The organism is Bacillus sp. z33 (assembly GCF_058313615.1).
In genome coordinates this window covers 288,358-346,028 of the sequence record NZ_JBZFQN010000001.1, presented here as the reverse complement: position 1 = coordinate 346,028, position 57,671 = coordinate 288,358, and the positions used below count along the sequence as shown (strand labels likewise).

Annotated in this window: 42 protein-coding genes, 1 tRNA gene and 3 pseudogenes (2 of these 46 only partly in view); 32 read left to right on the top strand and 14 right to left on the bottom strand. The window is 35.7% G+C overall.

Features of this window, described 5'->3' with window-relative positions:
- The 7 genes and pseudogenes from AC4G3L_RS01640 to AC4G3L_RS01610 all read left to right on the top strand — a co-directional run.
- Window positions 1–191 carry the 3' end of an HNH endonuclease gene (locus tag AC4G3L_RS01640; protein ID WP_491075233.1) on the top strand. The gene continues 448 nt to the left of window position 1, outside the view, so the window shows 191 of its 639 coding nt (coding positions 449–639); its start codon lies beyond the left edge, outside the window; it ends in the stop codon at window positions 189–191.
- 162 nt (window positions 192–353) lie between these two features.
- Window positions 354–623 (top strand): annotated as a pseudogene (locus AC4G3L_RS01635) (HNH endonuclease); the annotation flags it as partial.
- A 326-nt stretch (window positions 624–949) separates the two neighbouring features.
- Window positions 950–1,528 carry a hypothetical protein gene (locus AC4G3L_RS01630; RefSeq protein ID WP_491075232.1) on the top strand — a complete coding sequence of 193 codons (579 nt, stop codon included), beginning with the start codon at window positions 950–952 and terminating at the stop codon, window positions 1,526–1,528.
- A 179-nt stretch (window positions 1,529–1,707) separates the two neighbouring features.
- The gene (locus AC4G3L_RS01625; protein ID WP_491075231.1) at window positions 1,708–2,040 is read left to right on the top strand and encodes an HNH endonuclease; all 333 of its coding nucleotides are present in this window, start codon (window positions 1,708–1,710) and stop codon (window positions 2,038–2,040) included.
- A 454-nt stretch (window positions 2,041–2,494) separates the two neighbouring features.
- Entirely contained in the window at window positions 2,495–3,127 is a 633-nt protein-coding gene (locus AC4G3L_RS01620) for a hypothetical protein (protein ID WP_491075230.1), read from the top strand.
- A gap of 409 nt (window positions 3,128–3,536) precedes the next feature.
- Window positions 3,537–4,796 (top strand): hypothetical protein, encoded by a 1,260-nt coding sequence (locus tag AC4G3L_RS01615; RefSeq protein ID WP_491075229.1) that lies wholly within the window; start codon window positions 3,537–3,539, stop codon window positions 4,794–4,796.
- Window positions 4,797–4,942: 146 nt separating this feature from the next.
- Entirely contained in the window at window positions 4,943–5,350 is a 408-nt protein-coding gene (locus AC4G3L_RS01610; protein ID WP_491075228.1) for a hypothetical protein, read from the top strand.
- A 793-nt stretch (window positions 5,351–6,143) separates the two neighbouring features.
- Here the strand turns inward: AC4G3L_RS01610 and AC4G3L_RS01605 are convergent.
- On the bottom strand, window positions 6,144–6,923 hold the full coding sequence (locus AC4G3L_RS01605) for a uracil-DNA glycosylase family protein (RefSeq protein WP_491075227.1): 780 nt from the start codon (window positions 6,921–6,923) through the stop codon (window positions 6,144–6,146).
- 946 nt (window positions 6,924–7,869) lie between these two features.
- Here AC4G3L_RS01605 and AC4G3L_RS01600 point away from each other — a divergent pair.
- The 3 genes from AC4G3L_RS01600 (at window position 7,870) to AC4G3L_RS01590 (ending at window position 14,498) form a co-directional block, all read left to right on the top strand.
- On the top strand, window positions 7,870–8,694 hold the full coding sequence (locus AC4G3L_RS01600; RefSeq protein WP_491075226.1) for an HNH endonuclease: 825 nt from the start codon (window positions 7,870–7,872) through the stop codon (window positions 8,692–8,694).
- A gap of 87 nt (window positions 8,695–8,781) precedes the next feature.
- Window positions 8,782–11,289: a DEAD/DEAH box helicase family protein gene (locus AC4G3L_RS01595; RefSeq protein WP_491075225.1), complete on the top strand. Its 2,508-nt coding sequence runs from the start codon at window positions 8,782–8,784 to the stop codon at window positions 11,287–11,289.
- A gap of 605 nt (window positions 11,290–11,894) precedes the next feature.
- Window positions 11,895–14,498 carry a zinc-ribbon domain-containing protein gene (locus AC4G3L_RS01590; protein WP_491075224.1) on the top strand — a complete coding sequence of 868 codons (2,604 nt, stop codon included), beginning with the start codon at window positions 11,895–11,897 and terminating at the stop codon, window positions 14,496–14,498.
- A 155-nt stretch (window positions 14,499–14,653) separates the two neighbouring features.
- Here AC4G3L_RS01590 and AC4G3L_RS01585 read toward each other — a convergent pair whose 3' ends face one another.
- From AC4G3L_RS01585 to AC4G3L_RS01575, 3 genes are all read right to left on the bottom strand, one after another.
- Window positions 14,654–15,631: a tyrosine-type recombinase/integrase gene (locus AC4G3L_RS01585; protein WP_491075223.1), complete on the bottom strand. Its 978-nt coding sequence runs from the start codon at window positions 15,629–15,631 to the stop codon at window positions 14,654–14,656.
- Between the two features lie 104 nt (window positions 15,632–15,735).
- Window positions 15,736–15,809 (bottom strand) — tRNA-Arg (locus tag AC4G3L_RS01580).
- A 129-nt stretch (window positions 15,810–15,938) separates the two neighbouring features.
- Window positions 15,939–16,424, bottom strand: coding sequence for an STAS domain-containing protein (locus tag AC4G3L_RS01575; RefSeq protein ID WP_491075222.1), 486 nt, complete (start codon window positions 16,422–16,424; stop codon window positions 15,939–15,941).
- Window positions 16,425–17,236: 812 nt separating this feature from the next.
- Between AC4G3L_RS01575 and AC4G3L_RS01570 the strand changes: the two genes are divergently transcribed.
- Window positions 17,237–18,544: a hemolysin family protein gene (locus tag AC4G3L_RS01570; protein ID WP_491075221.1), complete on the top strand. Its 1,308-nt coding sequence runs from the start codon at window positions 17,237–17,239 to the stop codon at window positions 18,542–18,544.
- A gap of 71 nt (window positions 18,545–18,615) precedes the next feature.
- The gene (locus AC4G3L_RS01565) at window positions 18,616–19,677 is read left to right on the top strand and encodes a hemolysin family protein (protein ID WP_491075220.1); all 1,062 of its coding nucleotides are present in this window, start codon (window positions 18,616–18,618) and stop codon (window positions 19,675–19,677) included.
- Window positions 19,678–19,897: 220 nt separating this feature from the next.
- On the opposite strand, the gene AC4G3L_RS01560 is transcribed toward AC4G3L_RS01565, so the two are convergent.
- Window positions 19,898–20,428, bottom strand: a complete 531-nt coding sequence (locus AC4G3L_RS01560; protein ID WP_491075219.1) for a hypothetical protein — start codon at window positions 20,426–20,428, stop codon at window positions 19,898–19,900.
- Between the two features lie 441 nt (window positions 20,429–20,869).
- Between AC4G3L_RS01560 and AC4G3L_RS01555 the strand changes: the two genes are divergently transcribed.
- From AC4G3L_RS01555 to AC4G3L_RS01535, 5 genes and pseudogenes are all read left to right on the top strand, one after another.
- Window positions 20,870–23,038 (top strand): DNA topoisomerase III, encoded by a 2,169-nt coding sequence (locus AC4G3L_RS01555; RefSeq protein ID WP_491075218.1) that lies wholly within the window; start codon window positions 20,870–20,872, stop codon window positions 23,036–23,038.
- 93 nt (window positions 23,039–23,131) lie between these two features.
- Window positions 23,132–24,058: a manganese-dependent inorganic pyrophosphatase gene (locus AC4G3L_RS01550; protein WP_491075217.1), complete on the top strand. Its 927-nt coding sequence runs from the start codon at window positions 23,132–23,134 to the stop codon at window positions 24,056–24,058.
- 385 nt (window positions 24,059–24,443) lie between these two features.
- Entirely contained in the window at window positions 24,444–24,893 is a 450-nt protein-coding gene (locus AC4G3L_RS01545; protein WP_491075216.1) for a YueI family protein, read from the top strand.
- Between the two features lie 193 nt (window positions 24,894–25,086).
- Window positions 25,087–27,327, top strand: a complete 2,241-nt coding sequence (locus tag AC4G3L_RS01540) for an AAA domain-containing protein (protein WP_491075215.1) — start codon at window positions 25,087–25,089, stop codon at window positions 27,325–27,327.
- A 44-nt stretch (window positions 27,328–27,371) separates the two neighbouring features.
- Window positions 27,372–27,479: pseudogene (locus tag AC4G3L_RS01535) on the top strand (ribonucleotide-diphosphate reductase subunit beta); the annotation flags it as partial.
- Between the two features lie 47 nt (window positions 27,480–27,526).
- Here the strand turns inward: AC4G3L_RS01535 and AC4G3L_RS01530 are convergent.
- Window positions 27,527–27,679 carry a YpzG family protein gene (locus AC4G3L_RS01530; protein WP_491075214.1) on the bottom strand — a complete coding sequence of 51 codons (153 nt, stop codon included), beginning with the start codon at window positions 27,677–27,679 and terminating at the stop codon, window positions 27,527–27,529.
- A gap of 681 nt (window positions 27,680–28,360) precedes the next feature.
- Between AC4G3L_RS01530 and AC4G3L_RS01525 the strand changes: the two genes are divergently transcribed.
- The 7 genes from AC4G3L_RS01525 (at window position 28,361) to AC4G3L_RS01495 (ending at window position 34,511) form a co-directional block, all read left to right on the top strand.
- Complete coding sequence (locus AC4G3L_RS01525) at window positions 28,361–28,963, top strand: DUF6438 domain-containing protein (RefSeq protein WP_491075213.1); 603 nt, start codon at window positions 28,361–28,363, stop codon at window positions 28,961–28,963.
- A 138-nt stretch (window positions 28,964–29,101) separates the two neighbouring features.
- On the top strand, window positions 29,102–30,199 hold the full coding sequence (locus tag AC4G3L_RS01520) for a branched-chain amino acid aminotransferase (RefSeq protein ID WP_491075212.1): 1,098 nt from the start codon (window positions 29,102–29,104) through the stop codon (window positions 30,197–30,199).
- Between the two features lie 238 nt (window positions 30,200–30,437).
- Window positions 30,438–30,872, top strand: a complete 435-nt coding sequence (locus AC4G3L_RS01515) for a MarR family winged helix-turn-helix transcriptional regulator (protein WP_491075211.1) — start codon at window positions 30,438–30,440, stop codon at window positions 30,870–30,872.
- Window positions 30,873–30,899: 27 nt separating this feature from the next.
- Window positions 30,900–31,766 carry a YitT family protein gene (locus AC4G3L_RS01510; RefSeq protein WP_491075210.1) on the top strand — a complete coding sequence of 289 codons (867 nt, stop codon included), beginning with the start codon at window positions 30,900–30,902 and terminating at the stop codon, window positions 31,764–31,766.
- Window positions 31,767–31,894: 128 nt separating this feature from the next.
- Window positions 31,895–32,620, top strand: coding sequence for a gamma-glutamyl-gamma-aminobutyrate hydrolase family protein (locus AC4G3L_RS01505; RefSeq protein WP_491075209.1), 726 nt, complete (start codon window positions 31,895–31,897; stop codon window positions 32,618–32,620).
- A 123-nt stretch (window positions 32,621–32,743) separates the two neighbouring features.
- The gene (locus AC4G3L_RS01500; RefSeq protein WP_491076217.1) at window positions 32,744–33,223 is read left to right on the top strand and encodes an acyl-CoA thioesterase; all 480 of its coding nucleotides are present in this window, start codon (window positions 32,744–32,746) and stop codon (window positions 33,221–33,223) included.
- Between the two features lie 943 nt (window positions 33,224–34,166).
- Entirely contained in the window at window positions 34,167–34,511 is a 345-nt protein-coding gene (locus AC4G3L_RS01495) for a PTS lactose/cellobiose transporter subunit IIA (protein ID WP_491075208.1), read from the top strand.
- 482 nt (window positions 34,512–34,993) lie between these two features.
- Here the strand turns inward: AC4G3L_RS01495 and AC4G3L_RS01490 are convergent, their stop codons facing one another.
- Window positions 34,994–35,245, bottom strand: coding sequence for an alpha/beta-type small acid-soluble spore protein (locus tag AC4G3L_RS01490; protein WP_491075207.1), 252 nt, complete (start codon window positions 35,243–35,245; stop codon window positions 34,994–34,996).
- Window positions 35,246–35,361: 116 nt separating this feature from the next.
- Here AC4G3L_RS01490 and AC4G3L_RS01485 point away from each other — a divergent pair, with 116 nt between their 5' ends.
- Both AC4G3L_RS01485 and AC4G3L_RS01480 read left to right on the top strand, forming a co-directional pair.
- Window positions 35,362–36,117, top strand: a complete 756-nt coding sequence (locus AC4G3L_RS01485; RefSeq protein WP_491075206.1) for an exodeoxyribonuclease III — start codon at window positions 35,362–35,364, stop codon at window positions 36,115–36,117.
- Window positions 36,118–36,471: 354 nt separating this feature from the next.
- Complete coding sequence (locus AC4G3L_RS01480) at window positions 36,472–36,843, top strand: iron chaperone (RefSeq protein ID WP_491075205.1); 372 nt, start codon at window positions 36,472–36,474, stop codon at window positions 36,841–36,843.
- A gap of 244 nt (window positions 36,844–37,087) precedes the next feature.
- On the opposite strand, the gene AC4G3L_RS01475 is transcribed toward AC4G3L_RS01480, so the two are convergent.
- Together AC4G3L_RS01475 and AC4G3L_RS01470 are read right to left on the bottom strand one after the other, a co-directional pair.
- Complete coding sequence (locus AC4G3L_RS01475; protein WP_491075204.1) at window positions 37,088–38,359, bottom strand: MFS transporter; 1,272 nt, start codon at window positions 38,357–38,359, stop codon at window positions 37,088–37,090.
- 661 nt (window positions 38,360–39,020) lie between these two features.
- Window positions 39,021–39,164: pseudogene (locus AC4G3L_RS01470) on the bottom strand (alkaline phosphatase family protein); the annotation flags it as partial.
- A gap of 362 nt (window positions 39,165–39,526) precedes the next feature.
- Between AC4G3L_RS01470 and AC4G3L_RS01465 the strand changes: the two are divergent.
- The 3 genes from AC4G3L_RS01465 (at window position 39,527) to AC4G3L_RS01455 (ending at window position 45,377) form a co-directional block, all read left to right on the top strand.
- On the top strand, window positions 39,527–40,345 hold the full coding sequence (locus tag AC4G3L_RS01465; protein ID WP_491075203.1) for a pyruvate, water dikinase regulatory protein: 819 nt from the start codon (window positions 39,527–39,529) through the stop codon (window positions 40,343–40,345).
- A complete protein-coding gene (ppdK, locus tag AC4G3L_RS01460) occupies window positions 40,345–43,008 on the top strand; it encodes a pyruvate, phosphate dikinase (RefSeq protein ID WP_491075202.1) in 2,664 nt (887 codons plus the stop codon). Before AC4G3L_RS01465 ends, ppdK begins: the two co-directional genes overlap by 1 nt.
- 203 nt (window positions 43,009–43,211) lie before the next feature.
- Window positions 43,212–45,377 carry an ATP-dependent Clp protease ATP-binding subunit gene (locus AC4G3L_RS01455; protein ID WP_491075201.1) on the top strand — a complete coding sequence of 722 codons (2,166 nt, stop codon included), beginning with the start codon at window positions 43,212–43,214 and terminating at the stop codon, window positions 45,375–45,377.
- A gap of 90 nt (window positions 45,378–45,467) precedes the next feature.
- On the opposite strand, the gene AC4G3L_RS01450 is transcribed toward AC4G3L_RS01455, so the two are convergent.
- From AC4G3L_RS01450 to AC4G3L_RS01440, 3 genes are all read right to left on the bottom strand, one after another.
- A complete protein-coding gene (locus AC4G3L_RS01450) occupies window positions 45,468–46,982 on the bottom strand; it encodes a potassium/proton antiporter (RefSeq protein WP_491075200.1) in 1,515 nt (504 codons plus the stop codon).
- A gap of 167 nt (window positions 46,983–47,149) precedes the next feature.
- Window positions 47,150–48,151 carry a PfkB family carbohydrate kinase gene (locus tag AC4G3L_RS01445; protein ID WP_491075199.1) on the bottom strand — a complete coding sequence of 334 codons (1,002 nt, stop codon included), beginning with the start codon at window positions 48,149–48,151 and terminating at the stop codon, window positions 47,150–47,152.
- Between the two features lie 83 nt (window positions 48,152–48,234).
- Window positions 48,235–50,541 carry a glycoside hydrolase family 2 protein gene (locus AC4G3L_RS01440; RefSeq protein WP_491075198.1) on the bottom strand — a complete coding sequence of 769 codons (2,307 nt, stop codon included), beginning with the start codon at window positions 50,539–50,541 and terminating at the stop codon, window positions 48,235–48,237.
- Window positions 50,542–50,753: 212 nt separating this feature from the next.
- Here AC4G3L_RS01440 and AC4G3L_RS01435 point away from each other — a divergent pair, with 212 nt between their 5' ends.
- Window positions 50,754–51,992, top strand: a complete 1,239-nt coding sequence (locus tag AC4G3L_RS01435; protein WP_491075197.1) for a helix-turn-helix transcriptional regulator — start codon at window positions 50,754–50,756, stop codon at window positions 51,990–51,992.
- A gap of 35 nt (window positions 51,993–52,027) precedes the next feature.
- Here the strand turns inward: AC4G3L_RS01435 and AC4G3L_RS01430 are convergent, their stop codons facing one another.
- Window positions 52,028–52,552 (bottom strand): hypothetical protein, encoded by a 525-nt coding sequence (locus AC4G3L_RS01430; protein ID WP_491075196.1) that lies wholly within the window; start codon window positions 52,550–52,552, stop codon window positions 52,028–52,030.
- A gap of 577 nt (window positions 52,553–53,129) precedes the next feature.
- Here AC4G3L_RS01430 and AC4G3L_RS01425 point away from each other — a divergent pair.
- Window positions 53,130–56,636 (top strand): S8 family peptidase, encoded by a 3,507-nt coding sequence (locus tag AC4G3L_RS01425; RefSeq protein ID WP_491075195.1) that lies wholly within the window; start codon window positions 53,130–53,132, stop codon window positions 56,634–56,636.
- A 344-nt stretch (window positions 56,637–56,980) separates the two neighbouring features.
- Here the strand turns inward: AC4G3L_RS01425 and AC4G3L_RS01420 are convergent, their stop codons facing one another.
- The gene (locus AC4G3L_RS01420; RefSeq protein ID WP_491075194.1) at window positions 56,981–57,322 is read right to left on the bottom strand and encodes a hypothetical protein; all 342 of its coding nucleotides are present in this window, start codon (window positions 57,320–57,322) and stop codon (window positions 56,981–56,983) included.
- A 201-nt stretch (window positions 57,323–57,523) separates the two neighbouring features.
- Here AC4G3L_RS01420 and AC4G3L_RS01415 point away from each other — a divergent pair, with 201 nt between their 5' ends.
- On the top strand, window positions 57,524–57,671 hold the 5' portion of the coding sequence (locus AC4G3L_RS01415; RefSeq protein WP_491075193.1) for a PspA/IM30 family protein. The gene runs 533 nt beyond the window's last position; only the first 148 of its 681 coding nucleotides appear in the window; its start codon is at window positions 57,524–57,526; its stop codon lies beyond the right edge, outside the window.

The window sequence follows — 57,671 nt, the reverse complement described above, 5'->3', positions numbered from 1 at the left end:
ACGATTTTTATGGAGAAATTGGAGAGAATTTTATTGAAGGCCATCATGTCAAGCCTGTTTCAGAATTAATGGATGGCGAGAAGACAAAAGTAGAGGATATCGCTTTAGTTTGTTCCAATTGTCATAAAATGCTTCATAGAAGAAGACCGTGGCTTAAAAAAGAAGAGCTGATGAAACTTATAAATAGATAGTAAGGACTGGGGAAATATTCTGTCATTACTTGTCAAAGTTAGATTATCTCGAATCGAAGGTTGTTGTTAGTATTTTTGGTGTACTTACCAGTGTGACACCATCAATAATGATGGACCTTCGATGATACAATCTCTTATGGAGTTAACAAATAACGAATGAGGGGTATCCACTTGGATGAACGTTTACTTGTTGCTAGTCATATTAAGCCGTGGAGTCAATCGAACAATCGAGAACGTTTAGATGTCAATAATGGGTTACTACTTTGTCCAAATCATGATTCCTTGTTTGATAAAGGTTTTATTAGTTTTGTCAACTAGTTTAGATGAAACAACAAAAGTCTTCCTTAATGTCAATGAAACTATGAGACTTAAGTTAAATGACAGTCAGAAGGATTAATGGAATGGCATAGAGTGAATCATTTCAGGTATTAATTTGCTGAAATTTATAATGTGTAACGGAGAAGATAAAGTAAAAGCCACTCAGTTATATGAGTGGCTTTTATGTATACAGGAAAAAGGGATTATGGTCATTGCCATAGTCCTTTTTCTTTTTATGGACATAATTTCTTTTCGCTTGATTTCGCTTACATCATTTAGTGAAGTTAGTAGTTTTAGAGTCAATTCAAGTGAAAATGAAGCGCTTATATGGGAAATGTAGAAGTTGAATAAAGGAAGGATTTATACATTACAAGTTTGTATTAAGTGGGGTAATAGAAGGTATATAGACCTATATCTTTCTCAGAAAGGAATGTAGAATTATGAAAGCGCAAAAAATCATTATTGTGGGAATGATAGTCGTACTAGCCGGATGTGTAGGAAGAGCAGAAGAAATGAGCAATGTAGCCAAAGAGAAGCAGAAAGCGCCAAAATTGGAGTATATTAATCTAGCTGAAATCGAAAACTTTACTATTCAGAGCGGACATCGATTGAAAGGTGAATCACTTAAAGAGCAGTATTTGAAACAATGGGAAGCCGAACAGCAAAAAATCAAGGAAGAGAAAGAGCGTAAAGAGGCAGAAGAAAAAGCACGTCAAGAAGAGGAAGCTAGACAAGCAGAACTAGCCAAACAGCAGGAAGCAGAACAAGCTACAGACCCTGCTAACATGTCACCAGTGGAAGTTGCACAATGGGAAAACGCCAATTATGGAGATGTGCATGACAGAGCAAATGACGGATGGGGAAAAGCACATACAAATTGGACAGATGAACAATACTACCAATATTTAAACGCTTTACGAGATGACCTAAAAGGAAGCGGAGACATTCAAACACAAGACTATTTAGAAGCAACACTATATGGAACAATTGACGGACAACCAACCGACATGTATCAGTAAGAATAAACAGTAATAGTAGAGGAAACAAAAGCAGAGACAGTAGGGGAAGAGATGTCGGATGTCTATTACGAGTGTCCAATGTGTGGAGGAAATTTTGTTAGAAGCAAAAAAGTAAAAAAATATGGTAGTCAGATACTTAATTTTAAATGGAAAGTAGCTGAATTTGATAGGTTGCGAACTTGGAGAGTTTTTTTGAAGGGCATCATATCATACCAGTATCTGAACTTAAAAAAGATGTTACAAATGTAAATGATATATTATTAGTTTGCTCTAATTGCCATAGAATGTTGTATAAAAAACGTCCATGTTTAAGGATAGAAGAGACAGACGGTGAAATAATCGAGATAGACCTTTTTAATAACAATTCAAACTATAAGATGAAAAGTTATTTCTTTTGTGCCAGTGAAGTTATATTTGATTTACAAGTAACAGATGATGACCTTTTCGCAAATTGGGAACCAAAAGACTCAAATGCAAGTGTGAGTGTAATGGAAAAGATGGATTTACAATAGCGATTATTCTTCATATTTATGAAGGTTTAAAAGTATTCACAGTAACTAAAAACTAGAATTTCAGGGGAGTATCTAATGAGATATTCCCTTTTTTTATGTAAAGAACATTTATGAATGAGGAAGAAAAATGATAAATGTAGATAAATTATTGGAATCATTAGCAAGGCAGTCAATATTCTACATTTGATATAGTCAATAGCTATTTTTATGTCTTTTACTAAAAAATTTTTAATCATTCATGCTCCACATTATAAATCACCCTTATTTTGTATTTATTAGCTGATTAATGATTATTTTAAGAGCATATTTAACCAAAATGAATTTTTAAAGAGAAAGAATCTTTCTCGACTAATGGGCATTTTTATTAATGAAAAATGCAAAAAAAAGGGGGTGATTAGTTGTTTGTGAGCTTTCTATATATGTATAGATAAAAAAAGAAAGGAAGTGGTTTCAAATGAACATTAGAGAAAAGTTGCGAGCGTTATCAAAGGGGTGTACTAATTATGAAAATACTGGCTACAAAAAGATTAGGTTTTATCAAATGAAAGAAGGTATTAATACAATTCGTATTTTGCTACCAATGGAGAGTAACAAAGAATTTTATCAGATGGTATGGGTTCATAACTACGTGGGACCAGATAGCAAAAAACAAGTGGTATGTCCATATAAAATGGAGGGTAAGGCCTGTCCAGTATGTGAGAAAGTTAAAATATTGGAAAGTGGTAAAAAGAAAGATTATATGCTAGCAAAGAAAATAAAAGCCAAAGAGAAGTATTATTTCAATGTGATAGATACTGGTTTGGAATTAACCAATCCTTTGAGTGGTAAAGTGCAAGTTATGAGTGCTGGAATCACTATATTTGAAGGTATACTTGCTGCAATTATCGAATCTGAAGAGACAGATTTAAGTACAGGATTTGATGTAACCATTTTAAAGACAGGGACAGGATTGGATACAAGATATCATGTATTAGGCAGGCAAAAGGTTAAACCAACCAATGAGCTGATTGACCTTTCCATATTGGCTAAACCAAAAAGCTATGAAGACATTGCATATTTGCTTCAATATGGTTCTTATCCTCAATGAAACCTCTTAAGGACTAACAAAACGTCTTACAGTCCCCATATAATCAGCTAGGCTGATTTGGTTCTTATAATTGTAAGCAAGTAGGGGCAATAATATCACAAGAAAAAATACTTAACAGGGAGAAGGGGATATTGCCTAAAAAATCCTACATTCAATTTATGGCTTAAGATTTAGAGTCTTCCTAATTCACATGGAAGGCTTTTTTGGGGATTTGTTATAACATTTGGTGCCATACCGAAGGAAAATAAAATACTATACGAGCTGTGTGATAGCTTTCACCGATGTATGTACTTTATACAGAATTGAGAGGTTCCTTATACTTTTAGATATGGAACAATGTGGTAAAATAAAACTAGGCGTATGCCCTTCTGTCAAATAGCCTGTGAGAAAATAATTAAGGGTGATAATTATGCAATGTAAACTTTTTACACTCTCTTTAGAAGAATTACTACCTCTGTTTAAGTCATCGTATTACATTCCAATTGAATATCGAAACGCCGTAGGAGTTGCCATAAATCAGAACTCCAACCCAAAAGAAAAGTACTCTCCTGATACGGTTGAGCGAATGGTGAAAAAGGAAATGTCCCCAATGGATACCTTCAAATACCTGTCTCAAAACAAGAATGCTAACATCCACCAATGGAAAGGGCATATTGCGGAGTGGATTGTCTGTTTCGAATATAACTCTTCCCGCAACAATAAAGGGAATGTTGTCTTTACTATGCTCAATCCGGACCCAACTTCCAAAGCAGACATTCTTCATGTGATTAAAATAGGAAATAGTTATAAGTGTGTTCCAGGTCCCGATATAAAGTCAGGAAGCGCAAATTATGTTTTAGAGCAATTGGGGAAAGTGTGGGCTCATGATGAAACCATTGCCTTTTATGATTTCGGTGAGGTTCTAAAAAACAGAAATAAGCTATCTTCGTGGGAACGTACCAAATTGGAGCGGCTGACTGAAGGAAACCCGCGGAGAAGGATACTGACCCCAACCATTACCCCGCAAGAAATCAATAAGTTCATCATTGATTTGGTCTGGTATGTAAGTGGGGTGGATAAAGGTTCGTGTTCATTGGAAGAAGCAGCTAAAAAAGCAAAAGGGAAAGCTTCCACCCTTATTAGTGGTCACCGCAACTGGAAAGATTTCAACCGCTATACCTTGCCTGAGGAAGCTCGTAGAGAGGCGGATAAACAAAGAAAAGAAGAGGAAAGGCATAGGTTAAAGGAGGAACAGAAACGCCTGGAGGAAAAAGAAGATTTACGCATCCGGGTGCTCGAAAGGAAGAAGCGAGAGGAGAAGGCAAGGAGTTTCAAAGGGAGACTATCTAGAGGGCTTTCGATAGCCAAGCAAGTGACTACACAGAATCCGCTTGTCGATTATATTCTAGAGAATAAAACGGACATTATGAGGGCAGTCTTCACCACAATAGTACCTGTTATAGTCAAGGGGGCCATTTCATCAAAGTCTCGTAGTACGATTGAAGATAACTCAAGTGGTAGCCCAAATCCAACAAAGAAAGAAGAAAGAACCCCGTCCTTTGAAGAAACAGAAAGGGAGTATCCCAATCGAAAATCACCAAAGCAACATGAAGTAAGGGGATACCCTCGCAAAAATGGTTCCTACGTAAGACCGCATCCTAGAGGGGGAAAAGACAAAGGCCCGCTATAACTAATCTATAGAGAAAAACGTAGGAAAAAAGAAACTGAGAAAGCTATTAAGGAATAATGCCTTATAATGCTACCTTGCTAATCTGGGTTTCTTAGAGTGAGTTAATTACCTACTTGTAGTTATAGAGGTAGTAATATCTTTTACTAATGAGTACTCAATGGTATCCGAGATTATTCTATCCTCTATGGCATGTGATAGATGAAGGGCGAAGGGAGCAAAAATTCAATAAACACATAGTAGGTTTATCCACACACCATCGATTATTAAGTGCACTCGATAACTTTATTTTAAAGTTGATAGGTTTGTTAGCTTTAACCGCTTGTTCTTCGGACACATCAGAGAATAATAATACAGAAAAAGAAGTAGAAACAACTGTTGTAGAAGAAGAAACAGAAGAGCCATCCGTAGAGGAAACAGTAGTCATAGAGAAACTAGAAGAGCCAAGTGGTCTTATGAAAGAGTGGGGGGAATATACAAACGATGAAAAGGTAGCAAAGGTAGAGGAAGGACTCATTTACATACAAAAAAACAAGAAGAGAACGGAAGCCCTATAAAAATTGTAGCCACTACTGATACTTTCATACAAGCCCTTGACGCTCGATATGATGAAATACAAGGTATGACAGGTACTGAGAAGTTTCGTATGAATCAAACATCCATAGCAGGTCAGATGTCCATAATGGGGAATCTGTTTGAATTTGTGTATGAGTAAATGAAGTTTTTATGTTCAATAACAAAAGGTAAAAGCTTCTCTTTTATCTACAAAAAATAGAAGGTGTGCAACTTGTGAAAAGGAGTGCACCTTCTTTATCATGTTTTTATAGGTTTTGTTATTTCAATGATTCTTTTAGATGAAAAAGAGAGAATTAGAATGAACATATTTTTGGTAAGAAGTTTCAACCTTATGAATCAATAAAAATTATTGATAAACTAGGTAAAGCTGGAAAAGTTTTATCAAAAGTAGGTATTGTTGCAGGAATTGCATCTCCTCTTATTGCTGCCTATGAGGAATACCAAGAAGGTGCAAATGAGAAACGATTAATGGAGGCGAGAATAAAACGAGAAATAACTTTAGAACATGGGCGAAGGAAATTCAAATCAATACCCGAAATAAAAAAGAGGCATTGTTAGAGAAAATACATAATAAAGAGTTGGGGAATATAAAAAATCGTATTAATTCGTTATGAAATGAAGAGATGCTTGAAAGTGAACAATTAAATTTATCGTTAGAGTTACAAAAAAGAATTGATAGTTTAGCAAAACGAAGAAATAATAATGTTTAAGAAAGTTGGAAAGGGCATCTAGTCTCTTAAAATTAAAATTGCCTATCCTTAATAATAGGTATAGTTATAGTTCCTTTATAAGCTCATCTCTTAACTTTAAGGATAGAGCTTTTGTATCTTTAAAACGCTCTAAGAAGAGTTTATTGTTTTTACCCTGGCCGGTAACAAATGGTGCTACAATTGTAGGGATATTTTCTATCTTTATGATTTTCTTACCAACATACTCAGCAAAAAGCTCTTTTTTAAAACCAAACAATGTGAATGCTTGAAAACCTAAGAGGTATATAAGGCGAGGTTGTACAATTTCAATTTCTTTCTTAATGAATTCACATGAAGCGCTCTCATCAATTTTTTGTTGTTCCTTTGGTAGATTATTTGCTCTATATACTTTTCGTGCATCAGTTAGATACAGAAAATTTATGTCTACTTGCCAAAAATTTAGGGCTAATAAAACATCTTGGTAACTATTGTAACGGAATGTCTTGTTAGATAAATGGTTATGAAATTGATTCTTGTATGTTTCCTTATCCAAGTTAAGAGGAAGTAGAGGAGCATAAAATACAATACTTCCAGCATCTTCAGAAAGAGAATCTTGAGCAATAATCATTGTTCGCAAACCTTTTTCGTTTTCCGAAAAATATTTCTCTCCCCAATAGGGCAAGTCTGCTCCTTTTTTTTCAGATTTATTAGGTAGATTTTCTAACATATGCTCAATTGCTTGGTAGTATTTAGTGTAATGGCAATGTTGCTTAATTAACATATAGGGAGATTTTTTAGATTCTAGGCATACTTTAGACACTATTTCATATTCGCGAAACAATTCGTTCAGTCTGTTTAAACTCATATAATTTCATCCTTTCTTATTGAATGAACGATACATATCAATTTCCTTTATACCGCTTAATAAATTCTTTTCCGAATTCTCTTGTTTTTAATTTTATGTGATGATGTGGTTCATATACAATCTTGTAAGCTCTTTGTACATACTTTCAACAAGAATTTTACTATATATTCCATTTGAAGAATTCACCTCGATTGTTTCCAACAACTGTACCATGTGATTAGCTTCCTTTGAAAAAGGTTTACATTTATATCCATATTATACCATGCGATTTATGAACTAATTAATTTAATGGTTCTTAATAAATCAATGGTTTGCAGATTGAAGAAATCCCTAAATCACTATGCTATTAAAAAATAGATTTAGTATTAGTTTACAAAAAAAGGAAGTACAGTTGTAAACCACCATTATGTAGAGGATGCTAAAGAAATACAGGTAAACTGTTCATCTAGTAATCATTGGCATCCAGTTTACAGGTTAATGGAGGGAAATGGTACTGAGTTTAATGAGGAACAATTAAAAAGAGCAAGTGTAAATATAATCAAACAAAGTTAATAAATCTTATTATGCGGTAACGAGTACACTCGCTACCGTTTTTTGTTTTATAACATGTCCGTTATGTAAGAGAGACCTTTTGAATCTGAATTGTAGAGAAAGAGAATTTATTCCCTTAAAATTATCCCATCTTCCCCGAAATAACTGTGTAAAGTAAAATTTATTTTCCATTTTCTTTATCAAAATAATACGGGAATCCATTGGTATATTTAACCATTATAATGTTAATAGGAATATTTTCCTAAAAAAGAAAGAGCCAAAACTACAGAGACTAATATAATTACCGATAATAACAATAAAGAGATATTGGGGCCTCCATTTTAAATAGTGTTGGCAAGGGTTAATAGAGGAGGAATTTATACTTGTGGAACCTGGATTTTTAGGAGCAATTAATTTGATATATTCGGTATACTCAAAAACTAATAATCATCAGATTTTAAAAAATGCTATCAAAGAAGTTATTCTATTTCAAGAACAACAAATGAATCATCTAGAAACACTGTCCTTAGATATAACCGCACTTAAGCAAGGTCCAATGTTCAGTGCAAAAATATATTTAAACGATGCTACAAAGGAGTATAGAAGTGAACAAGAATGTAAGGAATTAATTATTAAAGCAAAAGAAAAATTTGTTGCTGTTGCTACTCTTGCTGTGGGTGCATTAGATGTCTTGGATATTGTAGACGTTGTGGATGTAGATGGAGTAGACAACCATGTACAGGCAGAGACAATTGATAGTGAGATGGATGGTGATTTAGGAGATACAAATGATATAGCGGGTGATGCAGGAGATGACCACATCTATATTGAAACCCGGAATGATGATTTAGCTGGAGAGCATCATCCTGTAACGGGTGTTGAGTTTGAATCTAAGGTTGTAATGCTACCATCGGGAGAAGTCATTGAAGGTGTTTTTCCAGAGTTTGATAGTGAATATACTGCAACTCTTCCAGAATCTATGTATCTTGAAAGTGACGATACACATTTTTCGTATGCAAATGAACAATTAGCAGAAGCAATTAATCAAAATCCTGAACTTGGTAATGAATTTACGGATTTACAAAGAGAACAAATATTTGCGAATGAAATTCCTGAAGGATTTACATGGCATCATAGTGAAGAACCAGGGCAAATGGAATTGGTAGATGAAGAGATACATGAAGAGACAGGTCATACTGGTGGAAGAGAACTATGGGGCGGCGGCTCGGAAAATAGGTAGAGTAAACTATATCTCACTTTGTATTTGGAAAGAGTACGCTGACCATCAAATTAATACCAGAACAGATAGATAGAGGAGTTTTAGTGAGTGGAACAAATTGAGCAAGTTATTTTGCAAATAAAAAAGGAAATTGACCAAAGAAAAACCAAAAAAATGAATTTAAAGCTTAGAACTTTTCTGGGAAAGTTGGGTTATAAAAGAAGAAATTCATTTATGATACGTAAGGTTAATAACTGTCTTCAAAAAAATAGTCTTGTTGTAGTTACGAATAACAAAAATGTGGACTGGTCACATTTAAATATAAATGAAAGAATAACATTAAAAAGTTTAGAAGAGGAGGGGAACGATTTGAAAAGTTTAGTGGAAAGTATGTATGCAGGGACGATAAAAGTCAGTGAAGAAAGGAATCCGATTGAACTTTATTTACACCAGACGGAAGCCTTACAACTAATGGATAAAGCTATAGGGGAAAATATACATAGATTTGCAGGGTTATTGGTAATACCAACAGGAGGGGGGAAAACCCTAACTGCTGTTCAGTGGGTATTAAGAAATATCATAAATAATGAAAAAAAAGTGATATGGTTAGCTCATAGACATGAATTGTTAGAACAAGCTCTTTCTGCAGTTAAAAGAAATGCTTATTCAAATCTAGTAAATAAAAGAAAAGAATTTAAATATAGAATTATATCTGGGCAACATGACAGGCCAGTTAATATACAAGAAGATGACGATTTTATTATTGCTAGTAAAGATAGTCTCAATAGAGGGATAGATTATTTAGTTGATAATTGGTTGAAATATAATGATGACGTATTTCTTGTAGTGGATGAAGCTCACCATTCCACAGCAAAATCTTATAGAAAAATAATTGATTTGCTGAATGATAAAGTTGAAAGATTAGGCATTTTAGGATTAACTGCAACCCCTTTCAGAACTGCAGAAACAGAAAAGGGATTATTGAAGAAAATATTTAATGATGACATTGTATATAAAGTGGATTTAAGAACTCTAATCAACAGAGGAATACTTTCAGAGCCTATATTTAAAGAGTTAGAAACAAAAATTGATATGTCCAAGGAACTAAGTGAACAAGATATCAAAAGCATTCAGACTTTTGATAGTCTTCCAGAAGACATTGCTAAGCATATTGCTGAAAACAAAATAAGAAATAGTAGAATTGTTCAAGAGTATTTAGACAATAAAGAGGAATACGGTAAGTTACTTGTATTTGCTGTTAATAAGGTTCATGCGATTGAACTGAATAAATTGTTCAACGATAAAGGTATTGCATCTGAATATGTAATTTCAGCGGAGCAACATATGGCTACTGGTGTTGATTTATCTAATGAGGCAAATAGAGAAAGGATTAGAAAGTTTAGGAATAATGAAATTGATGTACTTATCAATGTAAACATTTTAACTGAGGGAACAGACTTACCCGATGTACAGACTGTTTTCTTAACAAGACCTACGACATCAAGTATATTAATGACTCAAATGATTGGCAGAGCTTTAAGGGGGAAAAAAGCAGGTGGAACGGAAAAAGCGTACATTGTTAGTTTCATAGACGGATGGAAGAATAAAATCGCCTGGGTAAATCCAGAAAAATTATATATAGAAGAAACAGCAACTTGGGATGATAACTCAAAAGAAAATGTCCGAAAATTGGCAAGACTGATATCCATTCATAAAATAGAGGAATTTGTAAAAATAATAGATGATTCTATTAACACGAGTGAACTAGAAAAAATAGATTTTATTAAAACAGTACCATTAGGTATATATACATTTTCGTTAATGCTGCCTTCAGAAACTGAAGAGGACAGAGTCAAAAATTGTGAAGTTCTGGTTTATGATAGTACACAAGGAGCATATGAGAAATTTATTAAGGAATTACCTGGTTTTTTTGAAACGAATCAGTTAAATGATATTGAATTCTTTACCGAAGAACAGCTTGATGATATAGCTGAAAAAGTTGAAGATGCTTATTTTACAGGTTTTGAAATGATTCCAGGTTATAACAAGCAAGACATCAAAGATATTCTAAGTTATTTTGCCTTAAAAGGTGTAGAGCCATCATTTTTACCATTCAAAGATAGAGAGAAATTTGATATTTCAAAAGTGGCTAAGTTTATTTATGAAAACGAGCTTGGTGGTAAGAGGAAGAAAGATTATTTAGATGAAATTTGGGGGAAAGAAGATAACTTCTTTAAAGTGTATTTTGGGTATAATAAACTCTATTTTAGAAAATGTTTAGATAACGAGATTTTAAAATTAGAAGAACCAGATATTTACTCTGTTATACCGAAAGCATCAATAGTTATTCCAGAAATGGTTCAAATAAATAAACTAGCCCTTCATGAAATACAAAAAATAAATCCTCAATACTGGAGACAAATAACCGATAAGATATATAAAAAGTCAAAAGATGAAAATGGATTTTACACTTGTGCTATATCGGGATTTAAAGACAAAAGTCGATTATACTTCCAAATAGACCATATCATTCCGATGGCTAAAGGTGGCCTCACAGAATTAGACAATCTTCAAGTTCTAAGAAGAGATTTAAATAAATTAAAAAGTGATAAATGAAACAAAGAAGAGCAGAAAGTCGAGTCTGCTCTTCTTTATTCGATTATTATGCATTTTTTAGGAACACATCCAACACGGATAATATGCTTTCCCTCCTGCAAAATAACCATTGCTGGCTGAGTATCGATGCAATACATATAGAGAGAAGTTCAAAACGAATTCCCTCGTACTGATGTCTTTCTTTTAACATATATCAAATGAGTCATTTTGCTAATTGATGAATGAATTATCAAGATTAATAGTTTTTAGGATAAGGGAGATAGTTTTTCTCTTATCCTTTTTGGGAATTAATTACCCAAAAATTAATACATGACAGATTCTGTCTAACCTTTTGATGTTATTTGGTAAAATTAGTTGGTATCTACTGAGGGTGATTTGTGTGGAAAAAGATAAGGGAGCAAAAATAAAGTCCTCAAGATGTATGACGGTTTCAGAAAAGGAGAATCATCATTAAGAAGAATGCTTCTAATGAATTAGGTGTAAATGAACGAACCATTCAAAGGGATATTGATGATAGTTTTAATTTATAACTTATTTTTTTACTTAATAAATATAGATTTTATTTTGTTTAATAATTACATAACTGGAAGAGGTATAATGCATCTATGGTTACTATAGAAGAAATTCAATCAATTGCTAATGAGCGAGGCGGTAAATGTTTATCGGATTCGTTTAATGGCTGGAAATATAAACTTAACTGGGAATGTGGAGATGGCCATACCTGGGAAGCTACTTTATCCAATGTTAAGTATGGTAAATGGTGTCCTATATGCGGAAGAAAAAATAGAGGATTAAAACGAAGAGATACACTGGAAAATATGCAAGTTATAGCTGTAAAAAACGGAGGGGAATGTATTTCTAAGAGTTATCAAGGCAATAACAAATATTTAGAGTGGAAATGCCAAGATAATCATATATGGAAGGCTACTCCAAATAATATTAAAGCAGGTAAGTGGTGCCCAACATGTAGTAGAGAAAAAACTGCTAAAAAAAGAAGAAAAACAATTCAAGAAATGCAAAAACTAGCTGAATTAAAAAATGGTAAATGTTTATCTAATGTCTATTTAAATATGAATACTCACTTAGAATGGGAATGCCAAGAAGGTCATAGATGGTCTGCTCTACCAAGTAATATTAGTAGAGGTAAATGGTGTCCGTATTGCAAAGGAAAGCACAGAGAGCTAGAAGATATGCAAAAACTTGCACAATTAAAGGGAGGTAAATGTCTTTCTATAGTATTTAAATCTATGACAAAAAAGCTACTTTGGGAGTGTTCGGAAGGTCATAAATGGGAGAGTACACCTAACTCACTATTTAATAGCAACACCTGGTGTCCAAAATGTGTATGGAATTCTCAAAAAGATTTAGCTTATTGTCAAAGTCTAGCTCTTGATAAAGGAGGGAATTGTTTAAGCCAAAAATATAAAAGTATCGATGAAAAAATGCTATGGGAGTGCACTAACGGTCATAAATTTAAATTGACGCCAAATTCAGTAAGTAAAGGTGTTTGGTGTTCAATTTGTAATGTAAAAATAAATAACCTACATGAGGAGAAATGTAGATTTATATTTGAATCATTATTAATGAAGCCTTTTTACAAAGAAAGGAAAGTATTAAAAGGGAATTTAGAATTAGATGGCTATAATGCCGAATTGAAAATAGCTTTTGAATATAACGGTATACAACATTATGAGTTTATTGATTATTTTCATAGAAATCTCATTGATTTTGAATCTCAACTTGAAAGAGATAAGAAAAAGAAGTTACTTTGTGAGGAAGAAGATATATCTTTAATTATAATTCCGTATAAAATTGAATCGGATAATGATAAAATACAATTTATTAAAGATGAGTTGTCTAAAAAAGGAATAGTTATCAGTAATGCTAACATTGATTGGACATTATTTTATAGGGGTTATGAGCCTTTAGATGAATTAATCGAAATTGCTAAGCGTAAAAATGGAGAATGTTTGTCACCTGTTTATAATGGTGTAGATACTAAACTTGTTTGGCGATGTGAGCAGGGGCACGTGTGGGAAAGTTCACCTTACCAAATTAAGCAAGGTTCTTGGTGTCCAAGATGTAGCGGACGACAAAAAACAATTGAAGATATGCAGAAATTAGCTGAATTAAAAGGTGGTTTATGTATTTCAGATGAATATGTTAATAATTCAACTAAGCTACGTTGGAAATGTAGCAAGAGACATATCTGGGATGCGACACCTGCTGCTATTCAAAAAGGAACTTGGTGTCCAAGTTGTAACGGAAAGAAAAAATACAATTTTTTAGATATGACAAAAATTGCTAGAGAGAGAAATGGAGAATGTATCTCTACAGAATATAAGAATTTTGCCAGTAAGTTGAAATGGCAATGTAAACAAGGACATGTATGGGAAGCAACACCAGGAAGTATTGTTGCTGGTTCCTGGTGTAGAGAATGTTTAAAGCCTTCCATAGAAGACGCCATGCATATTGCAAGAGAGTATGGTGGAGAATGCTTATCAAGCGAGTATAATAATTCAACATCTAAATTAAAATGGCGTTGTCAGCAAGGGCATATTTGGGAATCTATTCTTGGGGATATTAAACGAGGCAGATGGTGTCCTACATGTAATAGTCTGAAGAATGAACAGAAAAAAATAAAGAAATTAATAGAACTACAACAAATAGCTCAGTCTAGTAATGGAAAGTGTTTAAGTAAAGTTTATGAAAATGTAGATGCAAAGATGCTTTGGGAATGTACTGAAGGGCACAGATGGGAAAGCTCTGCCTATAGTATTAAAAATGGAGCATGGTGTAGGAAGTGTGTTAGTAAAAAAAGCGCAGATAAACGTAGGGGAACGATTGAAGAGATGCGGAAGATTGCAAATGAACGAAATGGTAGATGCCTAAGTAATTCATACATAGACAATCACACACCTTTGCAATGGGAATGCTCAAATGGTCATCGGTGGATGAGTACAGCTAATAATATTAAGGCTGGTTCATGGTGCAAACTATGTAGCGTAAAGAAAAATACTGATAGGCAAAGAAAGAGTATAGATGATATGAAAATACTAGCAGCAAAAAGAGAAGGATTATGCCTATCGGAAGAATATGTAAATGCTCATATAAAGTTAGTTTGGAAATGTTCAAAAGGCCATATTTGGGAAGCAAAGCCTAACAATATTCAACAAGGGAAGTGGTGTCCGAAGTGTAGAGGAAAGTAAAAATACAATTTGTTAGTAAGGTTAGAGCAGTGGCTTAGAAGGCCGCTGCTCTATATAATTGGATAGCATTTTGATTTTGCGTTGCTGGAGAAGGAGAACCTGGTACAAGTTTTACCAAAGTATATAGGTTGAAACACTAAAGCAGATGGGATGTACTATTCAAAGAATGACTTAGTAGGCGAGATGGAATCATGTTCATTCCTTATGTGCTTATCGGTCTGATTCACATATATTTCAGTAGTTTTAATTTCACTGTGACCTAGTATCTTTTGTAAAGCAAACATATTCCCACCCTTGTTAATATAGTTTGTTGCAAATGTTTTTCTTAGCATGTGTGGTGTACAGTGAATACCACTTTTCTTTTCTAAGCGTTGCAACCTTTTCCGAAAGGTATCCGTTTCAAACTTATCCCCATAGGCATTGTAAAAGATGTGTTCAATAGATTCCCCAAAGTAACATTTTGTTTCCGTTATTAACTTATTTAACTCTTTTCCTACAGGCTGACTAAAAGGAATATATCTTGTTTGACGATTTTTAGTATTAGAACCCTTTAAGGCAATTACTCTATTTTGAAAATCTATATCTTGAATACATAAAGAAAGGCATTCGGTGATACGCATTCCAGTATCTAATAGCAATAATATAAGAATTCTATCTCGCCATTGTGCGTATGAAACAGTATCCAAAGAGCGGAGTAATTGTTTTGCTTCTTCATCTGATAGGGTATCATTTGTTTTCTTATCCGTTTTCAATAACTTTATTTTAGCTACAGGACTATCTTTTACTATTTCCTCTTCTTGTAGGTAAGTAAAAAATGTTTTAAAGTTCCGTAACCTAAAGTTAATAGTGTAATTGGAAAGCGTATTTTCCTGCATTTTAAATATGTATTCTTGAAAGTGTATTTTCTTTAAATCTTGTACCTTTTCTACAGATGGGAAATATTCGTTTAAGTAATCTTGAAAGTAGCGGAATGTGGATTCATAACTGTCTAGTGTACGTTTACGCAGCCCTTCTAAACGTTTTTCAGCTAAGAATATAGTAAGAGCATGTTTTATGGTGTGTGTTTCATCAATTGGGTGATAATGGTTTAAATCGGTGGAATATTTGCGATTCATAATGAAATTGCGCGGCACAGTAGATTATCCTTTCTGTCTCATAGTGTCAGGAGAAAATGTCCTACAGTGGGTGAACAAAAAAGGATAATGGAAATGTAGAGGAATGTTGATATAACTGATTACGTCCCAGAGAGGATTCGAACCTCCGACCTACAGTTTAGGAAACTGTTGCTCTATCCTGCTGAGCTACTGGGACTTATGTAAGATACTTTATAATTATAATAATATTATTCAGAAAGGTCAACTTTCTTGAACATTTTAATAATTATTTTTTAAAAGGCTAATTTATAAAAGAAGCGTAGTCTTCCATGTACAATATTCACTATTATAGTGGTTTCTTCACTAAAACTAAGCCTTTTTTCTTCATTAAATATTCAAGAGCTGATTTAAAGGTCGAGAAAGTATTAAGTGAATTGGGAAAAGGCAATTGGCATGAGAGTAGGGTCTTTACGAATACAGGTGTTAAGCCAACAACGAGAACTCTAATCCCCATTAGTTCTAAGGAAGATATTAAGCTACCAATATTCTCTCCCAGTATTTCTAAATTATCACAGTTCGTAAGAATGAATCCGCTAAAATCTAGCACGATAGAATCAATCTCCGTATTATTTACATAATTTAAGATATTTTGAATGACCAGATCGAAGTGAGCTGCTGATATGTCAAAGGTTAAAGGAACGAGTAACGTATCAGGTATTATGGACGGAATCATCGGGACGGAAATTTTATGGGTTATGCTTTCCATCTCGTTTACTTTATTAGTTAAATCACTTATTTGTTTAAGAAGTAATTCTTTTTCGGTTTTATCCATATTCAACCTCACATATATTTAGTAAATGCATGACTGTCTGTACTCTACTATTATTCGTTGCATAAATATTTAAATTCTTTATATTGAAAATTACCTTTTTAAGAGTGGGGCGGATCGAACACAATGGAAAGTTTAAAAAATACACGGAATCAGTGGATGTTATTACAGAATATTCTTCATTCGCTATATAATACCACAATATTAAGCTTGAAAGAATATAGAATATGATAGTGAGTGTCAAACCTTTTTATACTTTTGCAAAAATAGAAGATAATTAGATAAGTAATAACTTTCTATGATCATTCTATTTCATGAAAAATAACAAATTAATTTATAACAATTCATGCAAGTTTAACATGAATTATACACTTGTATATAGTAGGTATGTGATTAAATTATGAATTTTATAAAGAATTTATTATATTCATAAGAGGTATCAGTTTATTACCACAATAGTTTTATGTTATAGTATTCTCTAAATATATTATCCAAGGAGGCTTTCTATATAGAAAGTGAATGGCTTGAATAATAAACCAATGAAACAGACTCCAGTTAAAGATGTTTTTCATTAGAGAAGGATCTTCCGCATTCACTCTTCTTTAATTGAATCCTATCATAATAAATAAGGATTTCGATTAATTTCTACATTAAATTTATTTTTATACCCAATTTGAGAGTTTTTCAGATTCTCGGCTTGGCATTATGCATGCAGAAGAGTATTTAGAAATGAATAACGAAAAGGTAAGCACTATGAAACTAGTAAAATTTTTACAAATATTTTGGAGGTGAATCCCTCTTATAGAGGGAAATAATTGGACATAATCACGATAATCAATCTTGTTTTACTTGTAATACTGATAGGACTCTCAGGGTTCTTTGTAGCATCTGAGTTTGCGGTAGTAAAAGTTCGGATGTCTCGAATTGATCAATTAATCTCAGAAGGAAACAAAAAAGCAGTGCTTGCGAAGAAAGTAGCAAGTGACCTTGATTACTATCTTTCTGCCTGTCAGCTGGGTATTACCGTAACCACATTAGGACTTGGTGCATTGGGTAAACCAGCAGTGGAAGGTCTTTTGAATCCTTTGTTTGACCTTTTGGATGTGCCTGATACAGTTGCATCGGCTTCATCCTATGCGATTGCTTTTATACTGGTTACTTTCTTGCATGTAGTAGTGGGTGAAATGGCACCCAAAACGCTGGCAATCCAGTTTGCTGAAAAACTAACTTTAATGCTAGCTCCGCCTTTATATTGGTTTGGCAGAGTGTTGTATCCTTTCATAAAAGCATTAAATGGTTCATCCAGGGTCATCCTTCGTGCATTTGGAGTCAAACCTGCAGGCCATGATGAGGTATATTCTGAGGATGAATTAAAGATTATTATGGCCCAAAGCTTTCAGGGTGGTGAAATTGATCAAACAGAATTAGAGTACATGGAAAACGTGTTTTCGTTTGATGAACGTGTAGCTAAAGATATTATGGTTCCAAGAACTGAGTTGGTTACGCTCGATTTGAATATGAATTATGATGAAATCGTGAGTATTATTGATGAGCATAACTACACACGCTATCCGGTTGTTGAAGATGGGGATAAAGACAGGATTGTCGGTGTAGTAAATGTGAAAAAAATGCTGACTCATATCGCTGCTAAAAGAGAACGTAAACTCGAAGAATTTGTAAGAGACTTACCTTATGTTCTTGAAGCAACACATATACAGGATGCACTGTTAAAAATGCAACAGGAACGGGTACATATGGCTTTAGTCATTGATGAATATGGTGGTACATCAGGAATTCTTACAATGGAAGATGTATTAGAAGAAATTGTAGGAGAAATCCGTGATGAGTTTGATGAGGATGAAGTAGCTGATATTCGCAAAGTCGGAGAAAATCAGTATCTCATAAATGGCCGTGTTCTATTGAGTGAGCTGGAAGATCAGTTTGGCCTCGATTTTGAGGACAGTGAAGATGTCGATACCATTGGAGGATGGATTCAATACCGTAATGTCGATACAGTACAAGATGGTGATGAGGTCGTTCATGGGGATCATATATGGTCTGTAAAAGAGATGGATAATCATCAAATTAAACAAGTACTGTTTACTCAAAAAGGTAAGAAATAATCTAAAGGGGTTTACTGAGAACTAATCTTGTTACTATTCTTGGAGGTGAATCCCTCTTTAGGGGGAAATAATTGGACGGATCAATCGCTTTAAATTTATTTTTAGTAGCTATATTTATTGGACTGACAGCATTCTTTGTTGGTGCTGAATTTGCCATTTTAAAGGTAAGAATGTCAAGAATTGAGCAATTGGTATCAGAAGGAAACAAAAAGGCAACTCTTGCTAAGAGAGTAGCGGAGAATTTGGACTATTATCTGTCTGCATGTCAACTGGGTATCACAGTTACAGGATTAGTGTTGGGTGCCTTGGGTGAACCAACTGTTGAAAAAATGCTTCATCCCATATTTGAGGAATGGGGGATATCAGAATCAGTTTCTACCATCCTTTCCTATGGAATCGCTCTTCTCATCATCACGTTTTTACATGTCGTTGTAGGAGAGCTTGCACCAAAAACATTGGCGATTCAATATGCAGAAAAATTGGCTTTGCTTTTATCTCCACCGCTATATTGGTTCGGAAGAGTGACAAAACCTTTTATCAATGCATTAAATGGCTCAGCTCAATTAATCCTTCGAATCTTTGGTGTACAGCCGTCTGGTCATGAAACAGTCCATTCAGAAGAAGAGTTGAAATTAATTGTAACCCAAAGTTACGAAAATGGAGAAATTAATCAAACAGAGCTGGCTTATCTTGAAAACATTTTTGCTTTTGATGCACGGATGCTAAAAGATATTATGATTCCAAGAGATCAAATTGTCACTTTAGATAAAAAAATGTCTCTGGAAGAAATTCTTGAAACACTTGATCATCATGATTATACCCGTTATCCAGTTACGGAAAATGGAGATAAAGACATTCTCGTTGGGTTTATTAATACAAAGGAAATGCTGACAAGTGTGGCAGCTGGGAGAGACAAAAAAATTCAAGATTTTATTCATGATATGCCGCGTCTAAAATCAACCACTCACATTAAAGCCGTTTTATTAAAAATGCAACAGAGTCGGGTCCATATGGCAATTGTAGTTGATGAAAAAGGGAACATAGTCGGTCTCGTCACGATGGAAGATATATTGGAAGAAATCGTTGGGGAAATTAAGGATGAGTATAATGGAGATGAGCTGCCAGCTACTTAAGCTGGAGTTCATTAAATAGAATAATTATTCCTGGTAATCTCAATAGAAGAAAGAGGTTGTCCCGTGAGTCGTCGTTTAAGAGACTAATCGGACAACCTCTTTTTGATTCGCTATTGATTGAAAATCAGATGAATGACTCAGAAGCAGTTCATGTACACAATTAAAACCTCATCAATTAAGTAACGGGTTCGGTTGATGGGCTAAAAATGCAATTTTACCTTTAATGAATCAAAGATTTATATAAATCTTGAATGTGGATTACCATATCTTCAATTTTATGTTCATCATTTAGATTTGCTTGCCCAGTTATGATTTCAACTATTGATTTTTCACGACTATCTTTTTGGAGCTGTAATTCTACTGTAAAATTATAAACGCTATCTTCTGCGTCTACCTTTTCGTATTCAATGTCCTTAATCTTAAAATGGTAATGATCGCGATACGGTTGAATCATTAAAGTTGAACCGTAGCTATTAACAAATTCTGTATAGGAAGTTTCGTTTGCAAAATAATTTTTAAATAGCTTTTCTTCATGTTGATTTAGGGCTCTAAGCTTTTGTACAGTTTCTCTATTCAATATTTGTTTCAGTTCATCACTTGGTCCTGTAAGGCTATTCTGTAATACAGCTTCGATGGTCTGAATATTTTCATCTTGTTTTTTCGTTTCCTTTTTTTCAGTACAACCAACTAACATGAATAGAAGCACAGCAGATAAAGCGAACGTAAAAAAATTATTCACTCGTTTATTCATGTAAATCCTCCTTCTTTAATTTTTTAAAACATAAAACACCTCATTGTCCTTTCAGGAGTACGCGCACGCCAGTTGGAACTTGATTTTAAATCCCGTGAGCTTCGTATGCCTTCTAATGTTGAGCAAGATGAATATTCTCCATACATATACTTCCTTTTATTTAATCAAATCGATTAGTTCTCACTTCAAAATTTCATCTATCAGATAGCCTTTTTTTGATCTTATGGTTAACAGTAAAAGGCGTTACGAAGGGTTATACCACTAAATATACTCTAATCAATTTTCGTTATCCATCCTTTTCCAGATTAATCATTTCAGAATCTTTGTAGTAAGATAGATGTAACAATAAAAACGGTAAACATGGTACTATTAGAAGTGGACTTTTTAAACAGTTAAGCTTTAATAGGTTTTAAATATACATAGAAGGAGTTTGACCTGAACATGGGATTTCCATTGATTATCGCGGAGAAACCGGATCAAGGAGTTACGCTGGCCTCACCATTCTCTTTCAAAAAACGTGACGGATATTTAGAGATTGCTCCTAATGATGTTTTTCCGCAGGGGGCATTATGTACGTGGGCGATTGGACATTTAACTGAGCTATCCTCGCCGGAAAAATATAAACCTGAGTGGAAAAAATGGGCCATTGCAACATTGCCTATCATTCCTGATAGATTTACATATGAAGTGACAAAATCAAAAACAAAGCAGTTTAATATTATCAAGCAATTGTTGAAGCGAGCGGATGTAGATTCAATTATCCATGCCGGCGATGCCGGGAGGGAAGGAGAATTAATTGTCCGTAATATCATTGCAGTCAGCGGCATTCGTAAACCGATGAAGCGACTTTGGATCTCGTCTTTAACAAAAAAATCAATTATAGAGGGATTTAACAGCCTACGTGACAGCCAGGAGACAGTACCTCTTTATCATGAAGCCTATACTCGATCATGTGCGGATTGGCTTGTTGGCATGAATGCATCAAGAGCCTATTCCTTGCTGCTCAAACAAAAAGGAATGAATGATGTATTCTCTGCAGGAAGGGTGCAAACTCCTACACTGGCTTTGATCGTAAAACGTGAATTGGAGATAGAAAAATTCGAATCCAAACCATTTTGGGAAGCTATTGCTACATTTGATATTAATGGGAGTATCTATGAAGGCAAATGGGAAAAGGATCAGGAGTCCCGGCTGGATAAACAGGAGCTGGCGCAAAATATCGCCGCTTTTTGCAAGAATAAAGACGCGAAGATTATAGAAATGAAGACAGAACGTAAAGAATTCCAGCCACCGTTATTATTTAATTTATCGGCTTTGCAGGCAACAGCCAATAAAATGTACAAGTATTCTCCTAAACAAACACTGGATATCACGCAAAAATTGTATCAAAAGGGAATTGTCTCTTATCCGCGGAGTGATTCAAACTATGTGACCAGAGGGGAGGCAGAAACATTTCCGGAAATCCTGGCAAAACTGGCCCAGTTTGAGGAATATAAACCTTTTATACCAGTTCCCAATCCATCCATAATAAATAACTCCCGCTTCGTTAATGAAAAGAAAGTATCTGATCACTATGCAATTATTCCTACTGAACAGGTTAAAAACCCAGCGAAGCTTTCGGGAGAAGAGAGAAATATTTATGATTTAATTGTACGCCGATTAATTGCAGCTCACTATGAGTCAGCTATATTTGACTATACAACTTTAATCACGTTGGTAGATGGAAGAGCAGAGTTTGTTTCAAAAGGGAAGCAGCAAATACGTGAAGGCTGGCGTCAAATTATTTTTCAACAAGAAAAGGATGAAGATACCATTCTTCCGAACGTTCAAAAAGATGATGAGGGAAAAGTAAAGAACGTTAAAGTAAAAGAAGGAAAAACACAGCCGCCAAAACGGTATACTGAGGGACAATTAATTACATTAATGAAAACGGCCGGAAAACATCTTGATAATGAAGAGCTCGAAAAAGTATTAATGAAATCTGAAGGATTAGGTACAGAAGCAACAAGAGCAGGAATCATCACTATGCTGAAGGACAGAAAATATATTAATGTAAACAAGAATCAAGTGTATGCGACCGATAAAGCGAAAGTTTTGATTAGGGCGATAGGTGATGAAATATTGGCCTCACCTGAAATGACAGCTAAATGGGAACAACGTTTGGCGGAAATCGGGCAAGGGAAAGCATCAGCCGCTCAATTCATGGAACAGACAAAGAAACTAACCGGAAAAATTATTGAAGATGCTGTGAAAGGTTTTGAAACCTGGGATTTTACAGGATTAAAAGTTGAATCAATTGAACGTACTTCTTCCAAGTTTACAACCGGGAAAAAAGTAGGCGCTTGTCCACTTTGTAAAGGGGATATTGTCGATAAGGGTGAGTTTTATGGATGTGCGAATTATCGCCAAAACCAGTGTAAATTCACGTTCTCGAAAAAAATTCTTGGGAAAAAGGTCTCCCAAACCAATATGCAGAAATTATTGAGTGTTGGGAAAACCAATATCATTAAAGGATTTAAAAAGGGAGAAAAATCATTTGATGCAGCGATTGAATGGAAGGACGGTAAAATTAATTTTCTGTTTTCAAATGAAATTGCTCCAAAAACTTAAAAATTATCGTGCATTCAGGTATAATGGTCGAAGAAGTTTCCGTTTGCGTGTATGTAAATGGAGTACATAATTATATTAAGGGAGTTTTTGTAAATGAGTAAAGTATTGATTTTTGGACATAAAAATCCAGATACGGACACAATTTGTTCGGCAATCGCTTATGCGGAATTAAAAAAAGAGTTAGGTGTTGAGGCTGAGCCGGTACGTCTTGGTGCTATTAACGGTGAAACGCAATATGCACTTGATACATTTAAAATGGCAGCTCCCCGTTTGGTTGAGAAAGTTTCAGAGGAAGCACAGGAAGTTATCCTTGTGGATCACAATGAAAGACAACAAAGTGCAAATGATATCGAGCAAGTACGAGTTTTAGAAGTTATTGATCATCACCGAATTGCCAACTTCGAAACAGCTGATCCATTGTACTACCGTGCAGAGCCGGTTGGTTGTACAGCAACCATTTTAAATAAACTCTACAAAGAGAACGGTGTTAAAATCAGAAAAGAAGTGGCGGGATTAATGTTATCTGCAATCATTTCTGATTCCTTATTGTTCAAATCTCCAACATGCACAGAACAGGATGTGGCTGCAGCAAAGGAATTAGCTGAAATTGCTGGCGTAGATGCAGATGTTTATGGATTAGAAATGTTAAAAGCAGGTGCAGATTTAAGCAAGAAAACAATTGCAGAATTAATTTCATTAGATGCTAAAGAATTCTCCATGGGTACTTCCAAAGTGGAAATTGCGCAAGTTAATGCAGTAGATACGAATGAAGTGATGGCGAAGCAAGCTGAATTGGAAGAAATCATGCAAGCAACTATTAGTGTAAAGGGTCTGGATTTATTCTTATTGGTTGTTACGGATATCTTAACTAATGATTCTGTTGCGCTTGCCCTTGGTCAAAAAGCGGCGGCTGTTGAGAAAGCTTTCAATGTAACATTAGTAAACAATACAGCAGTTCTTAAAGGGGTCGTATCCCGTAAGAAACAAGTGGTTCCAGCATTAACAGAAGCTTTATCGTAAATAATACTTGCAAAATTCTTGGCGTAATGTTATATTAATATATGCGATGAGCTGAATTGTGTAAGTCGATCACAGACCTTCGGGTACACACTATGTGGAGTGTGGTGACTCGCCTCAATTTTTCGTAAAAGACACCTGTTTTTAACAGGTGTCTTTTTATATTTATATATCACTATGAGTGCTTGATATGGATTCGGTTTAATTACTGAGAAGCTATACCCATTAATATACATAAAGTATAGGGTTAAAACTAAAAATGTAAGAGAGATTTACACGTTTTTCTGCACTGAGGAAACACTAGAAGACCTTTATTAAACTAAACAAATACAAATGATCAATTCCAAATACCTTACATATGTTGATTATTACTCAAGGAGGAAATGACATGAATAAGAAAACAGTAGATGATATTTTACAAGAAGGAATTCATGGGGCTAAAGAGATAAAGCCTGCTGAACGAAAAGAATTTTTGGGGACTATACGTGAACGTGTTGTAGTCGTATTGACACAGGCTCAGGTTTTTCAAAAACAAATTCCCAATGGATTTATGGAACTATTAAAAACGAATAAGGAAGCTAAACTATTTTTAAATGGGCACATCAATTATTCCCATCTATCCAAATTTGTTAAAGCAGCAGATGAACTTGGAATTCAATTTAAAATCGTTACTAACAAAGAATATAATTCGCCTAACGGGCTGGTCTTGGCTTATGATCATGCCATAAATAAGGAAAATATTATGTTAATGGAGCAATCAGCTGAAAATAAGGCTGAACAAACCGTAAAAAAGAATGGTTTCTTTGCATCGCTAAAACAAATGTTTATAAAAAATTAATAAATATTCTTTATACATTACTATGAATCATGGCCACTATATAAAAAAGGCACGTTTCGATCATATCTTAACGAATACTTAGGCGTAGATTCCGCATTAGATGAACGTGCCATCCCCTATTCGAGTTGATGTTTGTGTGGTATAGTAATCAAATTGGAGATAAATTAGGTTTATAATTTGAGGGGCACAAAAAATGAATTCAACACGAGAATATATAGAAGAATGGCAGGAAGCACTTGAAGAGGAAATTCAGTATCTAAAAAAATATGGAAGCACACGCTATCACTTGATGAATGGTAATAAGATTACATCAGGTGATTCTTTTACGTATTATTTTGAATCATCCAGTGTATTGAGAATCCCTGTTGGAACAAATGCTAAACTGGAATGGGGCGGCAGTCGTTATGATGCCAGAATTCTATCCTCTGAAGGCAATAGTTTACTCTTATCTCTTGATCAATCAATAGGGGAATTGATCGAGGAAGCTACGATTTATCATGATCCATGGGAACTCTTGGATCAGTTGATCGAAAGACTCGATGATATAAGAAAAAGCAAGCGGAAAAGAAGTCGGGTTAAACGTATTATGGAGCCTTCCATGCCTGATAAACGGGTAGACAAAACAAGTAAAAGCTCGGTTCGTGAACTATACGCCCGTTCCAAATATAACCCGGTCACCTTTGTTTGGGGACCGCCCGGCACAGGAAAAACATACACGCTGGCTCGAACGGCAGCCAATAAGTATTTTAAAAAGAAACGTATTTTAGTTCTCTCTCATAGCAATCAGGCTGTTGATGTTCTGCTTGCTGAGATTACGGGATTTGTTAAACGAGCGGATCGTTTTCAAGAAGGGGATATATTACGGTATGGCTCTCAAACTGGTGAAGGGCTTCTGATGCATGGGGATATATTACCTGGTAAATTACTGGAAAGTCATGATGGTCAATTAGTAAAGGAAAGAGACTCGATTGCTGAAGAAAAAAGACTGCTTAAAAAGGATTTGTCTATGTCATTCAGCGTACGTGACTCAGAGCAACTGCTTGACCTGGAAAAAAAGCTAGGGAGAATCTTAGAGAAAATAAGGCAAAAGGAAATCCATCTCTTGAAAAATGCCTATATAATTGGCACGACTCTCGCTAAAGCTGCAATGGATGCAAGTATATATGAACAAGAGTATGATCTTGTTTTGATTGATGAGGCCAGTATGGCCTTTATCCCGCAAATTGCATTTGCCGGCTCTCTTGCCAAGCGGTGTATTATTTGTGGAGACTTTAAGCAATTGCCTCCTATCGCCGTTTCACGGGGAGAACTTGTAGACCGCTGGTTGAAAGAGGATATTTTTCACCGTGCCGGAGTTGCTGATATTGCGCGTGGGGGAAAACTTCATACGCATCTATTTCTATTAAAAGAACAGCGGAGAATGCATCCTGACATCTCTGCTTTCACGAATCAATATGTTTACAATTCATTAGTAGGAGATCATCCAAGTGTCCATATAAATAAAAAAGAAATCGTCTCAAAGTCACCTTTCCCAGATCGTGCATCTGTGTTGTTAAATACAAGTTTTACCGGAGAACATTGCTTTACGGGTACTTCCTCCGGATCCAGAATGAATTTGATGAACCTGTTATTATCTTTTCAGATTATCCATGAAGCTTATAGCACCGGTACCAAATCAATCGGTTATGCTACCCCATACCGCGCACAGGCGCAGTTAATGGAAACGTTAATTAAAGACTTGTACGGAGAAGATAATGGTCTTCATGATATTTTGGCCGCCACTGTCCATCGTTTCCAGGGAAGTGAACGGGAATTAATGGTATTTGACAGTGTGGACAGTTATCCTCAAAATCGGGCTGGTATGTTATTGACGGGAAGGGAAAGTGAACGACTTCTTAATGTTGCGATAACTAGGACAAAAGGAAAGTTGATTCATGTCAGCGATGTAGAGTTTATAGAATCAAAAGTATCCCATTCTAAAACCCTTCATCAGCTCGTTCAGTATCAGATGAAACGGAACCAAATGGTCAAAATGGACCAAATAGGCAAGTGGATTACCAATCATCATCCGAAATTACAATGGATTTACGCACGGAATTTGGAAGGGTTTTATGAAGATATAAAACAAGCCCATTCCTCCATTATTCTCTCCTTGCCAAATTCCAGTATTTTATCACAAGAGTTTGTTCAAAAAGTAAAAATAAGGAATTCAAGGACAAGGTTAATGATGTATTCTCCTGATTCCCATTCCTATTTAGATCCTGATATCCATCTTCAGGATGGACCAAGTTTTAGTTTCGTTATTATGGATCAAAAAGTTCTTTGGCTAGGAATTCCGCTTGAAGCAAATAGGCGGGTTCAGCCCCCGTACATTGGGATTCGCCTGGAATCTGAAGCTTTTGTCCAACATTTTCTGCAACAGCTGCCAAAATAAATGGCAGGCCGCCATTTTCAGATGTTCCCGATAAAAACCCAGGGTGGATTGTTGCATATCAGGAAGTAGATTTAGGCAAGACTGATTTCTTTGAACAAAAATCACGACAATATACAAAAACAACAGATTCCAATGGATTTGATGAATTGTAAAGAGAAAAAAAGACGCCGATTTCGGCGTCTTTTTCTTGAAGGCATCCTTACCAGCGGTGAGCTTTCGCATTGCTTCTCAAAATAATATTGGTTTGGGACATTTCTGTATGTCCATTAACCTGTGATTTTGAGCGCTTCCGCCTTGTCCAGTTATGGTGAAAAAGAGAAGAGTGTGGATCTAACTGATTCCGATAACTCATTGCTTATCACCCCATCAGTAGGATACGTTCCAATGCCCAGTTAGGACATCAATAATAGGATAGGCAAAATCGGGGATTTCTATTCTCAGAAAATGTTTACACAATAATTTGTAATATATGATAAAATAGATAAGAATGTAAAATTTTAGTGAGATTAGAAGTGTCAGATTAGAACATGTTGCTTTTCATAATTAGAGTGAATATCAATATGTATTGTTTGGATGCCTGTTTTTAAAACGATCCTACCATATGTGCAGGCTAAGCAGGTTGTAGAAACTCCATTCTTTTTCTTGGGCAAAAGTTCTCATATAGCAATATTCCTCGATTAAACAAGCTAACCATTATTCTAACTTCAGAACTTGACACTAAATTAACATACTTTCTCATTTTTTTAGAAGCTAAAATAAACGAACGTTTTTTTTATACTTATTACGAACTAAATTTAAATTCAAAAATAAGAAAATTATCTCATTTATTAAAGGGGAAATATGCATGAAATAGACTATATTAGTCTTTAATTAATGAGAAAAAATAACTTATTATAAGTTTCATTGGTCTTTCCTCATGCATAAGTACCATAGGATAATCATATGGGATATGTTTGAAAATAGAGCACGGTGATATATATAGAAAATCAGAGCATAAAAAGACCAGTTTGGACTAATAGGAGGATTTTAAAAGTTGTTTAAAGAAATTTCCATCTCGCGGACATCATGCCTTGGTGTATCCCCAATCTATCAGGCAACACTCACAAGTGAAGGACATGTAAGTTGGCAAGGTGAGAAGCATGTTTCATGTATAGGAGTTAAAAACTTTACGGTTACCAAGCAACGAATTAAAAAAATAGAGGATCTCTTGCTTACGTTTGATTACAAGAATTTTATCTATCAAACCACTGCACACATTGTACCGGATAGCCCAACTTGTATCACCAGAGTGGTTTATAAATATGGTGAACACAAGACAGTTGTACATGATTTGGGAGATCAAGATGCAAGTTGTGAAAATAGTAAGCATTCATTAAAAAAATTAGATTCCTTTGAAAGGAAACTGGAAGAGTTACTGGGACTAAAATATTTAATTAAACAGCCGCTCTACCTTTTCCATATTAAAAGAAAATCAAACCCTCATGAAGAATATGTTTTATCAAGCTCCAATCAATCAGAAGCATTTCAAATGATTAATGTTTACGAGGCCAATTACAATGACTGGCAGATTGAAAAGTTAGGTAAGGACAGTACAGGGCATATTCAACCGTACATTATTATGAGGTCTAAAGATTAAGCAATCTATAGGGTTGGTTATATATTTCCATTAAAATGGGATTTTTAAATTAATAGTAGGTTTGATACTTGCGGATTACCCCTTTGAGGAGTACAATTAATTTTATTAATTATTCTGACAATTTAAAGGGGACATCACATGGATACTCATCAAATATCTATAACACAAACCAATTATAAAAAAGAAAAGCCTAACGCTGAAACACTTGGTTTTGGTAGAATTTTTACCGATCACATGTTTATCATGGATTATGATGAAGATATGGGTGGGTGGCATGATCCAAGGATTATCCCCTATCAACCCATTACATTAGAGCCATCCTGTATGACTTTCCACTATGGTCAAACGGTTTTTGAAGGATTAAAGGCTTACCATACTCACGATAATCGTGTTTTTCTATTTAGGCCAGAGAAGAACTTTGAACGTATGAATAAATCCAATGATCGTTTATGCATTCCTCATATAGATGAGTCGTTTGCGATCAAAGCTTTGGAACTCCTTATTGATATGGATCGAGATTGGATTCCGGATCGGGAGGGAACCTCTTTATACATACGTCCGTTTATTATTGCTACTGAGCCGTATTTAGGTGTTTCACCATCCAAGCATTATCAATTTATGATTATTTTATCCCCGGTAGGAGCGTATTATAAAGAAGGAATAAACCCCGTTCGAATTGGTGTAGAAAAAGAATATGTTCGTTCTGTAAAAGGCGGTACGGGTATGGCGAAGACAGGAGGGAATTATTCATCCAGTCTTAAAGCGCAAGAAATAGCAGAAGCACTTGGCTGTTCACAGGTACTGTGGCTGGATGCAATTGAGAAAAAGTATATTGAAGAAGTGGGCAGCATGAATGTCTTCTTTAAAATAAATGGTGAAATTGTCACACCATCGTTGAACGGCAGTGTTTTGGATGGAGTGACTCGTCATTCTATTATCCAGCTGTTACGGCACTGGGATATCCCTGTAACAGAACGTCGGGTTTCAATACAGGAGATCATTGAGGCAAATAAAAATGGGACCTTGGAAGAGGCCTTTGGTACGGGAACGGCAGCGGTTGTCTCTCCAATTGGTGAGTTTCTATGGAATGATGAAATTCTGGCTGTTAATCAAGGTGAAATTGGTAACACGACACAAAAATTATATGATACCATCACTGGAATACAAAATGGAAAAATAGACGATCCTTTTAATTGGATTAAGGAAGTAAAAGAATCAAGCAAAACGCATGTATAAAATAAATTGATTAAGAGACGTGGGTAACCACGTTCTTTTTTATGTTTTTTTAGTTCTCTACATGCTAATAATAATTGCTTAACGAAGGGCAGTCTTATTATTAATCGTTGTATTTAATTGTCTAGATGAAATTTAGTTAAAGTGTTTAATTATTAACATGGTTTATTATTTTATGATATAATAATTAAGCAAAAAGAAAAGTAAATAATATTCTCTATATGAGAGAGGGCAATAAAAAATGAACCGTAAAGAACCTCATTTGCAAGATATTGAAGATAAATTGATTTCTACCGTAAGAACCATTATGTCGGAAATTACACAGCACCAGGATTTGGGGATTACCGGATCTCAATTTCATCTGTTAAATAAAATTGAACAAGAAAAAGTGACAAATGTAAAACATTTAGCAAATGTCCTAAAAGTGAAACCAAGTGCAATCACAGTTATGCTTGAAAGGCTGGTTCAACATGGGTTTGTTTCCAGAGTACAGGATGAGAAGGATAGGAGATCAGTAGCTGTAACACTTACCGAAGATGGGGTTCGAGTACTTCAGAAGGCAAGAGAAAACACCAGAGTAATTTTGGGGAAATATGCTGCTTTATTGGATGAAGATGAATTGAAGGTATTAAATTCCATCCTTCAAAAATTTTCGGTTTATCAATCGAAATCATAATTATTTATAAAGAAAGAAGGGACAGTTTTGCCAAAAACACATAAAAAAGCATCTATATTTAAAATACTAACGAGATTTTTATTCATTACACTTGGTGCAGTCCTGATGGCTGTCTCATTGGAACTCTTCTTGGTACCAAACAGTGTTATTGATGGCGGAATAACTGGGATATCCATCATGCTTTCCCATATAACCAAACTACAGTTGGGACTATTCATCTTTATTATTAACTTGCCATTCCTTTATATTGGTTACAAACAAATTGGTAAAACGTTTGCTATTTCCTCTATTTATGGTATTGCTGTGCTTTCTGTTAGTACAGCAATGCTGCATCATGTTGAGCCATTTACAGATGAGAAAATCCTGGCTGTGTTATTTGGAGGATTGATTCTTGGACTTGGAGTTGGGATTGTCATTCGTGTTGGCGGCGCCCTTGATGGTACAGAGATCATAGCGATTTTATTATCTAGGAAATTTAGATTACCAGTTGGACAAATCATTATGTTCATAAATGTTTTCATCTTTATTGCTGCAGGTTTTGTGTTTGAATGGGATTCTGCAATGTATTCTATTTTCGCGTATTATATGGCCGCTAAGGTTATGGATATCGTCGTAGAAGGTTTAAATGAATCTAGATCTGTAACGATTATTTCTAACGATTACGAAGAAATTTCAGAGGCTATTCAGGATCGTCTTGGAAGATCAACCACGTTTATTTATGCAAAAGGTGGCTACCTAAAGGAAGATACGCAAATGGTTTATTGCGTAATGACACGTCTCGAATTGGCTAAATTAAAAGATTTAGTTCATGATATTGATGAAAATGCCTTTATAGCGATCCAGAACGTCTCAGATGTTATGGGCGGGAGCTTTGAAAAGAAAAATATTCACTAATACTACTAAATTGATAGCAGCTCATAATTGGGCTGCTATTTTTTGTGTAGTTATGTGATGTAAATTTTTACTAGAGTAAAAGATTTGTAATAAGGGAAAAGGGATGTAGCTGAGGGAGGAATACAGATATGAAAAATGATAAACCGATTATTGGGTTAACAAGCAATATATTAAAAATAGAAGGAAACCAAACGACAACAGTATATTTAAGTTATTCAGAAGCAATTAAAAAAACAGGTGGAATTCCACTGATTTTTCCAATAGGAAATGAAGAACTTGCTAAAGTATGGGTTTCCATGGTGGATGGTATTTTATTAACTGGCGGTATAGATGTAAATCCACAATTTTATAATGAGCCGCCGAGTGAGGATTTGGGAATCACAAATAAGGGTTTAGATGTATCACATTTCCAAATCATTAATGAAGCACGTAAACAGGGAAAACCTTTATTTGGGATTTGCAGAGGTGCGCATTTAATTAATGTGGCTGCAGGGGGAAGTCTCTACCAGCATGTAGAAGAAGATAAAGAGGATAATAATAAAGATAATTTGGAGCATTTATCCAATGTAGAGAGGCCTGAGCCAGTTCATACGGTCTATTTAGAAAAGGACAGCCAACTTTTCAGTATTGTTAAAAAAGATAAAGTGGACGTAAATAGTTTCCATCATCAAGGCATAAAAGTGTTGGGTAAAGGATTAAAGCCAGTCGCGAAGGCTGAAGATGGATTAATAGAAGCTTTTGAGGGGATAAATGAACCTATTATGGGGACACAATTCCACCCTGAAGAATTACGTAAACATGATGCCAGCATGGATAAATTGTTGAAACATTTTATTGCTGTTTGCGGGTCGTGAAGTCGAGTTGAAAGGGACAGAAACAAAAGAATAAACTTCCTGACAAGACTGCCATTTGGCAGTCTTTATTCATCTATAGTATATTGGGATATATGGAATATATTAGGGTGGTGGGTCGTGAGCATGGACAATGAAGGAAAAGCACCAAATGTCTCAAAAACATATTTGACAGATTTAGTTTTACCGGCTGATACAAACCAATACAATTCGGTTTTTGGCGGTAAGGTAATGGCGTATGTTGATAAAATCGCCGGAATTGCAGCAATGCGTCATTGCAGAAAGCCCGTGGTTACCGCATCAAGTGATTCATTTGATTTTCATGCACCCATTAAATCAGGGCAAGCCATCTGTTTGGAAGCTTTTGTAACCTGGTCACACCATACCTCTATGGTAGTTTATGTGAAGGTTGAAGGAGAAAACCTTATGACGGGAGAAAGAAGACTAACATCTGAGGCATTTCTTACCATGATTGCAATTGATAAAGAAGGGAAGCCATCATCAGTACCTAAAATACGACCTGAAACAGAATTGGAAAAAGAGTTGTATCAGCGTGCTGAAGAGAAATATCAGGAACGGAAAAGGCGAAAGCAGCAATCTAAATAAGGGAATCATAAAAGCGTTGAAAACATGTTCTTCAAGGCTTTAATTTATGATTTTGTACCTGCTAATATTTCTTAATAATTTTAGCTTCTTAAAAATAGTCCTCAACTAGAAGAAGATTTTTAGAAACGAATAGGTATAGATGAGCTGGTTCTGCCAAGGGAGAAAAAATACATACAAAGGTGAGAAAAGAGTAAAAACAATTGATAAGTTGATTGGAGGTAGTTAATTTACTTTCTTCTTTGTATGCTGATTTGTAAGGTAGTTATCAGGATATAAATACTATGAAGTAACCTTTGCAATTCCCTGAATTATAAGGATGCTTGACATGTGGCTGACATGGTGGAGGGTCCTTGAAAAGGCAAAGGAGGATCGAGGAGCTCAGCTGTTATTATCTAAGATCGATAAAGATACATGTTTAGAGCGATCCAACTCCAATTCAGTTACCTGATAAAGCTAGATTACTATTAATAGAGGTTAAAGTAGATGATTAATGGAGGGCTGAGACCTTCCTTTTTTCATTATTGCCAAATAAATAAGATGCCATATTAGCCATGTGTATCCTTCTGAAACTGCACAGTGTTTACAGAGAGTTAAATAGACGCCGGATCTAAAGCACAGTATTTAATTGATGATTATCCTATTCGTTAAATTTGGAACCACTAGATAATAGTAACTCAAACGAAGGATTTATAATTATATTTAAATATTAATAACGAATGCTGATGACTATGGAATTTAGAACGTGTTAAATATCTGGTTAGTAAAGCCTTTAAAAGGGGTATTGTTTTATTATCATCACGGATGAGTATTAGACTATGGAACACTAAATGGAAATTCTAATCCGATACGTATTAAGTGTATGAAACTATAGATGAGCATAGTGGAGAATCAGACACGAGGACTGCCGGCTTATAAAAGATCAAATCTAAAGGATGGAGGGAAAATGATGAATGAAGTAGAAATATTCAGGTTAATTCTCCATGGTGGAGACGGTCGGAGTTGTGCGATGGAAGCCATTGCTGCAGCGAAGCACGGAGATTATAACTTGGCTCACCAAAAATTGAAAGAATCAACAGATGCCATTCTAATGGCTCATCAGTCGCAAGTTTCTTTAATACAGAAAGATACAGACGGAGAAATCATGAATGTATCACAATTGATGGTACATGCACAGAATAGTTTGAAGAAAACCTTGACAGTTAAGAATATGGCTGCTGAGTTCGTAGAATTTTATGAAAGCAGCGAGTTACATTCCAGAAATAATAAAAGGATTTATAATAATGCATGAGGATTTACCTGTGAAGGGATTATGGTTTATTAATAAATTAAAGCTGATAAAGAAAAACTGGTAATAGTAGGAGCGTTGCCAACTAAAAAAGCAAGATTACCTATACGTATTTACTTACCTTTTAATCGAAGTGTAGCTATAAAGACGCTTATTTTTTACAACAAGCTGTCAATTTATAAGGGATTAAGGGAAGTTTATCTTATGACAGCATTGTTGAAATCATCTGTATGATTACAAAATAAGGTCTAAACCAGTAGAAATTGATGATCTTTCGATAGCGTCTGAAGATTGGTGTACTAAATTAAAATCATGTGAGAGTGAGACAGCAATTAGGGAGTTAAAAGATTGGCTGTAATTGCGTTAACGAGCATTAATCTTGTACCATCGAGTAAGTTAATAAAATTATTGGAAAAACTGTCGCACTCATTATTCAGCAATTATTATTCTCCACATAGCTATTTTGAAGCCTGAGAGGCTTTTTTTTAATGCCTTAATAAATTTTTCTTTGCTAATTTAGTTAATTCCTTCACCATACTTCCACCGAGTTTGCCGCCGATTTTACCGGCATCTACCGCAGCCATTCGACCATTATAGCCTTCATTCAGGGGAATGCCAAGATCTTTAGCTACTTCATATTTAGCTCTGTCATGATGGTTAGTATGTGCCACTTTTGCTTTTAGTTGATCTAATTGTTCTCTTGCCTCAGGTACTAAAATCTTTCTACGTTTTGCCATCGTTAATCACTTCTCCTTTCCCATTAAGGTGCCCAAAGGGTCATTCATCTACTCGATTTGTTATAATGAAAAATGAATACAAAAGATAGAAATTTAGCAGGGGGATCAGTTAAGGCATGAAATTTGTTTCTTGGAATGTTAATGGGATAAGAGCTTGCGTTGGAAAAGAGTTTTTGGACACTTTTAAAGAATTAAACGCTGATATTTTTTGCTTGCAGGAAACCAAACTGCAGGAGGGCCAGATTAATCTTGAACTCGATGGTTATTATCAATACTGGAATTATGCCGTTAAAAAAGGATACTCAGGCACTGCAATTTTTTCTCGTCAAAAACCTTTATCGGTTAAATACGGAATAGGAAATGATGAGTACGATGTAGAAGGCAGAGCTATCACATTGGAATTTGACCAATTTTTTATTGTAAATGTATATACACCAAATTCACAGCGTGACCTGGCGAGGCTTGGGTACCGTTTGGTTTGGGAAGATTTACTGTATGCTTATTTACATGAGCTGAATCAAGAGAAACCTGTTATTTTAACTGGGGATTTAAACGTCGCTCACTCTGAGATTGACTTGCGAAACCCTAAATCAAATAAAGGAAATTCTGGCTTCACAGACGAGGAACGCGGTAAAATGACAGCTTTATTGAATAGCGGATTCGTAGATTCATTCCGATTTCTCTATCCTGATAAAACAGAGATGTATAGCTGGTGGTCGTATATGAGTAAAGTACGTGAAAGAAATATTGGTTGGCGGATCGATTACTTTATTGTTTCACAATCAGTCGCAGAACTGATTACTGAGGCAGAAATCCATACATCGATTATGGGAAGTGATCACTGTCCAATTTCTTTAGAAATGGATTTTTGAGTAGGTTGGCACTAAACATTTGGCTATCCTTATCGACGTAGAACTAGTAATTAACCAAAATGAAGTTAGAGGAACAAAGTGCCTGGCTAGCTCCATACAGAGGTTAAAGATTATTTACCCTAATAGGAGTTTAGGAAGGTAAGAACGGGTAAGTCTAAAGAATATATTAAAGGTATAAACATGGCAGATTTATCGCACTTTTCTGTTGAAGTGTCCCATATATAAAGTATGGGACACTTTACACCATCAGATAAGGTGTTGTTGTAGAGCGTGCATGACAAATTCATATGTAGTATTTACGATAAAGTGTTTAAGAACTTTTCGAAATCTATAAATTTTTTGGGAGGGAATAACATGGGAGTTTTTTCTGATTTTTTAGGAGGGATAGATAACTCATCCCAACGAGACAAAACAGAGGAAGTGTTTACTTGGATAAAAAATAAATATCCCAATTTAAACACTGAAATTAAATGGAATCAACCGATGTTTACAGATCACGGAACATTTATTATTGGCTTTAGTGTTTCTAAGAAACATTTAGCTGTCGCCCCTGAAAGTGTAACGATAACCCATGTAGAGGATGATATTGTAAAGGCTGGCTATGACTATACAAAGGAGCTGATAAGAATCCCTTGGAACGTACCAGTAGATTATACACTGCTTGATAAAATGATTGAATTTAATATTTGGGACAAGGTAAATTGTTCTACTTTTTGGAGGAAATAAAAAATAAAGTCACTATTACTGTAGACGAGAAGAATTACCTAAACAGTGTAAATGCCTCATTTCATACACTGCATCTGTATAATTGGTAAAAAGTACATAATAAAAGACCTCAAATAGGTGAGGTCAATTAAATGTAGGGTTTACGAAAGAATTTGAAGAATCTCTCTAACATCTTCTAATTAAGCTTCTTATTCTATCCTCTCTTATATCTTTTATATAAAAAAGATTTTATGCTCTTCAGTCTCTATAATTTAGCAGAAACAGTAGGGGCATGATGTGCTGTATTCGGTACTCGAAGCATAAACAGACCGCCAATGATAAATAGGATTACTAAACTTAGTACACCAATATTTGTATTTCCAGTAATTTGCGTTGTAATCCCCATTAAAAATGGCCCTGTAATCGCTGCAAATTTCCCGAAAATATTATAAAAACCAAAAAATTCATTTGAAGACTCTTTCGGTACTAATTTAGCGTAATAGGAGCGGCTTAAAGCCTGAATCCCGCCCTGTGATGTACCAACCAGGATAGCCAATATCCAAAAATCAAGCGCTGATGTAATAAAATAAGCATAGATACAAATAAATGTGTAGATGGCTATCCCGACCAATATCATAGTTTTTTCGTTGTATTTAGCTGCCAATCTGGCGTAAGCAATAGAGAAGGGGGCAGCTATGACTTGCGTGACAAACAAGACAATTAATAGGGTAGTTGAGCTAAAGCCTAAATCAGATCCATAAGCAGTGGACATCGTGATTATGGTATGCACACCGTCAATATAAAAAAAGTAAGCGATCAAGAAGATAAACAAATTGCGATAGGTCCGAATATTTTGAAAGGTTGCACTCAGACGTTTGAAGCTCATCCGGATTGGATTTGGTACACGCTCGATAAAATAGGTTTGTTGTACGTTCTTAAGCATCGGAATGGTAAATAACCCCCACCAAAGGGCTGTGATAATAAAAGAAGCCTGCATCGCTACAGTCACCGATAAAGGAATGATTTCCTGTTGCGCAAGTAGGGTAAGGGCAATCCCAATGATAAAGGGAATGGTACTTCCGATATATCCTAATGCGTATCCGTGCGCAGAGAGCTTGCTCATCTTTGTGTCATCTGTTACATCGACCAAAAAAGCATCGTAAAAAATATTGGCGCCAGCAAAGCCGATCGATGTGATGATATAGCAAACCAATAAAATGATCCATTGATTGAAAGGAACGATTGCCAGCATTAACGTAAATAGAGTACCAAGAGAGAAAAAGAAGATAAAGAAACGTTTTTTATACCCCTTAAAATCAGCAATCGTCCCCAGTAAGGGAGCGAGGATAGAGACCAATAGAGTCCCAATTGAATTGGCATATCCCCAATAAGCAGTTGAATTGGCACTCGATATTTCGGCGGCATCGGCTGCTGCTTTAAAATAAATGGGAAAGATGGCTGTAACAATCACGATTGAATAGGCTGAATTAGCCCAATCGTATAAAGCCCAACTTTTTTCTTGTTTTGTTAAACTCATTGTCTTCCTCCTTTGTTCATAAGACTGAATATATGCTTCTATGACTTTATCCGTCTGTATCTCCAAGTTAAATCCTATTATTTTGACTAATGTAGGACCAATATCTACAAGCTGCATATCAGATATAATCTGTCCGCTTTGATGTTCTTTACCGGATGCAAAAAAACAGTCTGTAATCCGGTTTTTGAGGAGAATATCTATGTGCTGTCAATGTATGTCTTGTTCACTCTTCACATCTTCCGCGCTTATATGTTTAATGTAAACGCCTTCAAATGATTCCATAAAATAAAATCCTTTTCTTGCTTTCAGCATGAAAGTACAGTTAGGATCAGCCCCCATTTCATCTGCTTAGGAACCAGTCAATATTTGTTCAATCCCGTTGTCATCGTTCTCCTTTATTTTGGTTAATAGCATCCGTACCCTTTCATAAGTTAATTTGTCTTTTTTATCTTTTAGGTAAATATATGCCGATCCGTCACTGGATTTACACTAAGCCTTCCAATTTAGCCAATTTCCTTTTTTCTTAATATGTTTAAGATTTTCTTGATTAAACTGAGTGTTTATTTGTATTGATTTATTCTCGTCTAATGGGCTGTGATCACCCAAAACAATCAGAGGTGTTTCTTTTGATAGATGATCTGTACCAATATCAATCAGGAGATTACCTGCCTGGCTGCATAAATGTATAGTTTATAGTTCCGTGTTTTTTGGGGTAATTACCTGTGATGATGGATGTACAAGGATAGGTCAATGATGGGTATGTAGTTTGAACATGGGGTGCATAAGAGCCTGACTTGAGTATTTCCCTAAAAAGTGAAAGGGTTTATATTTTCGGTAAATCCAATGCAGATAAGCAATCAAAGGATCTCACAATCATCCGTTTTGTTAAGGCGTTCATAGATACCTCCATTTCTCGTTTAACTTTATTGTACTATTGTGGAGTAAATTGTATAGATTATTTTTTAAAATTTACTTAAAATTAAGATATATTTAAATATAAAGAGGCATTATGCCCTAAATACTTGAGGGAAATAAAATGTTATATACTGAATATCTAAATAGTATGTAATAATTGTTTTATTTTCCATATAATTGGTGATACTATTAAGTTATCCTAATCATAATAATTTGATTTTTTGTTAATTTGGTTATAGAAGGAGTGGGCCGATGGATACCATGGAAATAGTATATGTCATATCTGACTCTGTTGGTGAAACAGCAGAATTTGTAGTAAAAGCGGTTGCTACGCAGTTTAATGTTGGACAAGTAGAAATCAGAAGAAATTCATATGTGAAGAGTGAAGAAGATATCGATGAAATTATAAATTTAGCAAAACAGCATTCTTCAATTATTGCGTACACACTTGTTATTCCTGCATTAAAAGAGCATTTGGATTCGCAGGCAAAAGAGGTGAATGTGGTAGCCATTGATCTGTTATCTCCATTAATAAATGCTTTTGAAGAAAAATTCCGTAAATCTGCTACCCATCGATCGGGCCTAACAAGACAATTGGATGAGGATTATTTTCGTAAAGTGGATGCAGTTGAATTTGCAGTCAAGTACGACGATGGCAAAGATCCAAGGGGTCTTTTAAATGCTGATATTGTGTTAATTGGGGTTTCAAGAACCTCAAAAACTCCATTATCCATGTATTTAGCGCATAAAGGATATAAGGTGGCCAATGTGCCGTTAGTTCCAGAAGTTTCACCGCCTGATGAGTTATTTAAAATTAAAAGAAGTAAATGTATTGGTTTGATTATTACTCCTGATCAATTAAATGCTATCCGTAAAGAACGGCTAAAATCATTAGGATTAACCTCTCAATCTAGCTATGCCAGTTATGAGCGGATATTAGAGGAGTTGGATTATGCAGAAAAAATTATGAAAAGAGTCGGCTGCCCTATCATTAATGTTTCCAATAAAGCTATTGAAGAAACAGCGAGTATTATTCTGGATATTTTAAAAGGTGAGAGGAGCTATGCATGATGACTAATTACGTTTATCTCTTTAACGAAGGAAATAGTGATATGAAAGAATTACTGGGTGGAAAGGGGGCAAATTTAGCTGAAATGACGAAAATTGGTCTTCCTGTACCATTCGGATTCACCATCAGTACAGAAGCCTGTAACGCGTATTATGAAAATGAAAAACAAATTACTGAAGAAATGGAACAGCAAATTCTCGAAGCGCTGTATAGCCTAGAACAGAATACGGGTAAAAAACTTGGCGACCCAAGCAATCCACTCTTAGTTTCTGTCAGATCAGGATCCGTCTTTTCAATGCCCGGTATGATGGATACGGTATTAAATCTCGGGATGAATGATAAAACGGTTGTCGGTATGGCAGAGTTAACAGGAAATCCACGTTTTGCTTATGACTCTTATCGCCGTTTCATCCAAATGTTCAGTGATGTTGTTCTAGGAGTGGATGGATTTTATTTTGAGCAATTGCTTGAGGATGTACGTGAACAAAAAGGGTATCAAAATGACCCGGAATTAACTGCTGAGGACTGGATGGCTGTTATTGAAGGATATAAAAATATTGTTAAAAGGCATACGAAACAACGTTTCCCTGAAGACCCACGCCAACAAATGTTTTTAGCTGTAAAGGCAGTCTTTGATTCCTGGAATAATCAGCGTGCAAAAGTATACCGACGTCTAAATAAGATACCTGGACATTTAGGAACAGCAGTGAATATTCAAAGCATGGTTTTTGGGAATATGGGGGAAGACTCCGGTACAGGAGTAGCATTTACCAGGAATCCATCAACTGGAGAGCATGTATTATATGGAGAATATTTAATTAATGCTCAGGGAGAAGATGTTGTTGCAGGAATCAGGACACCACAGCCTATACATACTTTAGCGAGTGACATGCCCGATGTTTACAAACAATTCGTGAATACATGCAAGCAACTCGAAAAACACTATTTGGATATGCAGGATATAGAGTTCACGGTTGAACGCGGCCAATTATATATTCTTCAAACACGATCAGGTAAACGTACAGCACAGGCAGCTATCAGAATTGCGGTCGAGATGGTGCAGGAACAAATTATTGATAAGAACACAGCTCTGATGAGAGTGGATCCGGAGCAATTAGATCAATTGCTTCATTCCCGAATCGATGACACATTTGAACGGAATCAAATAGCTAAAGGTCTTCCAGCATCACCGGGAGCTGCTACAGGCATTGTTGTATTCGATGCCAATGAAGCTGAAAGTTTAGCGAATGAAGGACAAAAAGTTATTTTAGTCCGACCTGAAACGACACCTGACGATATTCATGGAATTATTGCTTCCCAGGGGATTGTCACAAGCCGCGGGGGAATGACCAGTCATGCTGCAGTGGTTGCCAGGGGGATGGGGAAACCATGTATATGCGGCTGTGAACCTGTAAAGATTGATCTGAGAGAAAAACAATTCAGTGTGAGCGATACAGTCATAAAACATCATGATACGATTACAATCGATGGTTCTACAGGGGAAATTATGCTTGGAGAGATTCCAATGATTGATCCGGAATTATCGGATGAATTTCGTACGTTATTATCATGGGCGGACGAAGCACGAAAACTTGGAGTACGTGCAAATGCCGATAATCCGGAGGATGCTAAAAAAGCTCTTGAATTTGGAGCTGGCGGTATTGGATTATGCCGAACGGAGCATATGTTCATGGATGCTAAACGGGTTCCGTTTGTTCAACAAATGATTCTTGCTGATACGATAAGTGAAAGAAATGAAGCGTTAAAGCACTTATTGCCAATGCAGCAAGGGGATTTTGAAGGGATTTTTGAGGCTATGCAAGGAAATCCGGTAACAATCCGTTTATTAGATCCTCCTTTGCATGAATTTTTGCCGGATAAAGAAGAATTACTTATACAGGTGACAAAGCTTCAGATCACAGATCCAGATTCTGAGGAATTAGTTAAAAAAGAACAATTATTAAAAAAGGTTCGTCAATTGGATGAGTTCAACCCGATGCTCGGACACAGAGGCTGCCGATTAGGGATGATTCATCCGGAAATATACGGAATGCAAGTAAAAGCCATTTTTTATGCGATTGCCAACTTAATGGACCGCAGTATACCGGTTCAACCTGAAATCATGATTCCGCTGGTTGGCCATGTAAATGAATTAAAACAAATGCGCAAGTTAGTGATTGACACAGCGGTTCAGGTGGAGGAAGAAACGAATAAAACATTCAAATACACAGTTGGCACCATGATTGAAATTCCAAGAGCAGCACTCACTGCCGATCAAATTGCCGAAGAGGCAGATTTCTTCTCATTTGGTACTAACGACTTAACTCAAACAACATTTGGATACAGCCGGGATGATGCGGAAGGGAAGTTTTTACAAACTTATATAGAAGATAAAGTCCTGCCAGAAAATCCTTTTGCCGTCCTTGATCAGGAAGGTGTGGGAAAGCTGGTTGAAATGGGCGTGAAATTGGGCAGACAAACAAAACCAGACTTGAAAACAGGCATATGCGGGGAGCATGGCGGTGAGAAAATTTCTATAGATTTCTGTTATAAAATGGGTTTGGATTATGTAAGTTGTTCTCCTTACCGCGTTCCATTGGCACGGCTGGCAGCAGCGCAGGCAACCTTGCGATACGATGAGGTAAAAGAAGCTGTTACAAATTAAATAGATTACAATCAAGGAAGCGGTTGAGTGCCGCTTCCTTATTATATGGAATAAAAAAATAGACAAATGGGTATAAAATAGTTGAAAGTCAAAAAAGGTCAGAGTATAATGGTATTAAGGTCAAAGATAGTCAAAGTCAGATTGACCAATTTTAAATTTAATTTTGAAAACTTAATTCGAGTAATTAAAAGGAGGAGACATTTATGGTTTGCGAAAAATGCCAACAAAACCAAGCAACTGTACAGATGCAAATACGGGTGAATGGACATCAGGAAAATCATCATTTGTGCTCTTCATGCTATAAAGAGGAACGCAATAAATTAGGGGCTCAAATGAGCGGAATGAATTTCAATTCATTTAGTCCTTTTTCACTTGATTCATTTTTTAAACAAAACAATGGAGATTCATTTATGTCAGGAATGCCAGGTTCAATGGATCCGACTAATCAAAAACATGTTAAAACACAGACGCAGCAGTCTCATGGCGGAGGATTACTTGATCAATATGGCCGCAACTTAACTCATAATGCAAGAGCTGGATTAATTGATCCAGTTATCGGACGTGAGGAAGAAGTGAAACGTGTCATTGAAATTTTGAATAGGCGTACTAAAAATAACCCAGTCCTGATCGGTGAGCCTGGTGTAGGTAAAACAGCGATTGCGGAAGGACTTGCACTTAAAATCGGAGAGGGAAATGTACCGCTTAAACTGAAAGATAAAGAAGTGTATCTTCTTGATGTGGCTTCTCTGGTATCTAATACAGGTATCCGCGGTCAATTTGAAGAACGGATGAAGCAACTTATTGCTGAATTACAAGCAAGAAAAAATGTCATCTTATTTATTGATGAGATTCATCAGCTTGTTGGTGCCGGTTCTGCCGAAGGCTCTATGGACGCAGGGAATATACTGAAACCGGCGCTTGCCCGTGGAGAATTACAATTGGTCGGTGCAACAACATTAAACGAATATCGTCAAATCGAAAAAGATGGAGCGCTGGAAAGGCGTTTCCAACCTGTAATGGTTAATGAGCCAACCACTGATGAAGCCTTGCTCATATTAAAAGGATTGAAGGAGAGATACGAATCCTACCATTCCGTTGAATATAGTGATGAAGTGTTGGAAGCAGCGGTCGAACTGTCACACCGATATATTCAGGATCGTTTCTTGCCGGATAAAGCGATTGATCTAATGGATGAAGCTGGTTCAAAATTGAACCTGACTATTGAAAATCACGGTGAAGAAGCAATAAAAGAAAGATTGGCACAAATTTATAAAGAAAAAGAACAGGCCTTAAAAGCAGAAGCATATGAACAGGCAGCGAAACTTCGTGATGAAGAAGAAAAACTGGAAAATATGCTTAAAACAGGTACTGGTGAGAAACCAAAAGTTACCGTTCAGGATATTCAGCACATCATTGAACAAAAAACAGGTATCCCAGTTGGTAAACTGCAAGAAGATGAGACCGTTCGAATGAATAAGCTTCAAGAGGAACTTACCAACAAAGTAATCGGCCAGGAAGAAGCCGTTAAAAAAGTAGCTAAAGCCGTTCGTCGGAGCCGTGCAGGATTAAAAGCCAAGAATCGTCCAATTGGTTCATTCTTATTTGTCGGTCCGACTGGAGTTGGGAAGACTGAGCTATCAAAAGCATTGGCAGAAGAATTGTTTGGCACAAAAGATTCGATGATTCGTTTAGATATGAGTGAATATATGGAAAAACACAGTGTTTCAAAATTAATCGGTTCACCTCCTGGATATGTTGGACATGAAGAAGCTGGCCAATTAACTGAGAAGGTCCGCCGTAAACCATATTCCATTATCCTATTGGATGAAATTGAAAAAGCGCATCCAGATGTCATGCATATGTTCTTGCAAATCCTTGAAGACGGACGTTTGACAGACAGTCAGGGACGCACAGTCAATTTTAAAGACACTGTTATTATCATGACAAGTAACGCAGGAGTCAGTGAGAAAGTTAAGAAAGTTGGGTTCGGTGCAGGAGGAGTAGAGGAGGAAGTTTCAATCCTTCAATCTCTAGGCAGCTATTTTAAACCCGAGTTCTTAAACCGTTTCGATAGCATCATTGAATTTAAATCTTTAACAAAAGAGAACTTAATTGAAATTGTGGATATTATGCTTGCTGAGTTATATGAAATGCTTGACCATGAAGGATTAAACCTGACAGTAACAGATGAAGTAAAAGAGAAGCTGGCTGATCTTGGATATAATCCTGCCTTTGGAGCACGTCCTTTAAGAAGGGTCATTCAGGAACAACTTGAGGATGGAATTGCAGACTGTGTCTTTGATCACCCCGATAAAAAGACATTTAAAGCAGAAGTAATTGAAAACCAGATTAAAGTAACAGCAAGTTAATAAGAAGCAAGAAGCCTCCTACCAGTGCGCTAGGAGGCTTTTTGTACGTAATTCTGAATCTATCATTCATACGTTTCATATAGTAGTACTTTATAATTCTATATTCGTGTGATTTGATTCTTGCTTCTTACGATTTTGTTTCTTTTGCAGTAATTGTTTTACACTTCTTTTTTTTGTTTTTGGTGTCAATATATAAAGAAAATCTCCTTCTTCGATAATAGTATCTCCGGTAGGTGTAACCAATTTATCATCTCTTATGATAGCGTTAACCAATGTATTGTCAGGGAATGGAATTTCATTTAATGGTTTCCCTATCAGGAAGGCATCTGGTTTCATTTGGTATTCCACCATCTCGGCATTGGCTTTACCAAGTGAGACAATTTCGAGTGAATGCATAGGTGTTTCACTTGCCGGTCCTGCTAATCCAAGCTTATCAGCCACAAAAGGAATAGAAGATCCTTGTATTAAACAGCTTGTTAATACAATAAAAAATACAACATTAAAAATTAAATGACTATCCTCGATGTTGGCAAGAAGGGGAAATGTAGCAAGGACAATCGGCACTGAACCTTTCAAGCCAGCCCAGGAAAGAAATAGGAGCTCTTTAAAGCTAAAGTTCATTTTAATTGTCGATACAAACACAGCGGCCGGTCGTGCGATCAGGATTAAAATGACAGAAAGCAATAACCCTTTCAGAACGATTTCCACTGAAAACAGATCAGCAGGATTAACAAGCAATCCTAATATAATGAACATTAAAATCTGCATCATCCAAGCGAATCCTTCTGCAAAATACTGGGTCGCCTTTTCATAGGCAACTTCAGAGTTACCAATGACAATCGCCATCACGTATACAGCCAGTAATCCACTCCCATGTATATTTGCCGTTATCCCATAGGTCAATAATGCGAAAGTTACGGCAAAAACGGGATAAAGACCCGTTGATTCTAAATTAATACGATTAAGGACCGCAACTGCTATTTTCCCTAATACCCATCCAAGTAGTAAACCTAGTCCAATTTCAAGAAAAAATGAACCAATCAATTTACCTATACTCATTTCAGATGAGGTAATCATTTCAATACAGGATACGGTTAAAAAAATGGCCATTGGGTCATTGGTACCCGATTCAGCCTCCAATGTATTAGCTGTACGGTCACGGATGTTTTTTCCTTTCAGTACAGCAAAGATAGCTGCTGCATCCGTTGAACTAACGATTGCCCCGAATAACATGGCAATCAGCCAATCGACATTTAGAATATAATGAGCCGCTACCGTAATAATTACGGATGTTATTAAAACACCTACAGTTGCAAGTGAGAGGGAAGGGAGGATAACGGGACGCAGTGACGTCCATTTTGTTTGTATACCTCCTTCGAATAAAATAATTATCAGAGCAAATACTCCGATTGTTTGGGCTAAACCAGCATTCGTAAAATGGATAACACCGAAAGTTTCATTTCCCATTAACATTCCAACCATTATGAAAAAGATAAGCGAAGGAACTCCTATTTTTGCGGAAAATTTAGTAGATAGGATTCCGATGATCAATACAATGGATGCTAGTAATATAAATAAGTCTGTAGTTAGAATTTCCGATGGCATGATTACTCGACTCACTTTCTGTAAACTATATCAGCTTATATTTTGAGACTTCATATATCTATCTCCAAATTCGTATGATCTTCAAACATATTTTTCAAGGATAGTAGATTAAAAAGAATGGAAATAAAAAAACAGGTGCTAATTCCATAGCACCTGTTAACTGAATTTTATCGTTTGATAACGACTTTTTCATTATCAACATCAAATTGTTGAACGTCCATTTTGCTGGCAATTTGGAAATCGCCGATAATAGTATGCTTTAAAGCGAAAGATGATAAAGCAAAATTTATTACTTCTTGGGGACTGTATTGGTTGTTAATGCCATATAATACACCGGCTACAAATGAATCGCCTGTACCAATTCGTTCAAGAACATTTACTTTAACCGGTCCGGAAGTGTAATGCTCATTTTCTGTTATGACAGCACAGCGTAATTCTTGTACATTATTACCTAGCATGGTTCTTTCAGTTGTATAGATTTGATCAAAATTATACTCTTTTTGAAACTCTTTAAGTAAAGCTATTTTTTCTTCGAATGTATGAACTTCTTTACTTTCTTGTCTGATGGTTAATACATCCAAATAACTACCGATGATTACATCGATATAAGGGAGGATTTCGATATAAGCTTTTCTGGCTTCTTCTAAAGTCCATAATTTTGCACGGTAGTTAAAATCAAAGCTAATTTTTATCCCTTTATCTTTAGCAAGCTTAACGAGCTCCATTGTCGTTTCACGTGCCTGTTCACTGGCGCCTAAACTAATTCCGCTGACATGGAGCCATTTAGCTTCGCTAAGCATGGCTTCGAGATTATAATCGCTTGGCTTTGCTTCAACAAAAGCTGAATTTTGACGGTCATAAGTGACTTCAGTCGGTCTGATTGAATGACCTTGTTCAACGAAATATAAGCCCATTTTTTTACCCTTATGAACAATATGATTCGTTTTGACCCCGAATTTTCTTAACTGCATGACAGCGGCAAGCCCGATATTATTATCAGGAAGGCATGTAACATAGGAAGTTTTTTCGCCCCAATTACTGAGTGCAACAGCAATATTTGCTTCAGAACCACCGTACATCATATCCAATTGGCTAGCTTGGATCAACATTTGATGGTTTGTAGGTGTTAAACGCAGCAGCATTTCACCAAATAACATAATTGATTTCAATACGTACACCTTCTTTTTTTGCAGGAATATAGGAAAGAAAGCGACCCTGGTATAGGCCTGGATCGCTACTTTCAGATCTAAGATTAACCTTTTTTAATTTGTGTTAATTCTTTGTTAATCGCATACATCATTTTTTCAGTGAAGATATCATCAGCCATGGATGCCATCATATCAAGGGCCATACCTTCTGCCATACCGAACATTGGATTCTCTTCATTAAAACCTTTTAAGTATTTATCCATCACTTTTCTGGTTTCAGGATTTTTAAATAGTTCACCGAGTTTATCGCGGGTAGAATAAACGTCATCTGTAATGACCAGTTCTTCGATTTCCATATCCTCATCAATCTCAGGCATGTCAAACCAGTTCGCAACTACTCCGCCAGCATCACTCTCAGGAACTAGGTAGCTTGGATTTGGCTCATCCACTTTATTGAAGTGTGCAGTATCTTCAAAAGTTTGTCCTTCTGATGTTCCGATTGCTTTTACTGTATTCATGCCGTCCTCCAAGTTAACCCCACTAAAGATGAAGGCAGCACGGTTACGTTCTGCTGTATAGGTAGTTCCGTTTACTTCTAATGTTACGTCATCACAGTTAGAATACACTTTGATCGTAATTTGATCATCAGCACGGTCAACGAATCGTTTGCTTGTAATATGAACAAATTTTTCATCTGACCAATTAGCTTTATACATATAGAATGCATCTTTTTTAATTTTACGATCATAAGTCATTAGACCTTTATTATTTCTGCCTTTTACGCCACCCTCATCACGAATGTTGGCACCGAAGTCAAACATATTCCAAACATATGTTGACCAAAGGAAAGGACGGTCAGCAAAGATATTCCATACGGTTTCGTGGTAAAGAGTATGATATTCTTCTGTGTAATCTTTTACTTTTGGATCATTAGAGTGATATTGGATAATACCTTCAGCACCATATTCAGAAATTCCAAGGCTAACTTGTGGATTGGTAGCATGGTATCCATCAATCCAGTCAGCAAAATCTTCTGCTTTACCTTGGTACCATCCATAGTATTTGTTGTAACCAACAGTATCAGTGATATAGTTATATTCATCCGTGTCAGGAACAAACATAACATTGGCTTGGGTAGTTAAGCGTGTTGGATCTTCTTTTTTCGTTAATTCATTAAGTTCTTTAACAAGTCTTCTTACTTCTGGTCTTTCTCCGCCAATTTGAATCTCGTTTTGAACGCCCCAGAAAATAATGGAAGGGTGGTTGTAGTTTTGTCTAATTAGCTCAACCATTTGCTGTTTAGCATTAATACCTTCATGCTCAGTTTTGGACATGACAGAGATAAACGGAATTTCAGCCCATACCACCATACCTTCACGGTCACATAAATCATAGAAGTATTGATCATGTTGATAGTGCGCCAGACGAATGGAAGTAGCACCGACTTCTTTGATGAATTCCATATCTTCTTTGTGCTCTTTTTTAGTAATTGCCCAACCCATATCTTTACGGTCCTGGTGACGGGAAACACCATTCAGACGCAGGTGCTCACCATTGAGGAAGAAGCCTTTTTCAGGATCCACTTTAAAGTAGCGTACACCAAATGGGATGGAAAGTTCATCAATTGTATCGTTGAAGCTTGTTAAAGTTACATTTGCTTCATACATATAGGCATTTTTAAGACCGTTCCAGAGGGTTGGGTTTTCAATGGTAATTGGTAATTCAACGACAGTTGTTTGTCCAGCCGGAAGAACGACTTCTTGAGCCCCATAAGCAGCCGTTTTACCTTCAGCATCAAGAATGTCAGCCCATAAACGAACTTTTTTCTCTTCTTCAAGATCATTTGTTAGTTTTGTTTTGAGAGTAATAGATGCTTGTTCTTTATTCACTTCATTTTGAATAATGTAAACCCCTTGGGAGCCATAATCCATTAAATCAAAGTGAACATGGTTAGCGATAACAAGATTAACATCACGATAAATACCGCCAAAGAAAGTGAAATCAGCCATTTGCGGATATACATCTTCAACAACTGTGTTATCTACTTTTACAGCAAGTGTATTTTTACCGCCAAATATTACTAGATCTGTGATATCGAAGCGGAAAATGGAATATCCACCGCGGTGTTGACCTAAATGTTGTCCATTTACATAAACATCCGTTACACTATTGCTTCCGTTAAATTCAATATATACTTTATTGCCGGCATTCACAGTATCTACAGTGAATTCTTTTCTGTACCAGCATGCACCTTTATAAAAGTCAAATCCGTTTGCTCCATCAATGGCATTCCACGTATGAGGGACATTTACGGTTTCCCATTTCGCATCATCATAAACTTGGTTCATAGCATCTTGTACGTTTTCTTTAATGAATTTCCATGCATCATTAAGATTAAATACTTTTCTCATGTTTCGAACTCCCTGCTTATAAAGTATTTCAATAAACAATAAGTTTTTATTATTTGCTTGTTAACCATATTGTTTACTGAATTAGTTTTATTATAGGGGGTATACAAGAAAAAATATCGTATAATTTTTGGTTGTTTAGTATTATTTTTAGTTTTTGAGTGCGTTTTCATTATATAATGAAAATAAACGAAGAAATTTAAAGGATGATTAGAATGAATCAGGAACAAATTAAAGTTTACGCGCAGCTATGTAATCTGGTCAGTTCAATTGTTAAATTGGATGTTAAACTGCTTGACCTGGATGGGAAGAAAATTATCCTAATGGCTAAACACCAGATACCAAGTGGATTGGCGAATAACGAAGAGGAAAATAAATCAATCACGGAATTGTTAAAGGCAAGTAAAAAAAATGAATATATACATTATATTAATTCAGCTAAATTGGAATGTATTTTTGCTGGAATCTGGAAAGATGATCAATATGCAGGCACAGTGATGGTTGGCCCTTTTTTGTCTGATTTACCTTCAGATTTATTTATCAGCCAAATTATCTCCTCTCAAAGTTTATCCATTAGTGACAGAAAGCAATATCAGGATTTTTATGAGACTTTGTCAATCCTAAGTATTGAAGAAATAAGAAGTATAGGAGAGTTACTGGTGAATTTGTGTCCTCACGATTATATTTCATCTTCTCAGCTGGTTACAGCAAGTATTAATAATCAAACTAATTTAGTAAAACCTATTCAGCAGGAGGAAGAGGATCGTAAAAAAATCATTGAATATCGTTACAAGATAGAAAAAAGAATCTTAGAGGCTATTGCAAGAGGGGATAAGGAAGGAGCATTAAAACAATTAACAGGTTTAACAGATGTACATCTGAAAAATAGGGTGCCAGAAAATCCAATTCGATCGACAAAAAACTTAACATTAGTTGAAAATACATTATTTAGACTTGCTGCTGAAAAAGGAGGAGTCCATCCCGTTTACCTACATGACATATCAGAAAAATATGCCATTCTGATTGAACGAGCTGACAATTTACCCTATTTAAACAAACTTATATTTTCTATGATTGATGAATACTGTGAACTCGTAAATGAGTTTTCCACTCGAAAATATAGTTCCATAGTGAAAAATGCCGTTCACTATATTAATTTCAACCTAGAAAATCCTCTAACACTTAATGAAATAGCGGAATCTGTCCATGTGAATGCTTCACATTTGTCAAAAAAATTCAAAATAGAAACAGGCCAAAGTATAACAGATTTCATAAATATGAAAAGAATAGAAGCTGCTAAATTATACTTATCTACAGGAAATATGTCAGTTACAGATATAGCATACTTGGTGGGCTACAGTGATGTAAATTATTTCAGCCGGATTTTTAAAAGAATTACATCTATGACTCCTTCTCAATATATAAAAGGTTCAGAATTAACGAGTGATGACTAAATGATATGATTGATCTTGCTATATATTACTCCTAACTAATAACAAGGTAAGATATCTACCTTATACGAAAGTGTAGGACTTCTAAGGCATCTATTGTAGTATTCAAAACAAGTGCAGCCATCTTTTTTAAATGCTGCACTTCGACTGTTTTGCCTATAGTTTTTGATGCAATAAATACATATTGCCTTGGTCCCAGTATCTTTTTGTTTGAACTGTAGTATAAAATTCTTCATTGTAAATGGGTCTATTGCATAGACAACATCTGCGTTCATGTTTATGAGAACAACAGGAATTTTTTTTGCTGTGAGAGTGGCAAGAACAGGACCATTTTTCACCGTGAGAGTGGCAACAGGACCATTTTTCGCTGTGGGAGTGGCAAGAACAGGACCATTTTTCACTGTGGGAGTGGCAAGAACAGGACCATTTTTCGCTGTGAGAGTGGCAAGAACAGGACCATTTTTTGCTATGAGAGTGGCAAGAACAGGATCGTTTTTTGCAGTGGGAATGACAACAGTTTTTGTTGTGTGACCAACTTGTTTTACATGAACATGTACTATCACCTTTATGATCCGCGGACTGCTCAGATACTGGCTCTTGAGATGAAAACTCATCCAACTGACGTACCTCTACTTCTCCTAACGCTTTCCTAATTAGATCTTCATGAAAATATTGCATAAAATAGCCTCCTATAACTTGATAAACGTCTTACATTAACAGATTACGTTGAATTATTATTTTTGACTTGGACAATAGTTTACTTATAGAAAAATGGATTAATGACGTTAGTCCCCTTTTAATATCTGTAACATAGAAATGTAATAGGAAAAAATTTGAGGGTTTGAGTATTTGATGAACGGAAAAGAGTTGTCGGTAGTCGAACCTTTTATTCATCCACATTACCTTATGGATTAAAGATCATATATATGGACTGATTAACCGATAAATAGGAAATTAAAAAGAGGGGATAAATGGTATTTTTAAATCATTAATTGACTGTTTGGCATTATCGCTGAACAGTTTTTTTATAGTAGAATTTGTCGAAATATTTTTTATGTTATTGAAAGGTATTTGAAACAATTGTAACGAATTAGTAATAGTCTTTGATAAAAAATTAAGGAGACATAAAGGGGAGAAAAGATGAGAAAAATATTGTCCGTCATGGCTGTTACTGCCATGCTGGTTTCAACAGGCACGAGCGGTGTATTTGCCGCAGCAAACAAAATAAGTTCAATGAATCAGAAAGAAGAGGGAATCCGAAGTACAGAACAAATTGATAAAACAGCTACGAAAAAATACGACGATTATCTTCAGGCAGATACTTTGGTTATCAAGCACAGTGGGTCTTTATCTAAAAATATACTGAACAAATATAAGGGTAAAGTGGTAAAGACAGGAGGAAGCCTAGGGTATTCAGTTGTAAAGTTTAAAACGGCTGCAGCAGCTAAAGAAGCCTATGCAGAATTAAGTAAATCCAAGAATGTTTCCTCTATTGCACCAAGTGTGAAGTATAAAACGTCCTCTGTTAAAACAGATCCGAAGGTAAGTCAACAATATTATAATAATCTGCTAAACTTACCGGCAGCACAGAAAAAAGCAGGAAAAAATAAAGTACTAGTAGCCGTGATTGATACGGGGATTGATAAAAATCACCCAGAGTTAAAAAACAAAATTATATCAAGCTATAATGTCCATAATCCTATTAATGCATCATTGCCAGAGGATCATGGTACCCATGTTGCCGGAATCATTGCAGCTGAGAAGAATAATGGAATTGGCGGATATGGAATTAATCCGAATGCTTCCATTTTATCTATTGATGTTTTTAATAGAGAAATGGATTTCTACGATTATAACATCGCAGAAGGTATTTATTATGCAATTAAAAAGAAAGCAAAGGTAATCAACCTAAGCTTAGTAAGCCCAATGAGTTCACCAGTTATGGAAACTGCTATTAAAAAGGCGAAAGAAGCTGGGATTGTCATTATAGCTGCGGCTGGTAATGAAGGATCCGAAATGAAAGGGTACCCGGCTGCATACGAGGGTGTAATCAGTGTAGGGGCAGTCAATAAAAGTAAAACACTGACATCCTGGTCCTCCTATGGTGTGTCGACAGATATAGTGGCACCTGGAGATAATATCTATGCACCCATCTACGATTATGAGAAAAAATCAACCTTTGCTTCCTATAGTGGTACATCGATGGCAGCTCCGATGGTGACTGGAACGGTTTCCTTGCTGTTATCTAAATATCCTAAACTAAAGCCAGAACAGATAGAATACATTTTAAAGAAAACGGCTACCGATTTAAGTACGAAGGGGTTTGATAAGAAACATGGATATGGACTGATTAATCCATCTTCTGCATTAAGCTTTAATATCAAAAACATTCCATCTTTAACAGCTTCCGCTTGGAATAAGGACGCGATTCTGAAAAATGCTAAAACAGTTGGAAGTAACTATACAGTGAAGAAAACATTTACGAAACCACTGGAGCAGCACTGGATTAAACATACTGTAAAAAAAGGTGAAACGTATCAGATTAATTTAAAAGAATCCAAAGTTTTTGATTCGCAATTACTTATTAATATGTATGGAAAAGATAAATCGAACACGAAAAAAATCGATGATGTCAGTGAAGGTAAAACAGAGGGGCATTATTTCAAAGCTCCATATGATGGGACTTTGACAGTTGGTGTAAAAGATATTAGTGGAAATTACGATGTGGCTGGAAGTAAATTGTCAGAGTATGAATTGTTATTTAAAAAAGTAACTGTTCCAACTGATGAATCTAGTGAGGAAAACCCAATTATTATACCTAAGCTGTCCTATTCAACCCAGAATAAAAATATGCGTCTTGTTGGCGAAAATGGGGACGATGATTATTATCAAATCACAACGGGTGATCAAGAGGAAAATATTAAGCTTTCAGTAAGCGGTACACCTGGAGCGGACGTCAGTATGTTTGTCTATGCCCTGAGAGATATTCGTGAAGAAGATGAAGATGAAGAAGAAAACATGGGTAAAGGGAAAGATGTATTTGAAGAGAAAAAAGAGGAAATAAGTGAAGATACCGAGGGAGATATCGAGGAAGATAACCCTGAGGATGAAGGGCCGGTATTTGAAAATGTTCTTGAACAAGAAATTAACAGCGGCAGTATCGGAGAAAGTGAGCAAGATGTATTTACTGCTGAACCTCAGACAACCTATACCATTAAAATTTCTAATAAATATGAAGGTTATTCCGAAAGTTTCTTTGACTTCTTTATTCTTTCGGAAGGATTTGAATCAACAGCGACCAAGATAACTGGGGCAATCGGCCAAAATGCTGATCCATATATCTTTAGTGCCAGCCAAGTTATAATGCCTGAAGACGAAGATGGGATTGAGTCACTTTATGGCGGTGATGAAGAAGAATACTATGATGAAGAAGAATCCTGGGAAGAGGAAGGCGATGACTCCGCAATTGAGATGCTGAATGAATTAGCCATCCCATATAAATTAACCAGTGAAAGATCAGGCTATTTACAGTCACGCTATGACGAAGATTGGTATAAAGTAAATGTGGCATCAGCAGGAATTCACTCCTTTGATTTAGGTACAGCCAAGCACGCTTTCTCCATCTATCAGGCTGTTGAGTATGAAGGTGAAAATGGTGACGAAATCCGTTTCCTTGAGACAGTTGCTGATAATTATGATCCGTATACCGGTAAAAAGCTTAATACGTTTTATGCTTCGCTTGAAGGCGGAATAACCTATTATATTAAGGTAGAGATGGACTGGATGTCAGATTCCTACTCTACTGATCCTTACTTCTTTAAATCACGCTTGGTAGGTAAGTCATCTGATAAATATGAGAATAATGATTCTATGGTAAATGTAAAAACCTTGCCTTCTTCTACCATTAAAGGGGATTATGCAAAATATGGAGATGTAGATACTTTTAGATATACTGCTAAAGCATCAGGCAACTATTCATTAACGGTCGATAATAATAAACCAAGCACATCCGGGCTTCCTGCAATGGTAAAAGGCGATGTTTATTCGTATATTGCCGTAATGGAAGATAAGAATAATAACAAGAATGTGGATGATGCGGATTTAGATACAATTAAATATATAGATTCCTATTATGACCCTGCGGGTGTATATGGGTCACATTACTTCCAAAAGGGAAAATCATATTTTATCGGGATTTTTGGTGAAGGGGAGTACTTACCATTCTCATTAACTCAATATACATTTAAGCTTAATCAAGTGAACCATAAAGATGAAGATGCAGGTACTGTTATAAAGAAAAATACCCCGTCAAAACCAATCAGCTTTAAGAAAACAAGTGGAAAATGGGAGAAAACAGGCCGATTTAATGCATTCAATACAAAAAATAATGATGAAGATTGGTACAAGCTCCAGCTGGATAAGATCTTTAGCGGACAAATTACGTTAAGTGGAGGCAGGGAGCTTGATGGAGCATTTGAAATTTATCAAAACGGTAAACTAATGGCGAGCTCTGACAGATATGCTGCAAATGATACCGAAGTATTAAATATCAGCCTTAAAAAGGGTACCTATTATATAAAATTAAAAGATGCCAAAGGTTCAGCTTCTTTGTCATCGTATACAATTAGGGTACAGGAAATGAAATAGAGTTTTGTGAGAATGTCTGGTAAGTCATTTAATGACTTGCCAGGCTTTTTTGAATAATGGGATTAGAGGAATCAGGATTTTTGGGTAGCCCACCTCTTATCAACTAGCAGAATGCCTGTCAGGAATAAAAAGCAAAACAGGTGAAGAAAAACTTATTGGTTTTCTCCGCCTGCTTTAAAGTTTGAGGTCTAATGGTCATTGCACTCTATTAATCTCTCCCATGTGAGTTTTGGACATGTAAATCCCTTTCGTTTTCTATTATTTTTAAAAGGATATCCCAAAGCTGTTGTTGGATTACGGGATCAGACGTGATGGGTTTGATTTTATCCCATATGTGGTGAATTTCATTTTGTCTCATGTTTTTCTCCCCATTTTTGCTTTATCATCTTTTTGGAAAGCGTTTTGATGATTCGATTTGGATGTGAATTGGATAATTCTTTTAATAATTTTGATGCGATTTGTCCGTCTGTTGTATCCTTTGTATTATGAATAATCAATATATTTGCCAATGAAGAAATAGCAGATAGATCAGAACTGTTTATTTTCACAAGTTGATGAGCCATTTTTAGGTCATTGGGTGAATTTTTTAATTTCGACAAGGTGGAAATAGAATAAGCGAGCTCATTATTTAAGTTATTCACCATTTCACGGATTTCACCCTGATTATCTAAACGTGGTAAAGTCATATGCAATATCCTTTCTAAAAGGGTAATCTTTGCTTTTAGATTTTACTATATTGCTTGTTGAAGAGTAAATGAATGAGCTCTTTTATATATACATTCGAGATGCTTTTTAAAATATATAAAAATTTGAAAATATGTAAAATTTATGAAACTTTCTGTAATATTCAAGCGTATAAAATGGTAAGATTATCCTGGGAGGTTGATATGATGTTCGAGTTTTTTAAACGAATCAAGACGGTAGTGAGTTCTGAATTGTATGCTCTCATCGAAAAGGCTGAGGATCCCATTAAAATGGCTGATCAATACCTGAGAGAAATGAATAGTGAAATAGAAGAGGCTGAGAAAACAACCG

Excerpts from the sequence above, each read along its gene's own strand:
- AC4G3L_RS01435 (WP_491075197.1), top strand. The coding sequence starts at position 50,754 with ATGAATCAGGAACAAATTAAAGTTTACGCGCAGCTATGTAATCTGGTC.
- AC4G3L_RS01630 (WP_491075232.1), top strand. The coding sequence starts at position 950 with ATGAAAGCGCAAAAAATCATTATTGTGGGAATGATAGTCGTACTAGCC.
- AC4G3L_RS01520 (WP_491075212.1), top strand. The coding sequence starts at position 29,102 with ATGGATACTCATCAAATATCTATAACACAAACCAATTATAAAAAAGAA.
- AC4G3L_RS01575 (WP_491075222.1), bottom strand. The coding sequence starts at position 16,424 with ATGGATAAAACCGAAAAAGAATTACTTCTTAAACAAATAAGTGATTTA.
- AC4G3L_RS01560 (WP_491075219.1), bottom strand. The coding sequence starts at position 20,428 with ATGAATAAACGAGTGAATAATTTTTTTACGTTCGCTTTATCTGCTGTG.
- AC4G3L_RS01500 (WP_491076217.1), top strand. The coding sequence starts at position 32,744 with ATGGACAATGAAGGAAAAGCACCAAATGTCTCAAAAACATATTTGACA.
- AC4G3L_RS01545 (WP_491075216.1), top strand. The coding sequence starts at position 24,444 with ATGAATAAGAAAACAGTAGATGATATTTTACAAGAAGGAATTCATGGG.
- AC4G3L_RS01420 (WP_491075194.1), bottom strand. The coding sequence starts at position 57,322 with ATGACTTTACCACGTTTAGATAATCAGGGTGAAATCCGTGAAATGGTG.
- AC4G3L_RS01505 (WP_491075209.1), top strand. The coding sequence starts at position 31,895 with ATGAAAAATGATAAACCGATTATTGGGTTAACAAGCAATATATTAAAA.
- AC4G3L_RS01490 (WP_491075207.1), bottom strand. The coding sequence starts at position 35,245 with ATGGCAAAACGTAGAAAGATTTTAGTACCTGAGGCAAGAGAACAATTA.
- AC4G3L_RS01455 (WP_491075201.1), top strand. The coding sequence starts at position 43,212 with ATGGTTTGCGAAAAATGCCAACAAAACCAAGCAACTGTACAGATGCAA.
- AC4G3L_RS01480 (WP_491075205.1), top strand. The coding sequence starts at position 36,472 with ATGGGAGTTTTTTCTGATTTTTTAGGAGGGATAGATAACTCATCCCAA.
- AC4G3L_RS01610 (WP_491075228.1), top strand. The coding sequence starts at position 4,943 with ATGAGTACTCAATGGTATCCGAGATTATTCTATCCTCTATGGCATGTG.
- AC4G3L_RS01485 (WP_491075206.1), top strand. The coding sequence starts at position 35,362 with ATGAAATTTGTTTCTTGGAATGTTAATGGGATAAGAGCTTGCGTTGGA.
- AC4G3L_RS01555 (WP_491075218.1), top strand. The coding sequence starts at position 20,870 with ATGGGATTTCCATTGATTATCGCGGAGAAACCGGATCAAGGAGTTACG.
- AC4G3L_RS01495 (WP_491075208.1), top strand. The coding sequence starts at position 34,167 with ATGATGAATGAAGTAGAAATATTCAGGTTAATTCTCCATGGTGGAGAC.
- AC4G3L_RS01590 (WP_491075224.1), top strand. The coding sequence starts at position 11,895 with ATGGTTACTATAGAAGAAATTCAATCAATTGCTAATGAGCGAGGCGGT.
- AC4G3L_RS01550 (WP_491075217.1), top strand. The coding sequence starts at position 23,132 with ATGAGTAAAGTATTGATTTTTGGACATAAAAATCCAGATACGGACACA.
- AC4G3L_RS01475 (WP_491075204.1), bottom strand. The coding sequence starts at position 38,359 with ATGAGTTTAACAAAACAAGAAAAAAGTTGGGCTTTATACGATTGGGCT.
- AC4G3L_RS01450 (WP_491075200.1), bottom strand. The coding sequence starts at position 46,982 with ATGCCATCGGAAATTCTAACTACAGACTTATTTATATTACTAGCATCC.
- AC4G3L_RS01620 (WP_491075230.1), top strand. The coding sequence starts at position 2,495 with ATGAACATTAGAGAAAAGTTGCGAGCGTTATCAAAGGGGTGTACTAAT.
- AC4G3L_RS01605 (WP_491075227.1), bottom strand. The coding sequence starts at position 6,923 with ATGAGTTTAAACAGACTGAACGAATTGTTTCGCGAATATGAAATAGTG.
- AC4G3L_RS01425 (WP_491075195.1), top strand. The coding sequence starts at position 53,130 with ATGAGAAAAATATTGTCCGTCATGGCTGTTACTGCCATGCTGGTTTCA.
- ppdK (WP_491075202.1), top strand. The coding sequence starts at position 40,345 with ATGACTAATTACGTTTATCTCTTTAACGAAGGAAATAGTGATATGAAA.
- AC4G3L_RS01615 (WP_491075229.1), top strand. The coding sequence starts at position 3,537 with ATGCAATGTAAACTTTTTACACTCTCTTTAGAAGAATTACTACCTCTG.
- AC4G3L_RS01540 (WP_491075215.1), top strand. The coding sequence starts at position 25,087 with ATGAATTCAACACGAGAATATATAGAAGAATGGCAGGAAGCACTTGAA.
- AC4G3L_RS01515 (WP_491075211.1), top strand. The coding sequence starts at position 30,438 with ATGAACCGTAAAGAACCTCATTTGCAAGATATTGAAGATAAATTGATT.
- AC4G3L_RS01530 (WP_491075214.1), bottom strand. The coding sequence starts at position 27,679 with ATGAGTTATCGGAATCAGTTAGATCCACACTCTTCTCTTTTTCACCAT.
- AC4G3L_RS01465 (WP_491075203.1), top strand. The coding sequence starts at position 39,527 with ATGGATACCATGGAAATAGTATATGTCATATCTGACTCTGTTGGTGAA.
- AC4G3L_RS01440 (WP_491075198.1), bottom strand. The coding sequence starts at position 50,541 with ATGAGAAAAGTATTTAATCTTAATGATGCATGGAAATTCATTAAAGAA.